Genomic DNA, 57,671 nt, shown 5'->3' on the forward strand with positions numbered 1-57,671 from the left:
CAGAGATACCCTTATCGTCTAAATTCTTTTTAGGTTTAGCATAAGAAGTAAACCAATCTCTTTTACCAAATGGAAAACCACCTGTAATTGAACCTGTTTTCCCACCGATCTCAAGTTTATTAGAAATTCTTCGGCTCATATACCTTCTAAATGTTCTTCTTGCTGTACCTCGCTTAATCGTCCCTTGCATTAACTCAGAAAGCTCTTTTGCTGTCTCAGCTCCTATTACTTGCTCTTTTCGAACTTCATTTTCCCAAACAGTTTGATTTTGTTCATCAACAAGGTTGGTTGCTAGGCGCGGGTATTGAAGAACTCCCCCATTGGCCACAACGCTTGATAAAACTGCACAGTGAACAGGAGAGATTTGTGTTCGTTTATTAAAACCTGAAGCGATCTCGGCCATCGCATAGTCTGTCTGCGGTATTTCAAAAGTAGACTTAGCTAAATCAATTTCTTCCATTAAGCTATCGTTAAAACCAAGTCTTTTGGCCATATCCTCAAGCTCTTCTGGAGTTGTATTATTAATCGCGGCCTTTCCAAAGATAACATTATTAGAATAGGCAAAAGCCCTATCAAATGAAGTCGTTCTCTGCCAACGAGATTTCTTATTTTTTAACTGATACTTGTAAAGTGTCGTTCCACGTCCACGGTACTTGAATTTGTCGTGGATATCAAAGTCTTCATTATTAATTAAATCAGCACTTGTTACAATTTTAAATACACTTGCAGCAGGATGTGTTCCAGTAAATGGAAGAAGGTAATCAAAAACCTTCCCTTGACGTGTAAATCCAATACTAACAAGAAGGTTACCATTATTATTATCCATAACAACGACAGCTGCCTTATCTGGACGATAGTAACGAAGACGCTTCCTTACAAAGCTTTCTAATTTAGGATCTGTTGAATAATTAACTTTATAGGATTTTGAATTATGCGAAATCGTTTGCTTGAATGGAGTTTTAGGATCTAAAAGCTGGCTCGAAAGGTAGTGCCTCAATTGTTGATTATCGATGACACTTGCCTTTGGCTTAACTTCTATTTTCTTTTGCTCGTCTTTTCCTACTAAAAAATAACCTATTAACGCGAGCGGAGCTAAAATTAATAAATACTTATATAAAAACCTATACTTGAACACCTTTATAGCCCTTACCAATCACAAAGAACTCCTTACTTACCGAACGAGTAGATTTCGGCTTAAGGAAGTGGAATTCTTTAAAAATACTTCTTTGTGATTTTAGAAAGACTTGGGCCTCATGGCCATCAAATACTTTAATAACGAAGTTTCCATCCTTTCTTAAGAAGACATCTAAATGTGCAAAAACTTGTTCAATTAAATTTAAACTTCTCAGTTGATCAACAGAGCGAACACCGGTTGTATTAGGGGCCATATCAGAAATAACGACATCAAATTTTCGATCGAACTCAAGCTCTTCGACAGTCGTTACATCGAAAATAGACTTCTCGAATAACCTTACGTTCTTAACTCCTAAAAGTTTCTTATTGACTGGTTTAATATCAATACCAACTGCAAAGCCCTCGGGGCCTATCTTCTTGCTTGTATACTGCATCCAAGAACCAGGATAATAGCCGAGATCGAGTACGTTATTACCCTTCTCGATAACCTTGTACTTCTTATCAATCTCTTCTAACTTGTAAATAGAGCGGGCCAAGAAGTTCTCTTTTTTGGCCTTATTGTAATAATAATCTTTAACTTTAAACGTCATTAACTAAACCTTATATGTAATATTAGACTAACATTATTCAAAAAACTGAAAAAGTCGATTTTTGTAAGTACACGACATTTTTCTTACATCTGAGCGTGAAAAAAAAATTTCTTTTGTGAAAAAACTTATTGACTCAGGTTTTTTACTAACATTATTAACAGAGTTATCCACACTTGACCATAATGCTTGGTTATTTTTCATTAAATTAACTTTTACTAATGAAATGCCTTATTTTCAACACTTTACCATGCATGTTGCGATGTGATGACAGGTTTTGACAGGTTGCAAGTAAACTTACCAACAAAAAATACCAACTTATCCACATATGCACATTTCAAAGTGCTTTTAAAGCTTGTCAATAATATTTTTCGAATAAATGAAGTAAGATTTTGGGGGATAGATTTCCCTTGTGCTCAAAGCACAATAATAGTTATTTCAATAAGGTAGAAGAGGATTACTCGGAAGTAACCATAAATTCTAATTCATCACTACTTGCCAAAATAGCGCCGTACTCTTCTCCGTCATCATATGTAAATGAACTAGCAATCAGCTTGATACTACTATCAGCTGGATCGACAAATACAAATGGATGGGAAGTGATTGCGTCTTTGCGCATTTTGTAGGAATCAGAAAACTCTTCAAACAATTGTCTTGTTATATGAGACTTAAACAGATGAAACTCCCTTTCATCGTTAACGTTAATTTAATTATAGTTTAAATCTCATATAAATAAATAAATTTAAGTCCTAGGATTTTAGTCAATTGCTCCAATTGTTCTAAGTAGGATCTTCACTCGGCCCTCAAAGTGCGAGTCTAGTAGACAAATAATAATATAGACCGCATAGATCATATTTCTAGAGCTTCTAAGGCCTCTAATCTTTTGAAAGATCACTTCGATAAGCAGGACACTAAAGAAAGCTAAGAGCCATAATATTGAGAAGTCCTGAAAGGTTCTTGAGCTAAATAACAGATCAATTAGAAGTAAGCACAGAATAGAGATCGCGACCTTAATTGAAGAGTCATGTGAGATATTTAGAATCTTATGCTTCTCACTGCGAGTTTGAGCAAGAATTTTATATATAAAAATAAATAGGCCAAAGAATGACAGTACAAAGAACGACTTGCGTGAGACTAGCCTTGATATTTCTGAAGAAATAATATTTACACTTTCAATCATCTCGATCGAGATCGTACTAGTAGATAAAAAGAAAAGAGATATTGATAAGAAAACTCCAAGTAGCGTGTACTTAAAAAATTGTCTCTTATACCAAGCTGTTTCCTCTTTAAAGAAGACGAAATGGATTAATAGTAGCTGGACTACGAGCAGGATAATATTGGATTTATCAAGAACTGTCCCCCACGCACCTAAAAGGCCAATAAAAAGCCCTGAGCGGTACGTAGAACTCTTTGTCGACCAAAGAGTAGACCATACCCATACCACTGAAAAAGTCGTTAAAAGGGTAAAACCGTAATTATTAGCTAATATCTTTGAAAATGACCATGAGGAAACTAACGCAAAGACACCTAAAAGTGACAATCTTCTTGAAACAAAATTTCGAAGAAGCGCATAGAACGTCATTAGAAATAACGACATCGTCACATAGTAGAAGTGAATCGACCACGAAAGGTTTAAGAGCTTTGGATACTTACTAAATGGAATATAGTTAATTGATATAAAATTCCAGAATGCTCCAGACACTCTTTCACTTGGATCAAAAAATAGTCTTAAAGAACTAGTCGAAAACAAGTTCGGTAACTGTGGCAACGAAGTAAAGAACATGACGACAGTTAAGAAGAGTACCGTTTTTTCAAATTTATCAAGGTAGCGATATTCATGAAAGTTTGTAGATACAGACTCTTTAATGATCTTTCCTCTTGTAGGCCAAGAGTAAAACAGCCCCATTACAATCCACGTCACCCAAAAAATATTATAACTCCACTTATGTGGAAGTAAGCTTAAAAGGTTGAAGTATATCGCCATGAAGAACATTCCCATGAAGAGTCGATACACGACTCTGTCGATTGACGAATTTACTTTAAAGTAGATCTTTAATCGGTGATCAATTTCTTTTCCAAGTAGAAACCACTGGGAAACAATAAACATTGAGAAGAAGATCATTGCGATAATTTGCCAAATCGGCGCTAGATTAACTTCCTTTTGTAGATAAATTGGCAATAACAAGAATGTAAAATATGTAACTAGTCGAAATAACAAGAATTTTGTCTTTTCAATGTAAATATCCGACTTTTTCTCTAAAGTTTTCACCATAATACCCGATAAATTTAGTACAAAATCCCAATCCCAAAAAAATTACTTTCTCGAAAAGTACCCGCCCAAAAGGCGGGTTTTTTATTTTCAGGGATTTACCTATTATAGCGCCTAAAACATCAAATGACGAAGGTGCCTTGCCTAGAAAATTATTCCACTAATGATGCGACGGAAAAAAAACCTCAAGTGTGATAAAATCTGAGTTGGAGACAAGTGTGAAAAGGATTTTCACATTTAAAATCAGGAGGATTTTTGTCGATAGCAATGGGCTCCATTAACACAGGACTTCCTAAGGATATTGTTCAGCAAATTATGAAGGCTGAACGTATTCCAATCCAAAATATGGAAGTACGTAAGGGTAAGGTCGCTGACAAGAAAGCTCTTGTTCAAGAACTTACGTCCCTTGTTGAAGGAATGCGTGGAACCCTCCTCCAAAACGGTAGTGCTAGATCACTTAGAGAACTGAGTGTCATTGGTAATGATGATATCGTTGGAATTACAGCAGACAAAAACGTTGCAGAACCCGCAACATACCAATTTGAAGTAAAACAACTTGCACAAAAGTCGTCGGCCATGACAAGTGGCTTTGCCGATCCTGAAGAGAGTTATATCGGTGTAGGTTTTATCCAATACTCACTACCAAACGGTGATACGAAAGAAATATATATCGACGCAGATAATGCATCTCTAAAATCAGTCGCCAAGTTAATTAACAGAGACGAAGAATCAGGACTAAGGGCCAGTGTCATCAACGATGGCTCGGAATCAGATACGCCGTGGCGCCTTATCCTCTCGCTTAAAGATACAGGCGATATTAATAAAGCAGATTTTCCAAACTTCTACTTCGTCGATGGTGAACAAGACTTTTATATAGAGTTTGAAAGAGAGGCCCAAGATGCAGTTGTTGCACTTGATGGCTTTGAAATTGAATTGCCAGAGAATAAAGCTGCAGAGCTAATTCCGGGTGTAACACTAGATCTAAAAAAAGCAAAGCCAGGTGATGAATTCACAATCAATATCAGTGAAGATGCTGGGAAAATTGGAGAAAAAGTAAAGTCACTAATTGATCAAATAAATGGTGTCTTCACTTTTATTAAGCAACAAAACACAATGGATGAAACAACGGATACATCAAGAACACTTGGTGGGGATATCCTCCTACAGTCCATTGAATCAAGATTAAGAAATGCCATATTTAAAGATATTCCACTAAAAGATGGTAGCACTTCTCGTATCGGAGAACTGGGTATTCAGTTTACAAGAGAAGGTTTACTTGAGTTTGATCAAAAGAAATTTCAAACAGTGATGGAAAAAGATTATGACCATATCGCTGAAGTATTAACTGGTCGATATGAAGACGGCACAAAAACTAATGGGTTCATCGACAATCTTAAAGAGACAGTTGGACAACTTCTTCAGTTTCCAAACGGACTACTCTCTTCAAGAAAGAGATCACTAGAAAATAATATCGAAACAATTGATAGAAGGATTGCTCAAAGAGAGAACATGCTTCAACAAAAGGAAAAAAACTTAAAAGATAAATTTTCACGCTTAGAAGGAACCATGTCTAGGATTCGCTCTCAAGGTGCAGGCCTTGGCGGACCTCAGCCAATGGGATAATTAAGGAGAAGTAAATGAGTTACGGTTTAGGAGCCTACAAACAAACATCTGTAAAAACAGCAAGTAAAGAACAAATCTTACTTATGCTTTATCAAGCTGCAATTAAGAACTGTAAAAGATCAATTGAAGCTATTGAAAAGAAAGATATTGCAGGAAAAGGACAATATATTGGGAAGCTTCAAGATATTATTATAGAGCTTAATAGCAGTCTAGATTTTGAAGTTGGTGGTGATGTAGCAAAAGAGCTTTCTTCATTATATGACTTTATGCTTTTTTCAAGTACACAAGCAAATATCAAGATTGATAAAGAGCCCCTAAAAGGAGTTTTAGAGGTACTAACGACTCTTTATGAAGGGTGGCAAGAGGCTGTTAAACAACTAAGAGTTGAGCAGAAGGCCAAATAATGGCAAATGTGGAGATCTTTGACAAGATCACGAGACATCTTGACCTCATGGGACTTCTTGTTAACTCAACGAAGTCCATGATTAACTCATGTCATAATGGCCGTTATGACCTAGTCGAACATATTTCAGAAAATAGAGAAAGGTTGATTAATATCATTCGCCTACTCCAGGATGAAATAGAAAGTGAGCTGCAAAATAATAAAGCTATTTATCCACAAGAAGATATGGAAATCTTCAAAGCATGGATTGGTGATGTTACAGAACTAGTTCAAGAAAACCAAAGACTCGATAAAGAGTGTTTAAACCTCTTGGCCCAAGCAAAAGAGTCAACTACTAAAGAGATCTCAACAGTATTCAAAAAGCGTCAACAGTTCCAGGGATACAACCTGAACAATGTAAAGAACAGGTAATACTAGACCAGTTTGCCCCCTTAATCAAAACTATAGTATAATATGGTGGAGCTCTAGGATAGAGCTTCACTTATACAAAAGACCATTGGGCCTTAGGACGAGGAAAATATGGAATTAATAAAAGAATCAGCACAAGCAATTCCTGCGAAATCACTTTCTTTTTTAGATATTCATTCTTATGAGATTAAACAATCGCGTAGTAATTTGAAAGTACCCGTTATTAACGGAGTACATCTTCATTCGAACTACCATCCAGCAAAAGAAGCTAAAAAGTTAATCGCCAACATTGAGCATCAGCTTAAAGAAAATAAGAATTTATTAATATTAGGTTTAGGTTTTGCCTACCATGTTTATGAAGCCTGTAAACTTCTAGAAACGTACCATGGACAAGATTACAAAGTTATTGTGATTGAACCAAATGAACAAACGTATGCAGAATGTATTAAAAACAACCTTTTCCCGAATAAGAATATTGAAGTCTATGCTACAGATAATATCGCTAGCATTTATAAAGAAAAGAATGTCGCTTCATTCCTATCGCAGAAGCCGACAATTCTAACACATGCTCCGTCTTTTTCACTCTACAATACTTTTTACAAAGCATTTTTAGATTTTGAAGCAAGTAGCAAAATCAGTGACTGTATTGAGCACATCAAGTCGAGTGAATTAAAATCTCTTTTATATAATGCTGATCAAGACAAAAGCATTGATCAACATATTGAAAGTGCCATTTATCAAACAAACCAATTTAAAAATAAAAATGATTTTTTACTCCTAGCATTTGATGCAGTTATCAAGCAAGGATAAGAGGAATAGATGAAAGATATACTTATTATCAATTTCAAAAGACATGGTGACATTTTTCAAATGGGAAGACTTATTTCTTCTATCAAGAATAACAATCCTGATGCCAACATCACTGTTTTAATTAATAAAGAATTTGAAAAATCAGCGCAACTTCTTAACGGTGTAAAGAACATTATCACTTTAGATAGAAAGAAGATTGTAAGTTACAAGAAAAATAAAATCTATTCGAACGGCTTTGCTCTTGATGAATTTGGCAAAACAATTAAAGAGATTAATAAAAGCTGGAATTTAGTAATTAACTACTCTAATGACCGAATTTCAACAAGTCTTGCATCATACCTAAACAAAGAATTCAAAGGTATTCAGTTTGATTTAAATTGTAATGTTAAATACTCAAATGAATGGGCCGTCGTTTTCAACGATATTTTAACGCAACAAAAATATGCACCACTTAATTTTAATGACTGTTATCACAAGATGGTGGGTATTGAAGAAAATAATTCATTCAACGCTTTACATGTATCAAATGAATACAACAAAGTTTGTCACCAAAATTTCTTAAAGATGAGAAAAGCTGAAGGAAAAATTGATCCAAAACTAATTGCAGTACAATTAACAGCTTCAAACATCAATAAAATGATTGAAAGACAAGAGCTAATAAACTTAATAAATAAACTAAATCATAAAGAAGACACAATTCCAATTTTAGTTATTGCACCAAGTTCTGAAGAAAGATCATATGCTAACAAGATCAATTCAGAACTAGAGCAAAAGGCCGTTACAATTGAAGCACAATTCAGTGCACTACCTTCAGTACTAATTAATTGTGACCTTTTAATTACACCAGATACAGCAATTAAACATATGGCCGACATCTTAGATGTTCCAACAATAGAGCTTTCAATGGGACCTTCTCCATTTCTAAAGCAAGGATCGACAAATCAAGAAAGCATCATAATCACTCCAAGAGTGAAGGATCGAGACTTTGCCTATGGACCAAGTGCACATACAGAAAAGCAAGTTAGAAATAATGAGATCATAAAAGCAGATGATATTGTTTATGTATTAGATAAATATTTTCTAAACAAAGATGTTCATAATTTAGAAAATACTGATATTTCAATCTATCAAATTAGACATGATGAGCTAGGTGGATTCTATAAGAATATAGAAGGCCGTATGGATACAGAAATCGAACTTGAAAGATATCTTTCAAGAGACTTCTTATATCGAAAGATAGAAAGAAAACATCTATCAGGACACGGTATTGTAGAAAGTGATTTAAATTTCACATCAAGCTGGCTAGAGCAAGCACAAGGAGAGCTAATAAACTCTTCGAGACATGTATTAGCGGCAATTAAAGCAACACTCGCTAAAGACACAGCGAAACTACAACAAAAACTAACAGAAATAACTTCATATATGGGGCACACATCAGATTACTGTGCACTACCATTCTTATTTTATAGAGCAAAAATTAATAATATCGAAAACCCGACACTACCTGAAGTAGAGCATATTTTAATCGCCTTAAAAAATGACTTACAAATACAGTTTGAACAAATCAAAGAAGTTTCAAATCTAATCAGAGAAAGTCGCAGTAGATTACGTAAAGAATCTACAAAGGAATTATTAAATGAATCAAGATCGTAACACTTTAAAGGCAGAATTCTTTAAAGAACTTGAAAGAATACAAGAGAAACAAGTTAAAAGAGAAAACTTGAGTGAAGATGATATGTCTTTTTTATATCTATGCTCTATTTTAGAAGAGGAATAGGAGAATTCTATGAACGCCTTAAAAAATGAAGCAGATACAAAGAAGACAATTGCCATCATCCAAACAACAAGAATCGGTGACCTTCTTCAAACATCTCATGCGGTAAAATTACTTAGAGAAAATCATCCCGAGTATAGAATTATCTTAGTAGCTCGCAAGAAATTTGCCTCTCCAATTATGTTCCTACTAGAGAAAGTCTTTGACGAAGTCATTTCAATAGAACATAAAACGGCAATGATTGGTGCTGATAATGTTAGAGAGGCACTATCAAACCTAAAAAAACAACTAAAACAAATTAATGATCAAAACATTGAAGTTTCGATAAATCTCGCATTCTCAAAGTCTGCGACCTATCTTCATTCATTAATAGACTCAAAAAACAAAGTCGGTCCTCATTTCAATGAACTACATGAAAGAGTCATTACAGACAGATGGTCACAATATCTTTACTCTACTGTTATGAGAGGAGACTTAAATCCTTACAACTTAGTAGATCTATTTTCTTCAATTATTGGTACTACAAAGAAACTTACCCACTTAAGTAATAAAGATTTTTCGAAAGAAAAGAAAACTAATTTATTAATTCATCCATTTGCTTCAAATGAAAAGAAGATGTGGAAAGCAAATCGTTGGGTAGAGGTAATTTATCAAACACTTAAAAAGAATGACCAAGTAAAAGTTTATATTTGTGGCGCCAACCAAGATCAAGAATCGTCAGATGAAATAATAAATTCAGAACTTATTAGACCTTTTAAAGATAGAATTGAAGCTTGGATTGGGCTAGACCTTAAAGAGTTATATTCTAAAGTTGATAATTCTTTTCTATTTGTTGGGCACGACTCAATGATTGGTAACCTATTAAGTTTCAAAAACATAAAAACATTAACGATTTCACTGGGAACAGTTAGACCCCATGAAACAACCCCTTATGCATTAGACAACTATAATCTAGCTCCAAAAACAGAGTGTGCACCATGCTTTCCTAAAGATGAGTGTAAAGATTATAAGTGTCATAACGACGTTCCGTACAACATCACACATCAATGTATTGGTCAGTTGTTAAATAATAATAGAATCGATATTGAAGAGCTCAACAACTCATGTTCTTCTCTCTCCCTTAGCAGGGTAAAACTATATCAATCAGACATGCTTGATAATGGTGACTTAATCATTAATGAATTATTACATAAGGAACAAGATGCAAAAGAAGTTATGCGAAATTTCTATCACATTGCGTGGACTAGCATTTTTACTGAAGTTAACACTAGCATGGATATCCCTTCTTTTAATCTTCAAGCTAAAGCACAATTAAGTACACATATTAAGGGAATCGAAACTCTATATGAGCTTTCCGAGTTTGGAAAGAAGTACTCAAGATATATTATCGAAGAGATTAGTAAGAATACCCCTAGTTTAGAAGAAATTAAAAAGTTCTCTGCAAAGCTAGATGAAATTGATCGCTTAAGTGATCTTGTAGCGACTTCTTATCCCCTACTATCTCCAGTAATTGATTTTGCAAAAGTTGCTAAGAATAATCTACAAGGAAGCAATCTCGTAAATTTATCAGAGGCTGCATTCTACACATACAATGAGACTTCACTCATGTGCAGTGTCCTCTACGAGTTCTTCGAAAAATGCTCACTAATAAATAAGGCCAAGCAAGAGGCAAGGGAAAATATATGATCACATTAGAATTAGGAAACGATAGCTTTTCTTTGGATGGAAATTCAATTTCCCTAAGACAGGCCATCACAGCAATTGAAACAGATGGTATTTCTACAAATGAATCAATCACAGGTGTAGTCATTGAAGACAAGACATTTCCGATTAATGAAGTTGGTGAACTACTAGACTATACACTTGAAGAGTTGGGATACCCAAGCCTTCAGATTAAAAATTCTTACGAATTAGCATTCGAAGCGCTCGAAGATTGTAATCGTTATATTAACGAGTTAATTGATAAAATCTTAATTACAACGGATGAGTTCAATAAGGGTAATATCGATCAGGCCAATCTCTTTTTTGCCGATTTAATTGAGCTACTGGACCTCTACGTTCATTTAATCACAAGGATTCACGCAACTGCAAGAAAAGCTAATAAAGAATATTTTGCAGATAAAGAAGTTATTAAGAATCTAGAAATTCACCTATTTTCAGTCATAAAAGCACTAATACCAGCGCGTGAAAACAATGATATTGTGATGCTTTCTGACTTGCTAGAGTATGAACTAATAGATAATCTTAAACAGTGGAAAATCAAAGCAATACCACTCATTCAAGAGTCGAAAATAAATTATTAAATATCTATACTGACAAGGCTGTCTTGGAGTCCAACTTTCAAGACAGCAACTTTAAGACGACTTCAAAAAAAAATTCCCAATTACAAATTACAAAATTTAACGACACAGAAATTGAGCTAAAACTAAATAGTAAGAAATTCGTTCTATTCAACTCACATGATTTTATACTCGATAACCTTATTAGTTCCAAAGAGCTTATTTCAAAAATTGATAAAGAATATCAATTCAAAAAGAAAGATAATATTCGTTCATTTCTTAAATATCTGACTACAGCAGAAGGCTTAAACGGATTTAGTTCGACACAGATATTGATTCATCAAAAAGGCACAACGAATATCTATTCAATCACGTATAAAAATGATGAATATTATGAAACCTATCAAGAACCTACCTTTTTCAATACTCTCTTTGCAAAGGTAAGAAAGAGTAAAAATAAATCCTTTGATCAAAAGGAATTATTAAATAAAGACATTCAACTTGATGGACACTTCTTGGCCAAAGAGCTTTCTTTTCGTGATTATAACTTAATTATACTTTTATCACGTAACGATCTATTTCCTATTGCAGATACAGATCGATCTATCTTTAATGATTTAATTATCAAATCTATTCCGAAGTTATTTAATATTATTACAATTGAGAGCAGCAGGCAGTCTAAATTAGAAAGTGACCGAATCTTAACCAATTTTCCTATCGACTCATTTAATATCACAGAAGAAAATGTTGAGATTAATCGACTTGGTATTGAAGCCCATCAACAAGATACAAGCTCTCTCCACCATGAAAGAATCTTACTCATGGGTGAACTATTAAACACGTTGAGACACGAGCTTAGTAACCCTCTTTTTGGTATTGATCTGTCACATAATTTACTTATTGATCAAACTAATGACTTTGATATCAAGGATACGCTCTCACATATTTCAAATAGTGTGAAACGATCACAAGCTATTATTCAAGAGTTTTCAAATCTCTACAAAGATGACGAAGAGTTTACTTCAATTTCGCTAAAGAACTTAATTTCAGAAACTATAGTTTTAACTAAATCTGAATCACGCTCACACAAAGTAAATTTCAACATGGAAAATGATATAGAAATCATGTCGAATGGAACACTTTTAAGCCAAGTAATATTTAATCTACTTATTAACAGCTCTCAGGCCCTAAGTGAGAATAAAGTAGAAAATTCAAAAATAGACATTCTCGTTAGCGAATCAGATCAAAATATTATTATCGATATAAAAGATAATGGCCCAGGGGTTCCTGACTCTTTAAAGAACAATATTTTTAATCCATTCTTTACAACAAAGGAGACAGGGACAGGACTCGGCCTTGCCATTTGCAAAAACCTAACAAAGAAAATTAATAGTGATATATCACTAATTAATAGCAATAAAGGGGCACACTTTCAAATTAGTGTCCCTAAGGTACACAATGAAAATTCTAGTCGTTGAAGATGAACTATTAATTCAAAAAACTATTGTAACATTACTAAAGCGAAAAGGTGTAGAAGTAATGTCTACAGCAAGTGGGAAAGAAGCAATCGAACTCATCAAAACAAATAATTATGATAGAATTATTTGCGATTTAATGCTTCAAGATATCACTGGTTTTGATATAATAGAAGAATCCAAAACAAAGTATAATGAAGCTGAAATATCAAACATTTTCTACATAATCACAGCTTATAGCTCCGAACAAATTGTAGAGCGTGCTTCACTATATGGATGTAAGGTTATTCAAAAACCTTTTGATGATATCAATAACTTTATAAATGAAGTTACAGTCGAGGAATAAATGGCAGCAGCAAATAAAGTAGCAATTATCTTAAAGCCAAAAGTAGTTTCAGAATTTACTACTGTTTTACCAAATCTAACGAACTGGCTTAAGAGAAGAAAAGTTGATGTATTCTTCGAAAAATCACAAGAGGCAAGAATCTTAAAAATCTTTAAGAACTGTAAATCTGAAGATTTTAACTTTATTAATAGAGACGAGATTTCTAGCAAATGCAAAATCCTCATTACTCTTGGTGGTGATGGTACTCTTATTGGAGCAGCAAGAACTAAAGATATAAAAAAGTTAAATATCTTTGGTATTAACATGGGTAACCTAGGTTTTATTGCAGAATTTGCCAAACACGACTTCTACGATGGCCTTGAGATGGCCCTTAAAGGAAAGCTTAAAACACGTAAAGTTCAGATGTACCAAGCAGAGATTACAAGACCTGGACAAAAGAAAATAAAATTAAATTTTTTAAATGATGCCGTGATTACTAAATCTGGTATTTCCCGAATGTTTAATCTAGAACTAGAAGCAAATGGTGAGAGTATTTACAACTTAGCTGGTGATGGTCTCATCGTCAGTACGCCAATTGGATCAACAGCATACTCTTTAGCAGCAAATGGACCAATTTTACACCCTAGCGTTAAGGGAGTTGTCCTAACACCAATTTGCCCACATGCCCTCACACACAGGCCAATGGTACTCCCAGATAATGAAACATTGAGTATTATAATTCCACGCGGACAAGAAGATATCTACTTAACAATTGATGGGCAAAAAGAATTTAAACTAGAACCAAAAGATGAAATTCTAATTAAAAAGTCTAGAAGTAGTCATGTAAATTTTTACATTAATGAAGAAAGAAACTACTTTAGAACATTAAAAGAGAAATTTAAATACGGGCGTCGCTAATTTAAATCAAGTTCCTTAAATTGATAGTTTTCATTAATCAGCAAGTACTTATTTGAAACAGGAACATAGCCACAATTATAATATGAAAAGTTATCAGATTTAAACTCATCTTGAAAATGACTGTGTCCACATATAATAACATCGACATTATATTCACTTGAAGCAATCTTAGCACTCTTTCGAAATTTATCTCGAATACTTCCATTAAGCTGTGTTTGGCCATACCTTTTCTCATTACGCTGTCGACTTTTATGAGATAGGTAATCCCCTATTACTTTCACAATTTTATAATTAAAAACATATTTAGAAATAAGGGCCAGAGGATAACTTCTAATAAATCCACGCCAAACCTGATAACTAAAATTTTCAATTTCAATTTCATCACCATGACAAAAGAGAACTTTTTGATTATTTATTATTTCAACGAATGGTTTGGTCTTTACAATAATTCCATTATCCATAAGTAAATCTTCAATATGAAAATCATGATTACCTTGGATATAGTAGATTGGTATTCCACGGGCCGTAATTTCTTTTATGCGATTAAAGAACCAATCATATTGTTCTTCGTATTCTTGGTAACTCCCAACCATTAAATCAAAGATGTCTCCAAGAAGGTAAATACGATCATTTTCATTAAAGTTAATAGCGAGAAATTTTTTAAGGTATTCAGAATTTTTTTGATCCCATTTCACATGGATATCAGATATCACATAACTGCTCATAGAATTATCATATCGGAATCGCAAAGATAATCAAAGAAGATCTTTCATTAGTTTGTCACAACCACTTTGTAACTTCTTAACATGCTTACGATATTCTGGATTATTTTCAATGGCCACGGCTATCCGATAGGCTCCATATGGAAATCTCGATATCTGATAAGGTTTTATCTTCTTCTTGTTTACAACATTTCCTTTTACATGAATTTTTTCATTTGCAAAAACAACTTCAAAATTTAAAACCTCATTCTTACTACTAAAGAGCTGTTCATATTGAGAAGCTCCTAAAACAAATGAAACGCCTCCTTCACTGATATCAAAAATCTCATATCTTATATTTTGAAAACAGCTATACAGTGGGATGAGTGGTTCGAATCGCTCGTATTCTCTTCTCTCTAATCGTTTTTCTTTTATTGGATATGAAATTTCGAGACTATTACCGTGAGAAGCATTTAACTCACTAATAAAGATTAACTGTAAGTCTGGAATATAGAGTTTGAGAAGTCCTGGTCCGCGAACGAAGTGGGCCAAGCTATCTCTTAATCCATCTTCTATTGTTAGGAAGATCTGTTTAGCAAAGGCATTAAGACTTTTAATTTTCACTGGAAGCCTAACAATATTTCGATCAATAACGTCCCAGATAATGACTTCACTGCCCTCTTTGATGGACTCAATAATATCTTGTTCAAACTTCTTCGTGCTCATCTTCTTCTCAATTTCTAAATGAAAAACTCCTTATTTAAAATACGGTCTCGCTTCTCTCCTGCGCGAGACCGTTTTAATTATTTAAGAAAGGAGTGGGGGAGTGTCCCCCATTTTTATTAACCTACTAATCTAAGGGCAGATGAATTGATATTATTAGCTTGCGCTAATGATGCAATCCCTGCTTGCTTAGCAATATTAGAAGAAGCAAGTTGCGATGACTCATAGGCCACATCTGCATCTTCAATAACTGATCTAGAAGCATCTAGGTTTGTCGCCTGAATCTCTAGGTTGTTCACAGAAGACTGGAGTCTTGACTGAACAGCACCAAGATTTGCTCTTTGCTCAGAGAGGCTTGAAATCGCCTCATCGACATTCTCCATCGATGATCTAGCATCATCTTTAGAGGCAACACTTAGGCCTGAAATATTAAGTGCTGACGTCGTTGCATTAGTTTGTGATGGGTCATATTGAATTTGTCCATCTTCACCTGCAAAAGTACCAACTTGAATATCCATCTCTGATCCAGATCCATTAAGTAATGAGATCGAACCAAATTTCGTCGACTCTGCAATACGGTCAACTTCTTTAGTTAACTGTTGATATTCTTTATCTAGAAAGCCACGCTCAGTATCGCCAATCGTATCCGATGCGGCCTGTACTGATAGTTCTCGTAATCTTACTAAAATATTACCTGTTTCATTCATGGCCCCCTCTGCGGTTTGCACCATCGAAATACCATCATTTGCGTTTCGAGAAGCCTGACGTAAACCCTTGACCTGTGCTTCCATATTCTTAGCAATCGCTAAACCGGCAGCATCGTCAGCGGACTTATTAATCCTCTTACCACTCGATAATTTCTCCAAAGCTTCCCCTGAAGCTTTCCCTGTCTGTTTAATGTTTTTCTGCACCATCTGTGCAGCTGTATTAGTTGCAATACGTAAACCCATTTTTTTCTCCTTTCCTCACGTCCTACTAAAAATAGCTTTCAGACAAAATTAGTGTTCACAAATACCTGTTCGTTACACTCGGTTAAATACTTTAGTAAATCTCTCAAATAATTGGAAAAAAGTGAGAAAATTGATGTAAATTCAAGAAGTTAAGTATTGAGGTATCAATAATAAGTACTTAAAAAGAGGATGGAAATCGACATTATTTTTTGCCACTAATAAATGATTAAGATCATATATTGAAATGGATTTTATGAGTACAATAAGGACTGAGCGATTCTCTCTCCTGAGTTTCTGCTCTTTCAAGATTCTAGTGGGCCACGTGAAAGCGTGGCCTTACTAAAAAAGGGCCTCTTGCGAGACCCCTTCATTTTAGATGTTGCTTTCGATTTAGATTTTTACTTAACCGATCAGTCTTAGTGCACTTTGGCTCGAAGCATTTGCTTGCGAAAGAACAGAAGTTGCTGAACTAGTAAGGATATTTGCCTTAGCTAAGTTTGCAGACTCTGCTGCTACATCAGTATCTCTGATTCGTGAATTAGCGGCACTCATATTTTCATTAGAGATCTCTAGGTTATTAATTGTAGACTGTAGTCTATTTTGTAAAGCCCCTAGCTCCGCACGTCCACCAGATACAGATGTCATGGCCTTATCGATAGCTTCAAGATTAGATTGAGCGTCACCTTTTGTTGCTACAGATAGACCTCCAATACCTAGATCTTCTGTTTTAACTGATACTGCCGATGGCTTGAAAGCAATTCTGTCATTTGTCTCATCATTATTAAGACCAATTTGGAATTCCTTATCTTCGCCTTCACCATTAATTAGTGATGTTCCGTTAAATTGTACTGACTCTGCAATTCTATCAACCTCTTTTGTTAGTTGTTGGAATTCTTTATCAGTAAATTCACGTTCAGTATCACCAATTGTATCAGATGCAGACTGTACTGAAAGTTCTCTTAGACGAACTAAAATATTTGATACTTCGTTCATCCCACCTTCAGCGATCTGAATCATCGAGATACCATCACCCGCGTTTCTTGCCGCTTGTTGAGTACCTCTAATATTCGCTCTTAACTTTTCAGATATCGCAAGTCCTGCAGCATCGTCACTGGCCTTGTTAATTCTTGAACCTGATGAAAGCTTATTTAAAGATTCATCTTGTGTTCTTTTAACTTGTCCTAAACTTCTTTGTGCTGCAATTGACTGTGTGTTCGTGTTAATTCTTAATCCCATTACTATTCTCCTCGAATAAGCAACCTCCTTGTGTAATTAGCGCTGAAACTCCTTGTCTCAACAAATTAAATCCCAAAACAGCCAGACCCATCTGGCTGCAATACCCATAACGGTTACTCGGAAATATTCTTGAGGAAAAAGTGGTAGATTTTTTACTTTTTTGAAGCAGCATTGGCCACGAAGGCAAAATGATGCCGAACAACCCCGACCGACCACGAAGGGAGTTCAGGAGAATCAATTATTTAAGAAACAAATCAAAACTTTTACTTAGAAACTAAAATATCTGATCATTCAAATCAAGCATATAGTCGACCATTTCAGTCGGTGATTGAAATTCTTTTTCAACAGGAAAGCGATTTTTTAAAGAGATATTAATAAATGCAAATTCAGAGTTAGCAATAAAGTGCTTACTACGAAGTTTCGAAATATCGATATCTCCATCTTTGAATTTTAGTAGAACAGGTAGGCCGAATTTCAAAGTGGCCTTTATGGTTTTTAAGATGTGAGCTATGGCAACTTCTGTATCAGAAAGATCGGTTGAAATAATCGCCAGTTCATTTTTTAAATGAATATACACTTAAGAGCGGCCTTGGATTTTTTCAATTAGATTCGTCGTTGAATAGCCATCTTCAAAATTTAAGCTTAAAACTTGTCCACCGTTAGCGGTAACAATATCATGGCCAACAATTTGATCAATGGCCCAGTCCCCACCTTTAACAAGGATACTTGGGAGAACAGCATTTATAAGATCATAAGGAGTATCTTCCTCGAAAATAAAAACCTTATCAACTGACTTTAAATTCTCAAGCATAAACTGACGATCGCCTTCAGAGTTCACAGGACGATCCTCACCTTTTAAACGCTTAACACTGCTGTCTGAGTTAAGTCCTATAATAAGAATATCACCTAGTTTCTTCGCTTCATTTAAGTACATTAAATGACCACGGTGAAGGATATCAAAGCATCCATTAGTGAATACAATTTTCTTCCCACTAAAGTGATTCTCTACATATTCCTGTGCTTCTTGATATTTCATTACTTACTCTTTTTAAGGCTATTCCCAAAGAATTTCTTATCTAGTCCTAAAATATATGGAAGTCCTAGAAGTGGGATCGAAATGAACTCAAAAAGAGTTCTTTCAATAATCGTATTAAAAGCTGCCTCATTTGAAAGCTTTGGCCTTAGGCCACAAATATACTGACCAAACGTTGGCCTGTAGACAGATGTAATACGATAAATAATATGAATAAGCACAAATAGTGCTAATAGAAATCTATAATTTGAGTTTTGAAGTGTAATTTCAATAAACGATTCGAGAGGAAGTCCACTTACTAAAAACATTGCAGCTAAAGTAACAGCAAAAATAACTAGTGATACACTCATATCAATCACGTAAGAAGCAAATCTTCTTGCGATAGAAACATCTTGTGACTTATTCTTTATTTCAATTTCACGATTTACTTTAGGGATTTCTGACTCTGTACCTTTACGATAAAAAGCTTCAAGTTCAGAAGGAACACTCATCTCTTTTTCACGGCCAAGAACTTTATTGAAATTATTTACATGTGATTGAGTTGGAGTAACTTCAACACGTGCACTTTTTAAAACTTCTTTACTGGCCTTTCCATGATGAAAACCAAGTCCTTCATTAATAGGTTTAAAAGGAATATCCTCAATTCCAAAGTCATCGAAATTATCGAAGTCTTCTAAGTCATTTAAGCGAATTGGTTTCTTACTATTTTGTGATTCTAAATTCATCCCTGGGCCCTCTTATAATAGGATGACACATTTTTTATTTAACATCAAATTTTCCAAGTACATAGCCTACGATTGTTAGGACTGCACTTTCTGTTTTAAGAATAGGTGTTGCAAGCTTAAGCCCCATAACATTATTCTCTTTTAACATTAACTCTTCTTCACGAGTAGAAAGTCCACCTTCTGGTCCAATGATAATTAAAATACGTTTATCTTTTATGCTGTCAATACTTTCAATATCCATACCATTTGAATGAGATAATGTCGTTAAGAATATATAATCGTATTGATGGAAGATTTCGAATAAAGCATCAAGACTTGCTGTCTCGTGATGTACTACTGGAAAGTAAGGATTATTTGATTGAATTAGCGAGCTTTCAATAACTGAATTTACTCGATCAAAATTCTTTATTGACCAATTTGAGTAGTCTGCTTGAAAAGGAAATATTTCTGAGATACCGACTTGAGTTGCATTCTTTAGAGAGCTCTCAAAAGCTTCTCTTTTAGGAAGCCCTATTGCTAAATCGATATGTGTATACTTCTCAATCTTCTCAAATGCTAATACCTTTAATGAAACTTCACGCTTCGTGCAGTTAATCACTTCACTTGTATAGCGACCACCTTCTCCATCTAATAGTAGAACCTCGTCACCCTTTTTGACTCTTACGGCCTTAATTAAGTGATGGCTACGATCATCAGAAAAGCTAAGTATTCCATCAATTGATGGAGAGAGATCATCTCGAGTATAAATAGCGCGCATGAATTACTCCTTTTTTAGAAGAATTGCTGACCAATCACCTTTAGATAATACATCGATTTTCTTTAAAGACTTATATTCTTCAATAACTGCATCAACTTGTTCATTTAGAATACCAGAAAGAATGATATAACCATCATCAGCTAGTGAGTCTAAGAGAACTTCTTTTTCAGATACAAGAACATGCATAAGAATATTAGCAAAAACAAGTTTATACTTATCATCTAGATTGAATCGTTTTCTTGCAATAAGACGATGACCATTAAGACGGTCTTCATTTAAATTCAACTTAAGATTTTCGTGACAATTATCAAGAGCAGCAGGGTCGATATCAACGAAGTCGACGAGCATATCACTTTTCTTGATAGCGCCGATTCCTAAGATACCTGAACCACATCCAAAGTCTAAACAAAGGTCTTTCCCTTTGAAAGAGTCCTTTACTGCCATAAAGTGCTTTAGACACAGGTATGTTGTTTCGTGTTCACCTGTACCAAATCCCATTCCTGGAATGATATAAATATTATTATTATTTTCTTTATAATCTTCTTCTTTAAACCACTCTGGAATAACACTTAGTTCAGGAGTTACCTCAATCGGTGCATAGTGCTTTTTCCATACTTCATTCCAGTCTGAGTATTCTTCATCTTTAACTTCAATTGTTAGATCCATCCCTTCAATTGCCTTTGCAAATTCATGGGCCCTATTAATATCTCCCTGAAAGAAGAAATAATTAAACTTCTTAACATCTTGATCATCTGAAATATCAACGACTTCATCAATTACTGACTCTGGAACGTCTCCACCAGAATATGCTCTCTCTCCAAGAATCTCATCAACACGCTCTTCTTCCATTGAGAACTCTTCAATTCCATCAACTTCAAATTCATTAAGAGCGATCTTATTCACCTCTTCACATTGTGAGCTACTTTGAAATTCAATCGTTACAATTTTAAAGATTTCAGTTTTTACAGACATTCTCAATTTCCTTTAAAACTAGAAAATTTCCATTAGGATAAATTTCTTTAAGTTTTATACACTTACTCATCACCCAAATGACATTTGGATGCCATAAGCTAATATATGGGTATTGTTCGTTTACTACTTGATTGGCCTTCTTATATAGAGCGACTTCTTTTTTCTTATTGATAGTCTGCTCGGCCTGCTTAATTAAATTATCAAAATCCTTATTATCAAAAAAGACACGATTTGCACCTTTTGGGGCCATATTTTCAGAGTAAAATGCGAATTTAAGCATATCCTGACCAGTAAATCCTACCCAACGCCCTAAATAAAGATCGTATTCTCCTCTTTTAATACCTCTAAGGAAAGTTCCCCACTCTTGAGGTACCACATTTACGACTAGGCCAAATTTCTCAAACTCATTCTTGATGATTGTCACTAATTCTTGTTGAAATTTATTACTGCTTGTCTTCCAAGTAAGAGAAAAAGTCTTTCCATTATTGTCATACCAAATTCCATTTTTTCTCTCAAAACCTGCTTTATTAAAAAGCTCAAAAGCCTTTTTTGGATTGAAATCATCAACTGGTGTATCGATATAAAAATTCTTAAAGGATTTTGCAAAGAGGCCATTTGAAGCAACAGCATTATTTTTAAATTTATACTTAATAATTTTAGCTCTAGGGACAAGATGACTTAATGCCTTTCGCACATTTTCATTTTGTAGAATATCTTTTTTCTGATTTAGTCCAATGTAATTATAATCTGTTCCTAAAACCTTTTGTACATTTACATCACTATTCTTTTCTAAGTAATTAACTTTTCGAGGTGAAATATTGGCAACAGATAAGTCGATCTCTCCCTTGATCAGTTTTAACGAAAGTGTTGTTTCATCTTTCACGACAACAAAGTTCAGATCGTAGTGATCAGCTTTTAAAGACTTTAAGTCAATTTGCAAAGGTGCAATCTTTGCAATTTTATAGTCACCCGCACCGACAAGATCTGACATTTCGACTTTCTCAAGTTTTTCATAATTAGGGATTTGGATAATTTTAAATAATACTAAATTTGGTAAGTGATCAAGGCCAAAGCTCTTATAGATTAATTCAAAAGTGAGTTCATCGATAATTTTAACCTCTTTAATATTTCCAAAAGCAAAGCGGAATATCGATTTTATCTTCTCAGTTTCCGTGAAATAAAAATGAGACTTTTCCACATCTTTCGACGTCAAAGGTGCGCCATTTGAAAACTTTAGATTTGGTTTTAGTTTGAATCGAATCTTATATGAATCTAGTGTACGATACTCTTTAAAGGATTCACATAATTGGCAAATCGGCTGCATATTACTGTTGAAATCAATAAGTGAGGCGTTAATAAGGCGATTAATATTTTGAGAGTTAGCATCAGTTGAAAAGAACGGACTCAAGCTATTTGGAGACGACGAAATTGCGATATTAAGACTCGCTCCATAACCCATTGAAGTTAGGAAAATAAATAGTAAAAAAGATAGAAATCTAAACATCGAATATCCCTGACGAATGACACAAATGTAATTATTATAAGATTATCACCTCTTTTATTTGATGTGAACTCAATCTATGTTAAGTTACTGAAAACATTAAAACAAAGGTCATCTATGAAGCTAATTGGAATCACTGGTGGTTCAGGTTCAGGAAAAACTACTTTTGCCTCAAAAGTAATTTCAAAACTACCAAAAGAGAAAGTATCTGTTTTATCAATGGATTCTTACTATCTACCAGAGCAACCAAAAGAGCATTATACAAAATCAGGACGACCAAATTACGACCACCCACAAGCATTTGACTGGGCACTCCTACAAGAACATATCACGGCCCTAAAAAATGATGAGCCTATTGAAGTTCCAAATTACGACTTTAAAACGAGTAGTCGTACAACATCAACAACAACTTTAAATCCAACACCAGTTGTCCTTTTTGAAGGAATCTTTACTCTCTTCGATCAGGAGATTAGAGAGAAGTTAGATATTCGCTGCTTTCTCCATGTCGAGGCAGATATTCGCTTTACTCGAAGACTTAATCGAGATGTTGCTGAACGTGGAAGAAGTTTAGAAAGTGTTATCAATCAATACTACGACAGTGTTCGACCAATGTATGAGAAATTCTTAGCGCCACAGAGACAGTATGCTGACTTTATTGTTGGTGAAGAAACGGATGTTTCTTCTGAAATCTTAGCGGCCAGACTAGTCCAATTCATTGAGCAAAACAAAGAGTTCGAACTACTACTAAACACAACGAAAGGATCTTAATGTCTAATTTAAATATTTCACCTCTTGGTGGTGTTGGACAAATCGGATCTAATGCGACTTTAGTTTCTTATAAGAATACAAATATAATAATCGACAGTGGAATTCTATTTCCCTACGAAGACTGCTTTGATATCAATTATCTTATTCCTGATTTAAAAAATGTAGATGTTGAAATCAATGCTCTCATCATAACTCACGGCCACGAAGACCATATTGGTGCAATCTCACATTATATTGAGAGATTTCCAGAAGCTGATGTCTATGCCCCAACATTTGCTAAAGAGCTTATTGAAGATAAGTTGTCATATTTAGATCTTTCAAAAAAAATTAACAAACTTGAAAGTAAACTTGTGATAAATGAAATCGAAATTGACACGATTCATGTTAATCACTCGATTCCAAATACAAAGGGAATTCATCTAGGCATCAAAGAAATTGATACTGGAATTCTCTTCATCTCTGATTTCAAATGTGATTTTAACACTGAATATGAAGAGCCTATTGAATTAGAGAAAATCAATCTCCTATCAGAGAAGTATAGCAACCGCCTTGCGATGCTAGACTCGACAAATATCACAAGCAGCAATGAAAGAACGACTTCAGAGTCCGAGCTTAAAAATGACCTGCTCTCTTTTATCTCAGATGCAAAGGGACGTGTCTTTATCACATGCTTTGCCTCTAATATTCATCGTCTTCAAACAATATTCAATATTGCAAAAGAGCTTAAGCTTAACGTCGTTCCCTATGGCCGCTCTCTACTTAAGTACACACAAATTGCCAGAGAGTGTGAAATCTTTAACGACCATGGACTTGTTCGTGAAGTTGAAAGTGTTACAGACTTAAAGAAGAAACATATTATTCTATGTTCAGGAGGTCAGGGTGAATTCAGAGGTACAGTTAAGAGAATTACAAGTAGCAGTGATAAGTACTACAAGCTAAATGAATCTGATACTTTTATCTTTAGCTCTAAAGCAATTCCTGGAAATGAAAAAAAGCTAGCACTTTTATACAACGAAATCACAGAGAAAGGTTGTGAGGTCATTACACACTATAATGGATTAATCCATGCTTCAGGACACCCTGGTAAAGCTGATCTTAAAGATGTTTATGATAGTTACCAACCTACTATTGCGATCCCTATTCACGGCGAAACATATTTTTTGAGAAAGCACTGTGAGTTTATCAAATCAATTCTGCCTACCAGTGAAGCGATCGAGATTAAAAATCACGACAGCATCTCACTATCTTCAAATGGCAAAATAAAAATTACTCGCTCACAAGAAATTCCACCGATACTCATTCATGGAAATCGTATTGTCATCGAAAGAGAAAAAATCTCAGAAAGACGAAAAATGGCCACGCTTGGTACAGTCTTTGTTTCAATTTCAAAGAACAGTATTGCTCGTTCTCAGCAAAGAGTTCACATTACGACAATGGGAATTCCATATGAAGAAGAGCAAATTAGTCAACTACAAGAAATTTGCTTTGATTACTTCAATGAAAAAGGAACGATTGATCAACGAAGTGAACGTATTCGAGTAGCGGTTAGAAGATATTTTCAAAATATCCTTGGATATAGGCCTCTGGCCATTGTTCATATTTGCTAAGTCCATTAAACTAATTACATGGACAACACGGTTATCATCATTGCATTACTTGTAATCATTGCTATTGCGCTTTTTCTACTTATTGGCGTCTTTGCATTTATCGCATTTCGAAAAGAGATTCAAAAAGAAGAAACTCAAGACGGAAAACTCACAGATAAGATAAACAATTTATTAGAAAAGAATAAGTCGCAAGAAAAGATTCTTGGGCTATGTAGTATTTGTGAAAAAGAACTCGTCGAAAATGATTACTTCAATGTCGACTCACTTCATCTTTGTCGCGATCATTTCAATCTATATTCAAGACATGAATGGGTCGCTATTACAAACGAGAGAACGACAAGCGATACACCGGAAAAAGGTGTCTATATTTATAATTTCAAAAAAAATACGTGGGATAATGATAAAATTCCAACCTTCATTCTATGTGAGTACAAAATTGATGTGGAAAGTGACTTGATCGAAACCTATGTTCAATTACATGTGCAAAAAGAAATAGAAGATGAAATGAGACAAAGATTGAAAATACAAAAATAAGGGAGAGCGTAGTGAACGATCTTGAAATCCTAAAAGGCCAAATTAATCAAATCATGGAAACTAATAAACCAAATGTAGTTTTCGATTCTAAACACGATCGATTAATAAGAGATTGTGAAAAAGACTTAACTTCAGCAGGATTGAAGCAAAAGGTATCTTATACTATTGATGCCCTTATGCCTGAAAAAAGAGATTCAAAATTTGGTGGTGGTCAATTCAGTCGCTGGCAATATGAGTTAAGTTGGCAGGAATGGGAAGGAAATTTCAGACTAGTCCTAAGAAATATCCCACATAATAATTCAAAACTTCTTATTAAGCTGCCAGAAGATTTCAAGATTGATACGGCAGAACTTTTAGAATCATTTAAATCAAATATTCTTAAAACAATTTCTTTATAATTTACTATATTTAAAAAAAAGAAAGGGCCCCAAAGAGGGCCCTTTTTTTGATGTTTCCATCAATATACTTTGGGGGGAATCCTATCGCTCTACTTGGCGAAAAGTTTCATTTCCAGAAGTTTGTGGAGTCTCCTCTTTTCTTAGATAAGAAGGAGTATCTAGTTCATCTTCATCAAAGTTGATAAAACCAAGTTTTTCAGCAATTGACTTAGGACGATCTGATTTTTCAGCGGCAGCATTATTACCTGTTAACACTTTTTCATTTGCCCAAGGATCTACTTCAGATTTAGATGCTTCGTATTGAGACGCTGCTTCTCTGATTGAATCAGTTAAGCTAGGTCTTTGAGAAGTTTCTGAATTATCTCCATCAAATGAGTGAGTTCTTACTGGCTCTTGAACTAGTTCTTGAGCTTGTTGCTCACGTTGTGCTTCCATTTGAATTTCTCTCATCGCATCGACTTGTGGGTTCGATTGAACAGGAGCTTCATGGTAGGCAGCTTGTTGTACAGCAGGTTGTGCTACTGGTTGTTCAAAAACTGGCTTTTCTTCAACTACAGGAGTAGCTGGTGCCGCTGGAGCTGCATAAACTGGTTTAGCTTCTTGAACAACAGGTCTTCTAACCTCTTGTTGTGGAGCTACATTAACAGCCGCTTCACGTCCACCAAGTCCAGTTGCAATAACAGTAACCTTGATATTATCTTCAAGTTCATCATCTACAACAGATCCAAAGATTACTTCAGCATCTTCATCTGCTGCTTCCATAATTAAAGTAGCTGCTTCATTAACTTCATGCATAGTCATTGAAGAACCACCAGTGATATTAATGATGATACCAGTTGCACCATCAATTGAGATATCCTCAAGTAGTGGCGAAGAGATTGCTTCATTAGCAGCTTTAATAGCTCTATCTGGCCCAGAACAAAGACCTGTACCCATAAGAGCTAGACCTTTATTAGACATAACAGTTGAAACGTCAGCAAAGTCAGCATTGATATGACCTGTCGTATTGATTAGATCAGAAATACCTCTTACAGCGTTTAATAGTACTTCGTCTGCTTTCATGAAAGTTTCAACAAGAGAAAGGCTTTCACCAGCAAGTTGAAGAAGTCTTTGGTTTGGAATAGTGATTAGTGAATCAACATTTTCCTCAAGAGTTTGAATACCAGTTGATGCCTGTCTCATTCTCTTCTTACCTTCGAAGATAAATGGCTTTGTAACAACACCAACAGTAAGAGCACCTAGTTCACGTGCAAGTTTTGCAAGTACAGGAGCTGCTCCAGTTCCTGTTCCACCACCCATACCGGCAGTGATAAATACCATGTCAGATCCTTCAAGAACCTGGCTAAGCATTTCATACTCATCTAGAGCTGCTTTACGACCAACTTCTGGGTTTGCCCCAGCTCCAAGACCTTTTGTTAACTCAACACCAAGTTGTACTTTAGTTGGTGCAAGGTTAACTGCAAGTGCTTGTGAGTCAGTGTTAGCAACAATATATTCAACACCAGTTAAACCGGCCTTAATCATTGTGTTTACGGCATTACACCCACCGCCACCAACACCAACAACGCGAATCTTCGCGCCTTCAGTTAATTTTAATTCGTTGTTGTCAGAAATTTCGAACATAAGTTCCCCCTTATTTAAAAAATTTCTCTAAATACTGATTTAATAGATCCTGATAATTTACTTACAATATCTATTTGATTAATATCTTCTTCCTCTTCTACGTCTACTTCCTTACCTTTTGAAGCTTCAAGTAGAAGACCTAAAACTGTAGAAAATTTTGGATTTTGCATAATATTTGTCATGCCACCAAAAGCAATTGGAAAACCAATCTTAAGTGGACGCTCTAAAAGGTACTCACCAATATCTGGCATTCCTTTAATCATTGCACCACCACCTGTAAGAACAACACCACCACTGATGTCATCTCCTAGGTTCTTTTCTCTAATAATATTTTTAATAAGATCAAATAATTCTTCAGCTCTTGCTCCAAGTACATTTGCAACTGTATTTAGTTGTACTTCTCTTGGCTTAGTTCCAGAGATTCCTTGTACTGTAATATGAGCTGACTGGTTTACCTGTTCAGGTAAAACTGAACCGTGATTAATTTTAATTCTTTCTGCTTCTGCGTGTGGAATTTTGAGTGCAACAGCAAGATCATTTGTGAAATGATTTCCACCCACTGGAATAACTTGTGTATGTACGAGGGCCCCATCTTTCCAAAGAGCAAGATCTGTAGTTCCACCACCAATATCAACAAGTAGTGTTCCCATTTCTTTTTCTTCAGGAGAGAGAACAGATTCAGAAGAAGCAATCGGTTGAAGAGTTACGTTCTCTACTTTAATCCCAGTATGCTCTACACATTTAACAAGATTTTGAATTAGTGAGATTGAACCTGTAACAATATGTACATGGGCCTCAAGACGTGTCCCACACATTCCAATTGGATTTTTAATTCCAGTTGTATTATCAACTTTATACTCTTGAGCAATAACGTGAATGATTTCGCGATCACTTGGCATTACAACTGCTTTAGCAGCTTCAAGTACACGATCAACATCATCTTGTGAAATTTCGTTACCTTTAACAGCAACAACTCCTGAGCTATTAAAACTATAAATATGGCTACCAGCAATTCCAATAGTTGCACTATGGATATCAACTCCGGCCATCAGTCTCGCCTCTTCTAAAGAGTTATGAATTGAGCGAACTGTTTTATCGATATTTACAACACTACCTTTCTTTAAACCATGACTTGGATGTGTACCAATACCAATGATTTCAAGCTCAGCTTTACCAGTGTTTTGATTAGAAATGTTTTGGATACCTACGATTGTGCAGACTTTAGTTGTACCAACGTCTAAACCGACAACGATGTTTTTTTCTTTCATTGAGAATCCTTTCTCTAGTTTTTTCTTACAGAATCATTCTGTTAATAAAGAAATCTAACGGCAATTTTTACCGCATACAATGAAATTTTAGAATTAGTCGTTGAACTTGACAACAACTTTTTTGGAATTTGTAATATTTATCACTGATGGAATTTTCTTTTTCTTGTTCATATAACCAATGATTTGAGTCAACTTTTCAACTTTAAGAGGCCATTCATCTTTGCCCATAAAGACACTTGAAGGCTTTCCTTTAATCGAAAGAATCATTGTTAACTCTTTATCATCGCTAATAATAACTTCAGAAATTAATTTTCTAAAAACAAGATCAAGGTCTGCGATAATACGTGTGATATTTTTTTGAACTGTCTTATCCATTTCCCCAACAGGGATTGCAAGATAAGGAAGAGAGTAATTTAACTTCTTTTCCGTTCTTAGTAGAATTTCATATGTTGGGTCAAATAATTGACCATTATCAACAAGAATTGCTTCATAAGACTCCATTCCATTTTCTTTGTAGATTTGTACTTTCATTAATGGAGATGGACATTCATAGATAAAGTTAAGCATTCCTTCCATCGGATTATACTTAATCGTATAGTCTGACAGAAAGTGTTTTTCTTTTAATTTATCTGCTGCAACTAGATTCTTCATACTTCTTAAAGAACGATTTCTTTCGAAGTCTTTTACTAACTTAAGAGTTAGTGTTCCAGCAGCACGTGAAGGACATTTACCAAAAGCCGTCTTATATTTGATCTTCTCATTTGGCTGTGAAACTGCTGATGCAGAAGCACTCAAAAGAAGAAGTGAAATAATTGAAATAGCTTTTTTCATTAAATGTCTATCCTGACTTCAGGCTCAAACTTTAAACCATAGTTTAGATAAAGTTCTTCCTGTACAATTTTTATAAGTTCTTTTACATCTCTGGCCGTCGCTTTATCGAAATTCTCCATGAAGTTTCCATGAAGATTACTCACGCGTACATCACCAACTTGTAACCCTTTCAAATTAAGTATATCAATAAATTGTCCTGCAGTGCAAGTTCGCTTATCTCCAACAATGTTTTTAAAGACACTTCCACAAGTTTTTTCCTTTAATGGTTGTGACTTATTTCTCATTAGGAGGTAGTTACGAATTTTCTCACCAAGGTTTTCATCTTGACCTTTTGAGACAAGCTCAACTTGATAAACAATATCCCCAGGTTTTAAAAAATTATTTTGGCGATATGAAAAGCTAGACTCTGTTGCCTCATGAAGATACTCGTTACCTTCCTTATCAATATACCAAACTCTATTTATAATTTCGCTAATCCAACCAAGGCCCGTTCCCGCATTCATGAAAACTGCTCCACCTAAAGTAGCTGGAATTCCAGTTATCACTTCCCAGCGCATATTACCAAATTTGTAAGCATGAGAAGTTAAGCTTGAAAGCTTCACAGAAGCTGGAAGAATATAGCTTTCACGATACTGATTTAAAATGCGACGATCGTAATCAAAGTCTAGATTAATTATTGGATGCTCAATTCTTTCATTTAAAAGTTGATTGGCACCTAAGCCTAACACCATGTAGTTAAGGTTATTTTCAGTAAGGGTTCTTGCAACTTCCTTAAGTCCATCAAGATCCTTTACAGAAATAAAATCACCCTTAGATTGAAGTCGCATTGTTGAATACTTTGATAGATCCTTATCAATTTCGATTTCAATATTTGGAATATTAGCTAATAACTCTTTAATCTTATTCATTGCGATCGTTATCTAAAACCCATTCTCTAATGACTCGGCCAATTGACCCGGCCCCTAATGTCATAATTGTTGAATTCTTATTAGACTTAATAATTGTATCTAAGTCTTTAAGTTCAATTGTTTTAGCTAGCCCCGGATGAAGTCGATTAATATCTTCGACAAGTCTATCTGAAGTGATCCCAGGAATAGGGCTTTCACTAGCTGGATAAATTGGACACATATATAACTCATCAACGTCGTTGAAACAGTGTAGGAACTCATTCCAACAGTCTTTTGTTCGAGAGAAACGATGTGGTTCAAAAATAGCAATTTTCTTATGTTCTCTAATTTCTTTTAATGTGTTTAAAGTCTTTGCTATTTCAGTCGGATGGTGGCCATAATCATCTAGAATCTCTACATCTTCATTCTTATAAAGTAATTGAAAACGGCGTCCAACATTTTCAAAGCTTCTAATTGAGCTTCTAATCATATCCACTGGTACTCCCATTTTATGAGCAATGGAGATTGCCCCAAGAGCATTTTGCACATTGTGCTTACCAGGAAGATTAATGATAAAGCGTCCTAAGTTCTCAGGGCCAACGATAAGGTCAAACTCTGAACACAGATCAGACATTTTAATATCGACAGCTTGATAATCTGCTGGTTTTTCAATTCCAAAAGTAACAATTGGTTTTTTAATATGTGAAACAAGACTCATTAGTCTTTCATCATCTGCATTAAGTGAAGAGAGTCCATAGAAAGGAACTTTGTTAATAAACTCTTCAAAGCTATCCATAAGAACATCTTCACTACCGTAATGATCCATATGATCAAGGTCGATATTAGTCACAACCGACATGATTGGGTTTAACATTAGAAAAGATCCATCAGACTCATCGGCTTCGGCCACTAAGTACTCACCAGTACCAACCTTTGCATGTCCTGCAAGATTAGAAACGATACCGCCGATAATATAAGTTGGTTCGTAATTGCTCGCTTGTAAGATTGTCGCTAGAAAGCTTGTTGTTGTCGTCTTACCGTGAGTTCCCGCAATTGCGATTCCTCTTTTAAGTCTCATAAGTTCGGCCAACATCTCAGCTCTTCTCATAATAGGAATTTGCTTTTCACGGGCCATCTGCATTTCAGGATTAGACTCATTTACTGCAGATGAATAAACAACTACTGTCGTCTTATCAGTTATATTTTCACGCTTATGTCCAATAAAGACTTCAGCTCCTAAATCTCTTAAACGAGTAACATTGGCAGACTCACTAATATCTGAACCTGTTACTTTATACCCAAGGCTCAGTAGAATTTCAGCGATACCGCTCATCCCAATTCCACCGATTCCAATAAAATGCACGCTAATATTTTGAATATTAATATTCATACTTGTTCCTTTTCACAAGATTACTTCTTCTAAATTTAGCGCATATATTGGCTATTGTTGAGAAAAAAACGGTTTCTGGCCTGACATCGTTCGTTGACGTGACACACAAGAGAAGATTACACCGATAGCAATTAAATTACTCATAAGTGATGATCCACCATAACTAACGAATGGAAGGTTAAGTCCCTTTGTTGGAAGAAGCCCAAGAACAACCCCCATATTTAAACAAGCTTGGACACCGATAATGAAGATAATGGACATGACCATTTTCTTTGCAATATCGTCATTTAAAGACAGTGCTAATTTAAAACCAATATGAGTAAAGGCCATAAAGAGAACAACAAATGCAATGACTCCTAGAAAACCAAACTCTTCGCCAATAACTGAAAAGATGAAATCATTATGGGCCTCTGGTAGAAAGAATAATTTTTCTAAACTATTACCAATACCTTTTCCAAAGAAGCCACCATTTGCAAAACCAATCCAAGACTGAATTACCTGGAAACCACTTCCTCTTGGGTTTGCCCATGGATCTAAAAAGGCCATCAGTCTTTTTACACGATAAGGTTGAGCAACGAGTATTAGAGACGAAAGAATTGTTCCGACTACTCCCATGATATAGAAATACTTACGATTAAAATTAGAAATAAAACAAGTGAATCCCATTCCTAGGGCACAAATAAAGAATGTTCCAAAGTCTGGTTGTAAAAGTAAGAGTAAGAGTACTAATCCAATATTGGCCGCATACTTTAAACGATTTTTAAGATTTAGCTTTTCATAATTCTCAAAAAAGAAAAGTGACATCATAAGTATCGTATACTTTGCAAGCTCTCCCGGTTGTAATGAACCGAACCCTAGATTAATCCATCGGTTGGCACCTTTAGCAACAACACCTAAACCTGGAATAAATGTTAAAACTAAAAGAAAGGCCACGACGAGATTTAAGTGGAATGAGAACTTTATCCAAAACTGATACTTAGTCTTTGCCACAACATAGGCCATACCCACGCCGATTAAAGCAAAGAGAATTTGTCTTGAGAAGAAGTGAAGGCTTGTTCCGTAAACTTCTTTTGAAAACATATAGGATGAAGAGTAAACCATGACGATACCAACACCAACAATAATTGATGTGATAATTAAAAAGAGTTTTCCAAAACGATCCGTGTTTTCAATAGAGTTCATATATTAATCATATATGAAGATTGTATTCGATGCATTAGAAATATAAGAAACTGCGCGTCAGGCTACTTGATATACATTTGCGCAAAATGCCTAATTGGATCAATTCCTCTTTCATCAAAACACGTGTAGGCATTGAAAGGATCAAGTCCTTCTTTTTGAATTATATTTAAAACACAGTTCTTCTCTTTTTCATTTTGCACCAAGGCTGCAACTGTCACATGAAAGCTATTCACACTACTGTGATAGTACTTGGCCACTTCATGAATGCTCGCCAAAGTTTCAGCACTCTTTACATATGTGCATGCATTAAACTCCACGAGGGAGATCGCTCTGCGATTGTCTAAGACTTCAGTTAAACATTGAAACTGATACTTAGTCGTAATTTGTGAGCATTGTTTTTTAAAACGAAATTGATTGTATTTTGAAAGTCGCTTGTCCACGAGGTTTTGACAGACTTTCACATAATCTTGATCAGCTTTAATTTGAGTAGAAAAAATAGAAACAAAAATAAAAAATAACAGAACCTTCATGACGAGATCATATGACTTAAAACTTGTTCTGTATTAGGCATAAAAAAAATGCCTGCATAATGCAGGCATTTCTATAATTATTATTTCAATAAATTATAATTGGTATACAAGCTTCTTGAACATCCTGCGATCAAAACAATCCAGTGGATTGTTTTGGCGCTGAGATGGATGTTATGTTCACGAGGAACTGTATGTCTGCGTGAGGCAGGAGCCGAAGCAGACTGACTTAAGGGCAGCTAGCGAAGCGCGGCTTACCGGCACAACACTAAAGTTGGTAAACTAGTTTCTTGAAGTAATTCCCTCTTTCCTCATAATCTCTAAAGAAATCCGTTGCAGGGTTACCTGGTGAAAGAATAATCGTATCACCAGTTCTCGACTTTTGATAAGCAAAGAGAACAGACTCTTCAAATGATCCAACAATGAAAGTTTGTGGATGCTCACCAAGTGCACGGTTCATTCTTTCTTTTGCTTCACCAACAAGAACGATGATTCTTGTTGTTTGAATTAGCTCATCAGTAAATGCTTCATACTCAAGATCTTCGATATCTTTTCCACCAGCAATTAAGATAACTGGAGTTTTAAACGCCTTAGTTGTCTCCACTAGTGTTCTCATATCTGTTGCTTTAGAGTCGTTATAGAAAGAAACACCATTCTTTTCCATTAAGAATTCAATACGGTGTGGAATTCCAGGGAATTTCGTTACACATGTTTGAATTGCTTCATCAGAAAGATCTAGTGCCTTACAAGCAGTGATTGCTGCTAGTAAGTTTTCACGGTTATTTTGACCAATGATTCTCATCTTCTTAACAACAAACTCTGAGTGGTAGTTGATATTTGAATGGATACGACGATCGTGGAAGTGTGTTCCTTGAATCTCTTCCATTACACCAAGCTTAACGAATGATCTTCTTGAGTACCAATAAGTTTGGCAATTTGCATTTCTAAAGAAGCTATTATTTGCAAGCTTGTCGAAGTTTACAATTAAAGTGTCATCAGGAGATAGTGTCTTGATGATACTTAGTTTTGTTTCCATATACTCACCCATTGACGTGAATTGTCCTTGTGGATAAGTATCTGCGATATCTGTAAAGACAACCATTTTTGGGTGGAAGTCAGTTAGACGTCTCATCTGAACAGCTGAAACCTCTACAACAACGTAGTCGATTTCATCTTTATTTGGCAGCATTGAATATTCGATAAATGGACTTTCACTTGTTCCACCAACAAATACATTCTTACCATCTTGTCTTAGAGTAAACCCAATCATGTGTGCTACAGTTGTGCGACCGTGTGATCCACAAACAGCAATAATAGGCTTACGACATAGCTTATTTCCAAGAGCGAATTCAGAATAAACTTCTTTCCCCTCTCTTCTTGCTAATTCTAGTTGAGGCATATTTGGATCAACAGAACCTGAATAAACAACAACATCAGCATTGATGAAGTCATCATCTAAGTGTTCACCAAAAGTCATTTCAACTGCAGGTTTAATCTTACGTAGTTTCTTTACAGCTTTATTAAGATCAAAAATCGGTTTGATATCTGTTACACGAATATTACAGTCAAGACGATTAAAGAAATTTATGAGTCTGAAACCAGTCTTTCCAATACCAACGATTAGGATATTCTTGTTTCTAAATCTCTCCATTCTCTACCTCATTTTTAATGTTGCGATCGCTAGAATCGCTAAAAATATGCTTATAATCCAAAATCTAACAATTACTTTAGGCTCGGCCCATCCCAGTAGCTCAAAGTGATGATGTATTGGGGCCATTTTAAATATTCTCTTCTTACGAGTTTTGTAAGAAGCAACTTGTAAGATCACCGAAACTGCCTCGGCAACAAAAACACCACCAATAATAACAAAAAGTAATTCACTTCTTGTTAGTACCGCCATTGTTCCTAGTGTACCACCTAAGGCAAGGGACCCCACGTCACCCATAAAAATCTGAGCTGGGTATGTGTTATACCACAAAAATCCAACGCCTGCACCGACGATTGCAGCACCAATGACAGCTAATTCTCCAACATTTTCAACATATGGCACAAAAAGGTATGACGCGATCTCTCTGTGACCAGTTGCATAAGCAATAAATCCAAGTGTTGCAGCAGATGTAATGATTGGACCAATAGCCAGGCCATCTAATCCATCTGTTAAATTAACAGCATTACTAGAGCCAACAATAACGATAGCTCCGAATATTATAAAGAAACTCATCAGGTTAAAAACTGGTCCTTTTACAAAAGGGACAAATAATTGAGTGTCGATAACATTGAAGTGAACCATAGCAAAGACAGCAATTAGGGCAGTTGCAAACTGCCACACAAGCTTACCTTTGGCCGAAACACCTTTTGTATTTCCTTTAGAAATCTTTGCATAGTCGTCGATAAAGCCGAGTACAAAGTAGGATGCGGTTACACCACAGGTAATGAGAACTGGAATTGAATTAAAGTTTCCAGTTATTAACAGTGTCAATAAGATTGTCCCCAAAATAAAAACACCACCCATTGTAGGTGTCCCTGCTTTTTTTAAGTGAGACTCTGGCCCGTCATCACGTATTACTTGGCCAAACTGCTTGCGCTGCATGAAACCAATAAAATACTTACCCCAAATAGTTGAAATAACTGTTGCAAGCAAGAAGGCCACAACTGTTCTAAATGTGATGTATTTAAAAATATTAAAAGCAAAGAATTCATCCCTTAGGGGATAGAGGAAATGATACAGCATGTAATCACCTGGTTTTTAAATTATATTACATAGTTATATCTATTAGCCTCTCTAGTTGTAAAGAACGAGAAGCTTTTAAAAAGATATAATCATACGAATTTAATACTACTGGCCAATTTGAGATAAAATCATCAAGATTTGCATAAGTTTGAGACGCGCCGCTAAAGTTATTTTTATAAAATTTAGCAAAGCGGCCAATGAAGACTGAGTTTTTAATGCCTAGTTCGTTTAGTAAGTCCGCAATGGCCTCATGATGTTCTTGGGTCTTCTCACCTAATTCATTCATGTCACCAATAATGAAGATAACTTTCTTTGTATCTGGAACTTGCTTGGCAAACTCTCTAATTGCAAGCCTCATTGAAGTTGGGTTTGCATTGTAGGCATCTAAATATATTTTTGAATCATTAACATTAATCCACTGGGCCCTTTTATTTTCAGGAAGCCTTAGTTTTTTTAACTCGTGAAATAAACTCAGTGAAAAAATATTTTCTAAGACAAAACATGAAGCTTGAACATTCCAGCGATTATAAGACTCTTTAATAAAATCACTTTCAAACTCGTAAACATTTTTCTTGCTTACAGGAACAATTTTATCTGTAACTTCTAAAGTTGCTAACTTCTCGTCTTCCATATTTAAAAAGAATTTCTTTCCATGGTCTTTAACCCAACGATAAAGTGCAGACTTTTCTTTTAAAACGCCATTAAGATCGATGAGAAATTCAGTATGAGCATGGCCAATATTTGTAATATATCCATAATCAGGCTGTGCAATTTCACAAAGCACTTCGATTTCACCAAAGTGGTTAGTTCCCATCTCAATAATGGCAAATTTATGCTCATCCTTAATTGAGAAGATAGTTAATGGTACCCCAATATGATTATTGAGATTACCTTGTGTGCAAATAACTGCTTCATGAAGAAAAGATTTTGCTAATGAGAACAGCATCTCTTTTGTCGTTGTCTTTCCATTTGAGCCTGTAAGTCCAAAAACAAAACCACCATGATTCTTCCACTCAATAATTCGAAACTTAGCGGCCTCTTGCAAGAACGAAAGGCTATCTTCAACTAAAAAGAAACAAAGCTCTGTATTCTTTTCAATGAGAGTTCTGATCTCCTCTTCTCTTTTTTTAGAATGAGTTAGAACAATTGCTTTTGCACCATTCTTTATTGCATCTGGAATAAAGCTATAAGCATCAAAGCGCTCGCCTTTTAGGGCAACAAATGTATTCTTATCATCAGACATACGAGAATCTGTAGATAGTAAAATATCAATATCTAGATCCTTACCAATACTTATTATAAGACCTGAAACTTTATTTAAATCAGAAATTAACATAATTCCCCTAATGCACTCTTTACTTCTTCAATATCACTAAAGTGGTATTTCACACCATTAATATCTTGATATTCTTCGTGTCCTTTTCCTGCAATAATTACAGCAGTAGGACGTTCATATTCTTTCACATAAGTATGAATTGCTTCCTTGCGATCGACGATAATATCAACGACTTCATTATTGCCTTCAAGAATATCTTTGATAATCTCATTCGGATCCTCAGTTCTTGGATTGTCACTTGTTACAACAACCTTATCACTAAATTCCAATGCAGCCGAAAGCATCTTTGGACGCTTTGTACGGTCGCGATCACCTCCGCAACCAAAGATTGTAATAATGTCATAAGAATCAAAATGCTTTTTAGTTTCACGACAAATATTTACAATTGCATCAGGAGTATGAGCATAATCCACAATGAATACACTATCGCCCTTTCTAAAAAGATTAAATCTTCCCTTAGGTAAAGATAGCTTTATTTTTCTATTTAATTTTAAACTAGATGCCCTATCACAAAGAGCGAATGCTAATTCCAAGTTATCGACATTGTAGCTGAGGTTAAATTCTTCACCATAAATATTTTCAACAGAAGAAGCTATGTCAAAACTTAGCTTAGACTTGAATTCAATTTCTTGTGAACGTGGAATAATAAAATTAGATTCACTATAATTTGTAAGTTTTGCTTTAGCATTAAAATAGGACTCCATCGTTCCATGATAATCAAGATGATCTTGAGTGAAATTTGTCCATCCTATTGAATCAAACTTCATTTTCTTTACTCTCTCCTGCTCTAGTGCATGAGAGCTTACTTCAAGACAGAAGTAATTAATATCTTTAAGCTTAAAAATGATTCTTCTTAAATCAATAAAAGATGGAGTCGTCGCAGATAGACTTTCCATGATTTCACTCTCACCTTTGATCACACCAACGGTACCAATACTACATGCGCTTAAGCCGTTAGCATTAAGGATAAGCTGACAAAGATGTGCGACAGACGACTTTCCGTTGGTACCTGTAATTCCAATTAACTTTACTTCACGATTAACTGGATACAGCTCCTCGACTAACACTTCTTGTAATTTATAAAAATCGCTCTCGTCCACAACTAGTGAATCAATGTCTGCAACTCTACGATTCGTAATAACCAGCCCAGCACTACCTTTTTCATAGCGTTGGCGAAATAACTCAACTGCTTTTACATTGTCATGTATACGATAAAAAGCGATATCACATGGTTTCGCTTGATCTAAATTTGCCGTAAGATCAGTAAGACCTTCCAAAAGGATATTGTATTTATTAATTAAATTATTCATATGTAGGTGGAGCGTATTTTAGTTTTACGACAACATCGCCATCACGATTACTACCAGCTTCTGGAGTTTGTTCTTGAACAACACCGACCCCAACATGACTTAGATCGATATCTAATTTTTGAGCAAGTGCCATTGCTGATTTTTTATCTAAGCCTACAAAGTTAGGAACTGAACCTCTACCTGTATAGCGCTTAGCAGACTGAACTCTTTTTACAGAGTCAAAGGCCATATCGTTCTTATAAGTCTCATTTTCAGCAAGGCCTTCGAATTCTTTATTCTTATAAAGAAGGTATTCTGTCACTTTTCTAAAAACAGGACCTGCAACTGAGTTCCCATAGTAAGACTTACCTCGTGCAGGTTTATCAACATAAGAGTAAACAACAAATTTCTTCTTAACGCCAACAGGGAAACCTAGGAACCCAGGAATATAACCAGTATAGCGTCCATTACTATCAGCTCTTTGTGCCGTTGAGGTTTTAGCAGCAATCTTAAAATAAGGAATTCTTGCTTTTCTTGCTGTACCACGCTCAACAGTATTTATCATCATCTCAGTGATTGATTTAGCAACATCAGTAGGAATAACTCTTTTTGATTTTATTTTCTTTGGATCATCAACTTTTAAGATTGTTGGTTGTACATAAACACCATCATTCGAGATTGCAGCAAAGGCCGCAAGCATCTGAATCCCTGTTGTTGCAACACCTTGACCAAAGCTGATATTACTTAAAGAAAGTGGAGATACATTCTTATCATCAGTAAAGATCCCACGAGATTCAGCAGGTAGCTCAATTCCTGTTTTCTCACCGATCTTGAAATCATTTAGTGTCTTCTTAAGTTTTGGAAAAGTTAAATCAAATGCAATTTTTGTTGTTCCAATATTTGAAGAGTACATAAGAATCTCTTCAACAGATAACCACTCAAATTTCTTTCTCGATTCAGCTTCCTTAATAATATGATCTTCAACCTTTAGACGGCCTTGTTCACAATAATAATTTGTATCAGGTCGTACAACTTTATTCTCTAGCGCTGAAGCAAGTGTTAAAACCTTCAGAGTTGAGCCTGGTTCAAATGGGTCACTAATAAAGGCAAGCTTGCGATCACTTCCTTTTGAGTCACTCACATCATTAGGGTCAAATGTAGGATAATTTGCCATTGCAATAATTTCACCGGTCTCAGCATCCATAACGCCAACACCACCTCGTTTTGCATCAACTCTTTCAACGGCTTCTTTAATGGCCTTTTCCGCTACTGCTTGAACTTCCTTATCAATTGAAAGATAGACATCGTTTGCTCTTTCTGTAGGAATATTTTGGCTAACGTATCTTACAGGGCGACCTTTATTATCTTTAAAGTACTTAATAATTTGAGGCTCACCTCTAAGTTCTTTATCGAAACGATGCTCAATTCCGGCCAGCCCATTATTATCGAGTCCAACAAACCCTAAGGTTTGTGCAGCAAGCTCGTGATTTGGATAAATACGCTTCGGAATTTCTTCAATATAAATTCCCTTAAGCTTTTTAATCTGTGCAACTTGTTCTTCTGTAAGCTTTGACTTTCTAGTAATCCAAGTAAAACGATTTCGCTCTAGCGCCTTCTTTGCGATACCATCGAGTTCCATCTCAGGAAGGATTGCCTTAAGTTTTTCATAAACTTTTTTATCTGAGATATTCTTTGGAATAGTAAAGATTGAGTAGGTTCTAATATTAATAGCAAGAGGGTTTCCATTGCGATCATAAATATGGCCACGTCTTGGAAAGACTTTTCTTTCTCTAAAGAATTGTTTTTTTGATTGTGATAATAAATGTCCACGATCAACAACTTGGATACGAAATGCTTTTACAAGAATTGCAACAAAAGCAATTGTAAAAATTGCGTATATAACTTTTAATCTGTTTTTTAAATTATTATCACTCACTACACTTACTTCTTAGCTGGAACAACAATGATTTGATGTTGCTTCGGCTGTGCTAAGTTATAATTAAGGGCCATCTTTCTCAAATTAGATACAGACAGAAGTCTAGCTTTTTTAGCTTTTAACTCTTTTCCCTCAACTTTAATTCTCTCTACTTCTTTTTTAACTGTTGCGATCTCATAATTCAGCTCAATTCCTTTCATTCTAAAAAGTACGAATAAAACTGTAATCACAACTAGACTAAGAACAATTGGTAAGCCTTGTGAACTAAGAACAACTCCCTTGATCTTATTTCCAATACCTTCCTTCTTAGATTTTGTTCGACTCATCCTTGAGGCCATTTAACAATCTCCTATTGTTATTAATTTTCAATCTTTGAAAATTTCTCGTATTTATTTTTTGATTTCTTACTTACAACACGCTTAAGCACTCTTAATTTTGCACTTCTCGAGCGAGAGTTTTCAGCAATCTCCTCATCACTTGGAATAATTGGCTTTTTAACTTCATTTTCAAAAAGCATCTCACCAAGTCCATTTTTTTCATAATCTTTAAAAAGCTTCTTCACAATTCTATCTTCTAAAGAATGAAAGCTTATAATTAATATTCTACCACCAATCTTTAATAATGGTAGCACCTGATTAATTACGTCAGTTATTACATCCAACTCGCGATTAACTTCTATACGAAGTGCTTGGAAGCATTTTGTCGCTGGATGAATGCGACCAAATTGTAATTTTTTTGGATAACAATCTTTTATCAATTCTGCTAATTGAAAAGTTGTATTAATCGGGCCATTTTTATCTCTTTCAAGAACTATTCGCTCAGCGATTCTCCATGCAAATTTTTCTTCGCCGTAATCCCTAAAGAGATTGGCCAGATCCTGTGCAGAATAACGATTAATAATATCCTTGGCCGTTTGAATATTGTCATTATCGTAGTCCATACGCATATCAAGCGGCGCATCAACACGAAATGAAAATCCACGTGAGCCTTCATCGAAGTGATGAGAAGAAACCCCTAAATCAAGAAGAACTCCATTTAGCCCTCCGTTTGCTTCCACAAGATCAGCATGATTACCCATGACAATATCTTTAAAGTGACAAAAGTTAGAGTCATGTAAGAAGAGTCTATCTTCAACACCATTTTTCTTAATAAGTTCACGGCCATTCTTTAAAGCATCGGGGTCTTGGTCAAATGAAATAAGCTTGGCCTTCTCCTCTCGTTTAACAATCGCCAAAGAGTGACCACCGGCCCCAAACGTACAGTCTGCAAAAAGTAACTGATCATGTTCTTCACTGTCTAAATAAAGATAATCGAGGCATTCTTTCTTTAAGACGGAATAGTGCTCTTTATATTCTTCAACCATTAAATAACCTTATTTTATAAGTAGTTAGCAGTTACAAATTTAACGTAATAAAAGTGAACAAACTTTTAAAATCTTTCATTCATTTGACTTGTATACACTACCAATGCCAAAATTTTACATCTAGCGCAAGGAATTTAAAAGTACTATGAGAGATACTGATTTAATTTTAAATAAATATATTGAATCAAAAGTTTTAGATTTTAAGAATCGTGTTAACGCTTATAGCGCGAGGAAGAGTTATTCTAAATCTTTTTTAAACTCTGCTAAAGAATTAACCAAGTCTGACTTAGTTGAAAGATTCAATTTAGTTAAGAATAATCTTTCTCCAAATGAAGCAATTAAACTAATGCGAAACCTTGTTACATCGAGTGCTTGGATCAGCTTTTCTTCAGCTCGCTATATACATTCTCTTACAAACTTTAAAAGCTTCGATAATAAATTCGACTTTGATAAGGTCAACTATCGATTCTTCAATGACCTCAAGGCCCGCAGACCAATCGACCTCCCAGATGATGAAATCTTTAGGATCATCTATAACGAAGTTGAATATGCTAAGTACCATCCAAATTACATTTCAAACTTAGAAGAACCAAAAACAGATATTACAATTGTCTTAATTCCAGGTGTTTTCAATGAGTTATTTTCAACACCTTCGTTTGAACGCGCCTGCCAACATCTTAAATCAAAATATAATATTAAGTATTACACGCCCGAAGTTAATGGTTTTGATAATTGCTTAAAGAACGCAGAATCACTTCGTGAACAAATTGCTAAATATGTAAGTGATCATCCAGAAGAGAAGCTATGGTTAATTGCATTCTCTAAAGGTGGTCTGGACTCACTCCATTACTTAACTGATTATAGCGAAGAACAAGATGCCATTGTTGGCCTTTCAACAATTGCTTCTCCTATTCTTGGCTCTAATTCGTTTAATAAGAAATTTATTAAAACCCTAAACCTTATTCATAATTTTTCTGATTCAAAACTTTATCAATTAATTGATGGCAAGAAAGATATCCTAGCTAAAGAAATGCAAAAGTCACTTTCTTCGACTTTTCGCAGGCCTTGGATGAGAAATAATCACGATAAGCTTAATCAAAACCTTTTCTATACTTCGATAGGGTTTTCATCGAAATGGTATGAGAGTCATCTCTGGATGATTCTTATGAAGATGTTTATAAGAAGCAAGAAGGATAATGATGGAGTTGTTGATACTGAAAGCTCATTATTCCCATACTATTTTGAAAGAGGCATCAAGCTTGGTATTTTAGATGGCCATCACCTTATTGGAAGAAGATCTTCTTTCTACTGCCAAGAAGCTTTGATTGAGGCCCATATTCATTACCTAAAGTATAAAGGGCTACTCTTTTAAGCCGCCCTTTAAATTCATCAGTACTAATTTTGACATTGTTTTAAGAGTTTCAAATACTCCAATACCTTTAACAGCGACAGCATCAAAGGCCGGCCTTTCATCGGCATTAAGTGTTTGGTTCATATCCTCAACAGGTGTGACATTTGGAAGATCTCTTTTGTTCCATTGAAATACAATCGGAATCTGATCAATATCGTAACCTTGTTCAGTAAGATTTGCTTCAAGGCTTTTAAGTGATTCAATATTAGCTTCCATTCTCTCAAGTTGAGAATCGGCCACAAAGATTACACCATCAACTCCGCGCAAGATTAACTTGCGAGATGACTCGTAAAAAACTTGCCCTGGAACTGTATACAAGTGAAAGCGAGTTTTAAAGCCTCTAATTTCACCTAGATCAAGAGGTAAGAAATCAAAGAAAATTGTTCTTTCATTTTCTGAGTCGAGAGAAACCATCTCTCCTTTATTTCCACCAGCAGTTTTCTGATAAATATATTGGATATTCGTTGTTTTACCACCAAGACCTGGTCCGTAATAAACGATCTTACAATTAATTTCCTTCGTATTGTAATTTACAAAAGACATGTGGCCCCCGTTATCCTAAAACGCCTGCAAAGAGGTCATCGACTTCGTTATCACTTATATCATCGAATAGAAATACCTCGTTTGGATCACTATCCCCTGATAAATGTGCTTCAATAAATTCTGGAAGCTTTGATTCAATACTTCTAATTCTTGCCTTTAGTTTTGCCGGATTATCCACATCAAAATAGATAAGACTTAGATAGATATCATCAAAGAAACCTGAGAGCTTTGTAATATAAATCCCTTTTGAAGAAGTTGCATAGTTGAATCTAAATTCATCTTGCGTTTCCTCTGGGATAAATTGAGAAAGAACCGAACTTGCCTGCCAAACACCTGCAATAAGGGCACCAGCAGTATCACTATCGAAATCAGTTTCAACACTTTTAAATGAATACAGTGGAATTCCGTCCTGACGACAAACAATTAAACCACTATTTACTAGAGAATCTAATCCACTATACTCTCTAAAAAACTCTTGAATAACGACTTCGATGTTATCCATAAACCTTCCTTACATTTTGGTTTTATTTTCTAATGCCTTAGATATAGTCATTGTATCTAAGTAATCGAGATTCCCACCCATAGGAATCCCAAAGCCAATTCGATCAACATTAACTTCATCTGAAAGAACTGATTTGATATAACTACAAGTCGCATCACCCTCAACAGATGGACCTATCGCTAAGATGACAGACTTAATACCGAGTTCATCAACACGCTTTTTAAGCTTATCAATATTTAACTCTGCTGGACCAACACCCAAAAGAGGATTAAGTACTCCACCTAGAACATGATATAGTCCTCTATATTGGCCACTTCTTTCAATGGCCATGTAATCAGTGATTGATTCAACAATACAGATCTCAGTTGATTCTTTACGGTGAATATCACTACAAACAGCGCAGATATCTTCATCAGCAAAGACACCACATTGATTACATTTTTTCAATTCTGCTAATTCATTTAGAGCAACAGCAAAGTCTCCTAATTCTTCCTTAGTCCACTTTGCTAAGCTAAGAACGTGTCTTAGTGCACTCTTTTCTCCAATGCCAGGCACTTTAGAGAATGAATCAACAAGATTATTAATTCTTTCAGGTAGTTTCATTAAGTTTAAGCCTTAGAAAAGTCCTGGAATATTTAGTCCACCAGTAACCTTGCTCATCGCATTTGAAACCATATCTTGTGATTCTTTGATTGCTTGATTTACTGCCGTTAAAACAAGATCTTCAAGAGTTTCAACATCATTTGGATCTACTGCTTCAGGATCAATCGTGATAGCTTGAATTTCTTGCTTACCAGTGATTTTAATTTTGATAGCACCACCACCTGAAGAAACTTCTAGCTCACGCTTTTCAAGCTCTTTTTGAAGTGTGCTAATTTTTTGCTGCATTTGTTGCGCCTGTTTCATTAGGCCTTGCATTCCCTTTGCCATTTTATTCTCCAATTTTTATTCATCTTCATTTAAGATAATTTTATCAATCTTAGAGTTAAATATTGAACTGGCCAATTGAAGCATTTCATCACCTTCAATTTCCTTCCTTTGATTTTGTTTTTCAATATTTTCATTCTCTATATTAATTTCAAATTTAGATTTAAAGTCTGTTTCTTCAGCTTTCTTCTTTTCAACTAGCTCGATTGATAAATCAATCTCTTGCACTTGAAAATATTTTCTAAGGTGTTCTCTTACCTTTTCAAGTGTCTCTTGATTATTCATATGATCAAAGAAAACTTTTGCACCAGTAGGATAGCCGATAAGAAGGGATACCTTATCCATCTGAACAACTAGATCACCAATTAAATTCCCTTGCTCCATATTTGCACCCATTACAGGTGAAGTTTTTGCCAAGAACTGAAGAAAACCATCCCAAGACTTAGGGCCCTCAATAACAACTTCCTCTTCAATTGATTCAGCTTGAATTGACTCAACCTCTTGAATTTCTTCACGAGATTCTTCCTGTGGTTCTATAGGATCATCAAAAATAATTTTATGAGGCTTGACGACTTCCTCTTGTATAACTTCCTCAACTTGAATTTCAACTTCAGGCTTAGGAGTCGGAATAGACTGTGGTAGAACTTCTTCAGTCTCGGCCACAACTTGGGCCTTAGGCTTTCCCGCGCTATCCTCCACTTGAGTGTCTGCAATTATCTGATGTCTTAATGCTACCTTTCTCATTGCTAAGAGTGTTGCATCAGTTGGAATAATTGACTCAAGCGTCCACGTAAAGTCTTTTGCGAGTGTTTCATAAACCCAGTAAAGTTCTGCTCGTGTTGTACGATCAAATATATCACCGTCCACTTTTGAAAGAACTCTCGATTTATCGTTAAAATCTTTTGCAATAACAATTGAAAATAGATTTTCAAGTAAAGACTTTACAATATTTTGTAGGGAGATATTTTGTGAAATTAGAGCATTAAAAGTATTTGTCAGCTCTTCAATATTTTCAGAAAGAGTAGAATCAATTAATGTTTTAATTGAGCTAAGCTTTGCAATCCCAAGGGCCTGAGCAAAGATATCCTCTGAAATATCTTGTCCAAACGAAAAACTTAAAACCTGATCAAATAAAGAAAGAGTATCTCTAAATGAACCATTACCTAGCTTAGCTAGAGTTTCAATTAACTCTGAATTAGCAAAAGTAATATTTTCGAGTTGTGCAATGTGAATAATATGAGACTTAAGCTCTTCAACTGTTGCATTAACAAAGTCGAAACGCTGACATCTTGAAAGAACTGTTCCAAGAAGTTTTTCAGGCTCAGTTGTCGCCATTAAAAATACGGCATGTTCTGGTGGTTCTTCTAATGTTTTTAAAAGGGCATTGAAGGCACTGTTAGAAAGCATGTGAACTTCATCAATAATATAAACTTTGTACTTTCCACTGGATGGTAGATAAGAGATATTACTAATCAGCTCTCTTACATCATCAACACTATTATTAGATGCACCATCGATTTCAACTACATTCATCGAAGCCGCAGAATCAAAGTCTTGGCAAGCACTACATTCACCACATGGGTTTTGATTCTCATCACGAGTTTCACATCTTAGTGCTTTAGCAAAAATCCTTGCTATCGTTGTCTTACCAATTCCACGTGTACCAGAAAAGATATAGGCATGACCTAATCGATCATCTCTCAGAGAGTTAACTAAAGTTTTAACGATATGTTCCTGCCCAACAAAATCTTGAAATTTTGCAGGACGATATTTTCTGGCCAAGACCTGATATGACATTAAGCACCATCACTTTATATGATTTAAAAATTTTACTTGTTAACTATAGGAAAAATTATAGGTATTGGAAAGGGGCAGCCGATACAAACACAATGCAACAAAGGTTACCGTTGCTTCGTTCCCGACCTGGCGGAGTTAGCCCCGCTACATTTGTCTGACCGGCTACCGAACATGAATATAATATTTATCTTAGCATGATGTCAATGAAAGCTAGTATTTAATGATAATCGTCTCACCTTTCAGACTCACCGAGTCAGAGTTGATGAACTTCATCACAAATTTTAAAACGAATTTTGTTGCCGTCATACCTGCAACTCGTGCTCGGTTAACTTTAATTCTCACCTCACGCTGCTCCGGCTGAACATCAAGCTTCCCAGCGGCCTTAAATTTGAAAGTGAATAGAGATTTTAACTTGGCCGTCATATTAAAGTGACCATCAGCAACAGTAATTTTTAGATCACGAATACGATTCTTATCTGACTCTTTCTTATCTTCACTAATCTTTTGAATACTAAAATCAGATCTTCTAAGACATCCTTCATAAATTGAAACAGCATCCACTTCTTTATCAGTTGAATTTATTTTTACGCAACGGGCCTCGATCTTAGTGAAAGTAAACTCACCTTTTTTAGTTTGCGCCTCAAGTTGATTAGCAATTAGACCAAGGTGCTGCTTTTCAAAATAAACTTGTCCGTCAAAAACATTAAATGGCATTCCTTCTCTAAGTAACTTAATCTCTTTTCCTGCAATTCGAGACTCTTCTAAACAACCTGCAAAAATTAGATCAAGATTAAAAGCACTTAAATTAGGGTCTTTATAACAATCAATATTAATATTTTTAAAGTTAATAGAACTGTTGAGAAGGTTACCTGAAGCGCTCTGAGCATCGATGATTATTGAATCTTCTTTAAAGGCAACTTCCTTTCCACGAATATTTACATTAGATTGAGTCGCACCACTTTGTTTAATTTCTACGATTGCGAATTCTTTGCCCTCAAGAGGCTTAATGTGCATATCCTTCAAACAAATTTCATCTAAGTTAAATGTAAACTCATCACTTTGACATTTAATATCAACATCTTTGATATCAAAAAGAAATTGTTCTGCACCAATACTTAGTTGTGGCCCATTTGCAAAAAAGCCAGTCTCTGCAAATTCGATTTTAGCTTCTTTCGCATAAATCATATTAAGTAGATCAATTTCAGTGAATTGCGGAAGATGAGTCGTAAGATTCAAATTATCTTTTTGAAAATTAATACGATTATTAAATAAGAAAGTGTTAACAAGAAAAAGCTCACCATTCTCAGTTAAATCAAACTCTACAGCATCGTATTTTATATACACATCTCTTGCGTGTGCAACGCCACCAAGAAATTCACTTCCTAGCTCTCTATTTAAGTTGATGGAATCAACTTCAAAAAACATAGAATTGGCGATACAAGATAATGCGAATGTTGCCGTAAAGATAAATTTAAACATATATTTATGTTCGATAAATATCGTCAGAATGTAAACAGTAGAGATTTAACTTTGACGTTTTCGATAAGTTTTTCGACGCAATTTAAAGAAATCTGATAATACTTTCGAGCATTTAAAGTGCTCTACACCACCAATGATAGAAAATTTATGATTGAAGCGCTTATCTTTTTGAAAACTGTAACCTAGTGATACTGACCCGGCCTTCTGATCATAGGCACCAAAGACTACATTTTTAAAACGTGCCTGCAAAATTGCATATAAGCACATCGGACAAGGCTCAAGCGTAATATAGATTGTGCAATTAAGAAGTCGCCAATCCCCAAGTTTTTCACTGGCCTCTCTTATGGCGAGAATTTCCGCATGGGCCGTCGTATCTTTTTGATGTTCTTTTAAATTATGAGTACGAGCTATCACGTTATCATTTTCATCAACGATGATTGCTCCCACAGGAACCTCTCCTGCCTTGAAAGCAAGTTCCGCTTCTTCAAGCGCCAAGTTCATATTCCAAATGTGTGATTTAATACTCATGATTTAAATTTTTTATCTTTTTTGGCCTTACGCTCAAAATTCCAATACTTTTCTAATTCGCCATAGCGACGACGAGAAGTTTCATCAGTGTTATGAAACCTTACTCCATATGTAAAAGGTCGTCCTATCGAATGTTGTCTTTTAGATACCACTTCAACGCTCAGGCGTCCATCAATGCTTGCCGTTAGCGGCTCAATTTCTAGCTTTTGACCAATCTTCAAATCATCGAACAGAGTAAGGCCGCCGGCTTTACGACGAAGATCAACCAGTCTTCCCTCCACACCATCAAGACCTTCTGAGTAAACACATGTCTTTAAATCATTACGGTACCTAAAATCATATTCCCACCAACTTATGACAGGATAGAAAACAGGTGTGTATAGAGAGAAGCAAAGGACTCCAAGTAGCATTAGAGACATTGTGTAGAGAAAAAATAATGAGAAGTCATTATAGTAATACAAAGACCTCAAAATATAAAAAATGATAAAGAGTGCAACAACGACACTTAATGTCCAAAAAGAATAGTGAACATTTTTTTGCATTCGATAATAGAGTCGATAAAGGATCACGGAAAATATGATTCCAAAGAGTGCGATAAAGTTAAATTGAAATTTAAAGAACTCATAACCCTTGGCCAAGAAGAACAAGAACATATGTAGAGAGAACAATGCCTGAACTTTATTGAAGTCACTCTTAATTGATAGTTTACTAATACTGATTAACATTATTCTATTTTATCAAAATAGGATCATTTGATAATCAGTGGCACTATTTGCTTAGCCCCTTCTTCACGAGTAAATTTATATTTTTTATCATCTATTGTTAACTCATACTCACCAGGTTTAAGGTTAACTGGATAAAGATGGATATGGTCATAAATACCATACCAAGATCGTAGGTCAGCTAATTCTGACTCTTGTATGGCACGATTTCCAGCAGCGTAAGCAGCACTTGCAGAGAGATAAGCAATCAAGCTACCACTATTATAAAGACTACGGTAAGTCTGATAGGCAGAAGTTAAAAGAGCAATATGCTTTGCCGCAAGCCTTGCACCTACTTTTGCTTCTAAAAGGGCCACATCATTTTTTAAAGAACTACTCAAGACTTCAGAAGTATTAGTCATAAGTACCGAGCCACCGCTTTCGACCTTCTCCCCTTTAGCATTTTTGATTGTGACCTTTTTGGGAGTCGATACTGTAGATGAATCAATCTTAGGTAGTTCAAAATAAATCTTTGGTTCAGTCCCTCTGGTAAGAGCAAGCATATTTAAAGAGAAAGTTACAAAGTCATCCATTCCTTCATCATTTGAAATATAAACTCCCACAGGAAGCCCTAATGGAAAGTCGTATACTTTGGCAGTTTTCTTGATGACATGGCCATTTAAAATAATGAGATAAGTATTAAATGATTTTCTATTATTAAAGAAATCGTAGGTGTGCTTATAAGTCTCTGTTTCCGTTATATACTTTGAAAGCTCAGACTGACTCATTAAGTGTAGCTTCTTATAATCTTCTTGATATTTCTTATGTGATGAATTGTAGCTAGGATACAATCCCATTTGCTGAATAAGATCTCTCTTTCCTATTTTCTTGAAATTATTAACAATCGAGCGGTCTTTGGCCCTACCATAAGTATCATGAACAACAACTCCCATCAGATCAATAAAGGTTGATCCCTTATAGATTGCACGTCCTCTATTTTGGGCCTTAAAGTTTTCGATATAGGCACTCCAATCTCTTAGAGTTGAAACCATGGCCTGTTGATGAAATCTCTTTTGCTTATCTGAAGTAACTTCTTTACTCTTCATATAATGAGCTAGAATTTCATAAAATCGAATATTGGCCTGTTCGAATTGATTTGGGTAATAGATGTCAGTGGCCTCTCCAATAAAAAGAGATTCTACTTTGTTTGAGATACTAATTTTGTATAATTCGTTTGCAATCTCTTTAGCATTGTTAAGATACAAAAGAGCATTGTCATAATCTTTTAAATTAAAATAAGCAATACCAAGCTCAGCTTGTTTTAGAAATCGATCTTCCTCTCGCTTATAGACTTCACCTTTGTTAATTTTTTCAACAACACTTTTGTAATCGTTACTTTTATATAAAGATGAAATGAGGTCACCTTCATCCCTTACTTTCCTTGCTGCACATGAGACAAGAAGAATAAGGAATGAAAGAGTTATAATCTTTTTAAAATTAGTAATATTCAACTAATTACCAACCTACTTTTGATTTTTCTGAATACTTATTAACACGTGTTCTAGTTCTCATAACTTCGACACCTCTAGAAATGTCAGTCATACGAATATTCATCGTGTATTCTTTTAATGTTTTCCCACTTCTTGAACGTGGTTGCATTCTTACATTACCAAAGATCATAATATCTGCACCTGCAGCATTTCCAATTTTCTTAGCTTCAGCAGGACTAACCATTCCATCATTTTGATATTGAATCTCTTTTAACAGGGCCTCACGAGCAGAAGCATCAATTAAGATATATTCTCCAGATTCACTTAACTGAGTTAAAAATTCATCAGAAATATCATCTGACGGGAAATATGGTTCGGCCGTTTGATTACTAAATTCAGCAACAAATACTTTAGGACGTCTTCCCAACTTGAGTAGGTAATTTTTAAATCCTTTATGTTGTTTCATTTTTTGAATCACTGTTTCAACTGAATTTTCAGTATCACGTGTAACCCATGCATCAGTAATCTCTAATGACTTCTCATCTGATGTGTCTCCCGAAACACGCTCAGCTTGAAATCCCCCACATGAAACTAATGTAAAAAGCAGTGTAAGTGCTAAAATCTTTTTCATATATCCTCCATTAAATTTTTAAATCAACAAAAATATCAGGTAAGTCGTCCATCAACTCACTAACAACTTCTTCAATAATGGCCTTTTCAGAACGACCTGTTTGTGTATATCTTTTTGTAATATTCAATTTCTTCTTATTGAAGTTAATCTCCAATGTCTTTTTTACAAAACCATCAACATTTAAAAATTCGTCGATTAAAGCAATTGCAATATTTAAGCGTTCACCACTCTTTCCTGAGAATACATTATTCTTATTAAGCTCACTTATTAACAGCTTATCAACGACCTCAAACTTCGGTTGTGAATAAACGTGTAATGTAATTTCTTTTTTAGGACGTACTTCATACTTTTTAACTTTAGACTTATAACTATCTGCTAAAGTCATCATATATAGCTCTAACTTTTTAATCACGCTATTATTGGCCCTAATTTTAGAAAGAACTAAATTATAACCAGATTTATATAAATCTTCGTTTTCTTTTTTTAATTCAGAAATATCACTTTTTAATTTAGTTATGAACTTTTTAGTATTTAGTCCCATTAAGACACAGTAGTATGATTCCTCATCAACAAATGACTCAATCATTTCAACGCCAAATAAGTTTTCAGAAACTTCTTCGCTGACAAAATCAGAATACTCGCCTTCATCTAATTTACCATTAGAGCTTTCAATCGAAATAAATTTTGCTTTTACTTTAACCTGAAAGTTCTTGGCTATTTCTACTCGTGCATCCTCAGTCGCCTCTTTCTCACTTAGGCTACAAGTCTTTGCACATAGAAAATCCTTAGGACATGATTTTATTTGTCCAAACGAATAAAGACTCAAAAGTGAAATAAGTAGGATCTTAATCTTCAAATTTTTGTCTCAGCTCTTCTTTGTGTGAATCTTTAGCAACAGCAATTGCTTTTTCTTGTGCATATCGAATTGCTCTTTGTAGAGTGTCTTCTTTAATACCTACTAGCGAATAGCAAGTGTAGTATGGATCACCAATAAGCTTTTCATCTTTCATTTTTTGTCTTTTTTCCCAGTACTGTTCTTTTACACGAACCCCAGAAACTTTTGTTCTAATTGATTGAGTTAGAGTTTCTGAAAATGTTTTAATTTCTTGTGAGTCCTCATCAAGATTCGTTACTTCAGTGTAATCATTTGCAATCTCCTGAGAGATTTCAGAAGCAATAACTGCAGTTGATCTGGCCGTAGCAGACTTAACACAAAGTCTTCTATTTCTGTTTTCAGATTGTGATAGGAAGTAGTGATAGTCTTTATCACCCTTGTAGTTATCAACGCTTTCTAACCAATCAGGCTCAATTTTATTTGAAGCATTTAAGATTTTATAATCAATTTCAAACTCTCTTGCCTTCTTTCCAGAAGCACAAGAAATCAACGCAATTGATATTAGAAAAAATGAGAAAAACTTTGTCATGATATCTCCTAAAAAAATAATCTTAGCGGACTTTTCCAAGTCAACTAATTTTACTTTACGTTGAGATATAATCAATGAAAAATTATTTTAATAATTCCTTAACAGCAACATGACTTAGCAAGAAGCCTACTGTTCCTGTCATGTATGTAGCAGTACCTAGCCCACCATCACAATCCAGCTTAAGTGCTTTCGAAGTATTATCAATTTCGCACTTTTTAATCTTCTTTGATGGCTCAGGGGAATAGACACATTGAACCTTGGCCTTTGAACGGCCAAGAGGGTAAAGGTGCTTCTTTTTAAGCTCTTGTCTCACCTTACGATAAAGCATATCTTGTTTCGTCTTAGATAATTCTGCAACAGTGATCATTGTAGGATCAACTTTTCCACCAATTGCTCCAGAACTTACAATTTTAACTTCACGCTTATAACACTCATTAATTAATATCGCCTTCTCACGGGGCGCATCAATAGTATCGATGATAATCGAAGGCTGCTCAGCAAATATCTTATCCATATTCTTTTCATTAAAAAAACAATAATGACAGACAACTTCACAGTCAGGATTAATTGTCGCGATCCTCTCTTTAAGAGCATCGGCCTTCATCTTTCCATAATTTCCATCGTGAGCATGTAGTTGGCGATTAGTATTTGAAACACAAATATCATCGAGATCAACTAAAGTGATTTTATTAACTCCGAGACGAGCAATCGATTCAACACACCAAGTCCCAACACCACCAAGGCCAATAATCATAAAATGTGAATCTTTAATTACAGTGAAAGCCTCAGCTCCAAGAAGGGCCGCTATTCCATTAAATCTTTGTTCGTGATTTGACATAGGCTTGTAAAAACAGGTGCTTAAGAAACATGGCGCACTCGGCAGGAGTCGAACCTGCGACCTTCTGATCCGTAGTCAGACACTCTATCCAGCTGAGCTACGAGTGCGCATGTAGGAGTTATTTATAGCCCCTAACTGCTCATATTGTCAATGCGTTCTTGCATTCAAGGAAATATTTGTCAGAGGGCCCTAAAAAATTGGACAATAGGCTCAATTTATTAATTATTTACCAGTTTAATACATGAACAAATTTTTACTTATATTACTGACTCTTCCCCTGCTAACTCTTGCCAGTGAAAGTAGTGAGCTACAAAAATCCCTCGATCAAAGAATCAAAGAGGATAATCATTCAAACAGTACCTCTTCCCTGGTTACTGCACATAGGCCTAATTATATTTTGCCAATTACCTATATGCACGATCCTAATGAAGCACCCTACCCTTCAGACGATGAGCTTAAGAATATCGAAACTAAATTTCAGCTTAGTTTCAAGTTCACAGTTTTGTCTCATATCTTTGGGTCTAAGACTGACTTGAATTTTGCCTATACTCAAAAGTCATTATGGCAACTTTACAATAAGAAAAACTCGGCAGCATTTAGAGATACTAATTATGAGCCAGAGTTATTTGTTTCTTTTGAGCCATTCAAAGAAGACTGGCGTATTTTTAAAAATTATTACCACTTCGGCTTCGTTCATCAATCCAATGGTAAAGATTTACCACTTTCTCGAAGCTGGAATAGAATCTTTGCAACAACGTTCTTTGAATGGCAAAAAACACTATTCATGCTCAAGGTTTGGTATCGTATAAATGAAGAAGCTAAGGATGGACCGACTGATTATACAGGTGATGACAATCCCGACATTACTGACTATCTTGGCTACTTTGAATTAACAGGTATCCATAAAATCAACGGCCATACCCTTTCTTGGATGTTAAGAAATAATTTGAAGAAAGATAATAAGGGTGCTCTCGAAGTTAGCTGGTCTTTTCCTTTGCCGGAAACACGTTTAAAAGGTTATCTTCAAGCCTTCACCGGCTATGGTGAAACGATGATTGATTACGATTACAATATGACCCGAGTAGGACTCGGTGTCGCATTTACAGATTGGTTATAATGAAAAAATTATTAGCGACAATTTTACTCTCTACACTTACTTTTGCCAGTAATTACAAGCCAGAATATTGGGGTATTGGATTTGGTTATCGTAATGCAGACATCCCATTTAAAGTAGCAGATAAGAAAGTTTCTGATATTATTCCACTATTCTTTTATAAGCGTGGAGACTTTCAACTTGATGGCCTATCAGCGCACTTCACTTTTTATCGACCTATCAAAAAGTTAAATATCAACCTTATGTCAAAGTATCGATTCTTTGATACTCCAAAAGATACGCAAAACACAGTTCGTGGAGCTGGCTTCGACTATGGTTTTGAAGCACAATATATCCACTCAAAAATGTGGAGAACGAGTGCACAAATTCTTGCTGATCATTCAACAAGAAGCTACTTCAATTTAAAGACTGAAGCTGACCTTGTGTGGAAGAAAGTCTTCTTTCGTCCATATGCCTATGCAACAATTAGAACTGCAGAGTTTAATAATAAGTATTATGGCTTAGATGTATCAAATCCCGGTCCAGGCTATGAAGTTGGTGGCGGAGTTAAGGCCGCCATAAGAGTACATAAAGACTTTAATATCCTCACTCATGTAAAAGTAAGTGCTCTTGATAATGAAACTGCCGATGCTCCTACGATTCGTAACCAAGTAAACACAGAAACATTTTTAGGTATCGGATTCATGGATCCCCACCTAATCCATATGAATGGACACGAAATTACAAAGCGTTCAAAACTTAAGTCAAAAACTTTTATTAGAGCGGCTTATGCAATCGCCACTCCATCAAACCTAAGTGATATCCTTTCTTTTCATACAGCAACTGATAAGTACAAGAATGACTTGGTTTCCTTTGCTTATGGTATTCCAATGGCCGACCAATTCCTAGGAGCCGACATTCCAGTTTATCTTCTGCCTCAATATGTTGGACATCTTAAAAGTGACGTACAGGAAGGAAGTAATGAATTCGTCTTAGCTGTTAAGATCTTCATTCCATTTCACTGGCCGACGAAGTGGAGACTGGGCCTTGCTGAAGGTATTTCTTATGCCGATCAAATCACTTACATCGAAGAGTTTGATATTTCAGGAAAGGGTTATCGTAGTAGTAAGTTCATGAATTATTTAGACTTTTCTATCGATTTTAGTTTAGAAAAAGCCGGACTAGAGCACACTTGGCTCGGGCTTATGATTCATCACCGTTCAGCAATTTTTGAATCGTCCTCAATGTTTGGAAGAATCAAAGGTGGAAGCAATTATATTGGCGCATATATCCAACAAGAACTATAGAACCTGCGAAGCTTTAAATGAAAATAATTGAAAATCTCAATGATTTCAATAATCTCTATAGTGGAAAAATCTGCTTTCCTGATCTTTGTCATGAAAATTTCGCTCTAGAAACATGATATTCATCCGATAATGAGTGCATGAAAAATTTAAGCTATATATTCACTCCATTATTTTTATCGACCACTATCACAGGGCTTAGCATCTACTACACTCAGATAAGTCTTACTCAAGGACTTGCTTTCTTTAGTGCACTAATTCCTTTTACATTCTTTGCCGTTAAGGAACGAAGAAAGCATCGAATGAGTCTTCAATCTTTTGTACAAAAGCTAGACTATCTTCAACGAAATATTGTTGGAACAAACGCTCAATTTTTTGAATCTTGTGAACAACTTGATGAAAGTACGGAAGAACAGGCAAGTGCTGTTATTCAAACAAGTGCTACAAGTGATGAAATTAGTGCCATGATTACTAAGACGACAGGGTCGATTGATTCATTCGAAGCAAATATCAGAGAGATCAATGGACTAATTAATAGCAGTGACCACTCATTAGCAAAGCTAGAAAAGAATATTCAATCGAGCTTAACAACAAGTCGTGATATCACTGAATCACTAAGTGATATTGTTGTTAACCTTAATGGTTTCTTATCTACATTTACCGATGTTGAATCTAAAGCAATGCTTATTAATGATATTGTTTTCCAAACGAAACTACTTTCTTTCAATGC

60 protein-coding genes, 1 tRNA gene and 1 other RNA gene (2 of these 62 cut by a window edge) are annotated in these 57,671 nt (G+C 35.2%); 19 read left to right on the forward strand and 43 right to left on the reverse strand.

Annotation, left to right across the window (positions count from 1 at the left end):
* The 4 genes from ABMA76_RS11385 to ABMA76_RS11400 form a co-directional block, all read right to left on the reverse strand.
* Positions 1-997, reverse strand: the 5' portion of a protein-coding gene (locus ABMA76_RS11385) for a penicillin-binding transpeptidase domain-containing protein (RefSeq protein ID WP_393061630.1). It extends 95 nt beyond the left edge of the window; 997 of the gene's 1,092 nt are visible here — the first part of the coding sequence; it begins with the start codon at positions 995-997; its stop codon lies off the left edge, out of view.
* Between the two features lie 124 nt (positions 998-1,121).
* Positions 1,122-1,724 (reverse strand): RlmE family RNA methyltransferase, encoded by a 603-nt coding sequence (locus tag ABMA76_RS11390; protein WP_021267437.1) that lies wholly within the window; start codon positions 1,722-1,724, stop codon positions 1,122-1,124.
* Between the two features lie 454 nt (positions 1,725-2,178).
* On the reverse strand, positions 2,179-2,340 hold the full coding sequence (locus tag ABMA76_RS11395) for a hypothetical protein (protein ID WP_392911005.1): 162 nt from the start codon (positions 2,338-2,340) through the stop codon (positions 2,179-2,181).
* 138 nt (positions 2,341-2,478) lie between these two features.
* Positions 2,479-3,900 (reverse strand): hypothetical protein, encoded by a 1,422-nt coding sequence (locus ABMA76_RS11400; protein WP_392911003.1) that lies wholly within the window; start codon positions 3,898-3,900, stop codon positions 2,479-2,481.
* Between the two features lie 345 nt (positions 3,901-4,245).
* On the opposite strand from ABMA76_RS11400, the gene fliD reads away from it, so the two are divergent.
* The 11 genes from fliD (at position 4,246) to ABMA76_RS11455 (ending at position 14,005) form a co-directional block, all read left to right on the forward strand.
* Positions 4,246-5,613, forward strand: a complete 1,368-nt coding sequence (fliD, locus tag ABMA76_RS11405) for a flagellar filament capping protein FliD (protein WP_392911001.1) — start codon at positions 4,246-4,248, stop codon at positions 5,611-5,613.
* A 14-nt stretch (positions 5,614-5,627) separates the two neighbouring features.
* Positions 5,628-6,017 carry a flagellar export chaperone FliS gene (gene fliS, locus ABMA76_RS11410; protein ID WP_392861197.1) on the forward strand — a complete coding sequence of 130 codons (390 nt, stop codon included), beginning with the start codon at positions 5,628-5,630 and terminating at the stop codon, positions 6,015-6,017.
* A complete protein-coding gene (locus tag ABMA76_RS11415; RefSeq protein WP_393061632.1) occupies positions 6,017-6,427 on the forward strand; it encodes a hypothetical protein in 411 nt (136 codons plus the stop codon). Before fliS ends, ABMA76_RS11415 begins: the two co-directional genes overlap by 1 nt.
* A 108-nt stretch (positions 6,428-6,535) precedes the next feature.
* Positions 6,536-7,234: a hypothetical protein gene (locus ABMA76_RS11420; protein ID WP_392910996.1), complete on the forward strand. Its 699-nt coding sequence runs from the start codon at positions 6,536-6,538 to the stop codon at positions 7,232-7,234.
* A 9-nt stretch (positions 7,235-7,243) separates the two neighbouring features.
* The gene (locus ABMA76_RS11425) at positions 7,244-8,887 is read left to right on the forward strand and encodes a glycosyltransferase family 9 protein (protein ID WP_392910994.1); all 1,644 of its coding nucleotides are present in this window, start codon (positions 7,244-7,246) and stop codon (positions 8,885-8,887) included.
* Complete coding sequence (locus tag ABMA76_RS11430) at positions 8,871-9,011, forward strand: hypothetical protein (RefSeq protein WP_392910992.1); 141 nt, start codon at positions 8,871-8,873, stop codon at positions 9,009-9,011. Before ABMA76_RS11425 ends, ABMA76_RS11430 begins: the two co-directional genes overlap by 17 nt.
* Before the next feature lie 9 nt (positions 9,012-9,020).
* Positions 9,021-10,694 carry a glycosyltransferase family 9 protein gene (locus tag ABMA76_RS11435; protein WP_393061634.1) on the forward strand — a complete coding sequence of 558 codons (1,674 nt, stop codon included), beginning with the start codon at positions 9,021-9,023 and terminating at the stop codon, positions 10,692-10,694.
* Complete coding sequence (locus tag ABMA76_RS11440; protein ID WP_392910988.1) at positions 10,691-11,311, forward strand: hypothetical protein; 621 nt, start codon at positions 10,691-10,693, stop codon at positions 11,309-11,311. Before ABMA76_RS11435 ends, ABMA76_RS11440 begins: the two co-directional genes overlap by 4 nt.
* Positions 11,260-12,765 (forward strand): sensor histidine kinase, encoded by a 1,506-nt coding sequence (locus tag ABMA76_RS11445; RefSeq protein WP_392910986.1) that lies wholly within the window; start codon positions 11,260-11,262, stop codon positions 12,763-12,765. Before ABMA76_RS11440 ends, ABMA76_RS11445 begins: the two co-directional genes overlap by 52 nt.
* On the forward strand, positions 12,746-13,108 hold the full coding sequence (locus ABMA76_RS11450; RefSeq protein WP_392910984.1) for a response regulator: 363 nt from the start codon (positions 12,746-12,748) through the stop codon (positions 13,106-13,108). The genes ABMA76_RS11445 and ABMA76_RS11450 overlap by 20 nt, the downstream gene beginning before the upstream one ends.
* Positions 13,109-14,005, forward strand: a complete 897-nt coding sequence (locus ABMA76_RS11455; protein WP_392910982.1) for an NAD(+)/NADH kinase — start codon at positions 13,109-13,111, stop codon at positions 14,003-14,005.
* Here the strand turns inward: ABMA76_RS11455 and ABMA76_RS11460 are convergent.
* From ABMA76_RS11460 to ABMA76_RS11505, 10 genes are all read right to left on the reverse strand, one after another.
* Positions 14,002-14,730 (reverse strand): UDP-2,3-diacylglucosamine diphosphatase, encoded by a 729-nt coding sequence (locus tag ABMA76_RS11460; protein ID WP_392910980.1) that lies wholly within the window; start codon positions 14,728-14,730, stop codon positions 14,002-14,004. The two genes, ABMA76_RS11455 and ABMA76_RS11460, sit on opposite strands and share 4 nt — an antisense overlap.
* Positions 14,731-14,760: 30 nt before the next feature.
* Positions 14,761-15,432, reverse strand: coding sequence for a hypothetical protein (locus ABMA76_RS11465; protein ID WP_392910978.1), 672 nt, complete (start codon positions 15,430-15,432; stop codon positions 14,761-14,763).
* Positions 15,433-15,548: 116 nt separating this feature from the next.
* Positions 15,549-16,379 (reverse strand): flagellin, encoded by an 831-nt coding sequence (locus tag ABMA76_RS11470; RefSeq protein WP_392910976.1) that lies wholly within the window; start codon positions 16,377-16,379, stop codon positions 15,549-15,551.
* 402 nt (positions 16,380-16,781) lie between these two features.
* Positions 16,782-17,615 carry a flagellin gene (locus ABMA76_RS11475; protein WP_392910974.1) on the reverse strand — a complete coding sequence of 278 codons (834 nt, stop codon included), beginning with the start codon at positions 17,613-17,615 and terminating at the stop codon, positions 16,782-16,784.
* Between the two features lie 274 nt (positions 17,616-17,889).
* Positions 17,890-18,192, reverse strand: a complete 303-nt coding sequence (locus ABMA76_RS11480; RefSeq protein WP_393061636.1) for a hypothetical protein — start codon at positions 18,190-18,192, stop codon at positions 17,890-17,892.
* On the reverse strand, positions 18,193-18,651 hold the full coding sequence (gene rfaE2, locus ABMA76_RS11485) for a D-glycero-beta-D-manno-heptose 1-phosphate adenylyltransferase (RefSeq protein WP_392861223.1): 459 nt from the start codon (positions 18,649-18,651) through the stop codon (positions 18,193-18,195).
* Positions 18,651-19,373, reverse strand: coding sequence for a hypothetical protein (locus ABMA76_RS11490; protein ID WP_392861224.1), 723 nt, complete (start codon positions 19,371-19,373; stop codon positions 18,651-18,653). Before ABMA76_RS11490 ends, rfaE2 begins: the two co-directional genes overlap by 1 nt.
* A gap of 34 nt (positions 19,374-19,407) precedes the next feature.
* Positions 19,408-20,130 (reverse strand): RsmE family RNA methyltransferase, encoded by a 723-nt coding sequence (locus tag ABMA76_RS11495; RefSeq protein WP_392861225.1) that lies wholly within the window; start codon positions 20,128-20,130, stop codon positions 19,408-19,410.
* A 3-nt stretch (positions 20,131-20,133) separates the two neighbouring features.
* Positions 20,134-21,102: a 50S ribosomal protein L11 methyltransferase gene (locus tag ABMA76_RS11500; protein WP_393061638.1), complete on the reverse strand. Its 969-nt coding sequence runs from the start codon at positions 21,100-21,102 to the stop codon at positions 20,134-20,136.
* The gene (locus ABMA76_RS11505) at positions 21,086-22,606 is read right to left on the reverse strand and encodes an ABC transporter substrate-binding protein (RefSeq protein ID WP_393061640.1); all 1,521 of its coding nucleotides are present in this window, start codon (positions 22,604-22,606) and stop codon (positions 21,086-21,088) included. The genes ABMA76_RS11500 and ABMA76_RS11505 overlap by 17 nt, the downstream gene beginning before the upstream one ends.
* Positions 22,607-22,720: 114 nt before the next feature.
* Here ABMA76_RS11505 and udk point away from each other — a divergent pair, with 114 nt between their 5' ends.
* The 4 genes from udk to ABMA76_RS11525 are packed head-to-tail and all read left to right on the forward strand — an operon-like array spanning position 22,721 to position 25,910.
* Complete coding sequence (gene udk / locus ABMA76_RS11510) at positions 22,721-23,371, forward strand: uridine kinase (protein WP_392861230.1); 651 nt, start codon at positions 22,721-22,723, stop codon at positions 23,369-23,371.
* Positions 23,371-24,978 (forward strand): ribonuclease J, encoded by a 1,608-nt coding sequence (locus ABMA76_RS11515; protein WP_393061642.1) that lies wholly within the window; start codon positions 23,371-23,373, stop codon positions 24,976-24,978. The genes udk and ABMA76_RS11515 overlap by 1 nt, the downstream gene beginning before the upstream one ends.
* Before the next feature lie 18 nt (positions 24,979-24,996).
* Entirely contained in the window at positions 24,997-25,512 is a 516-nt protein-coding gene (locus ABMA76_RS11520) for a hypothetical protein (protein ID WP_392861233.1), read from the forward strand.
* 11 nt (positions 25,513-25,523) lie between these two features.
* Positions 25,524-25,910 carry a hypothetical protein gene (locus ABMA76_RS11525; RefSeq protein ID WP_392861234.1) on the forward strand — a complete coding sequence of 129 codons (387 nt, stop codon included), beginning with the start codon at positions 25,524-25,526 and terminating at the stop codon, positions 25,908-25,910.
* A gap of 81 nt (positions 25,911-25,991) precedes the next feature.
* Here the strand turns inward: ABMA76_RS11525 and ftsZ are convergent, their stop codons facing one another.
* The 14 genes from ftsZ to rsmH all read right to left on the reverse strand — a co-directional run bounded on the left by ftsZ (position 25,992) and on the right by rsmH (position 42,273).
* Positions 25,992-27,533 (reverse strand): cell division protein FtsZ, encoded by a 1,542-nt coding sequence (gene ftsZ / locus ABMA76_RS11530; RefSeq protein WP_393057005.1) that lies wholly within the window; start codon positions 27,531-27,533, stop codon positions 25,992-25,994.
* Between the two features lie 14 nt (positions 27,534-27,547).
* A complete protein-coding gene (ftsA, locus tag ABMA76_RS11535) occupies positions 27,548-28,801 on the reverse strand; it encodes a cell division protein FtsA (protein WP_021267553.1) in 1,254 nt (417 codons plus the stop codon).
* 93 nt (positions 28,802-28,894) lie between these two features.
* On the reverse strand, positions 28,895-29,632 hold the full coding sequence (locus tag ABMA76_RS11540) for a hypothetical protein (RefSeq protein WP_392861238.1): 738 nt from the start codon (positions 29,630-29,632) through the stop codon (positions 28,895-28,897).
* On the reverse strand, positions 29,632-30,540 hold the full coding sequence (murB, locus tag ABMA76_RS11545; RefSeq protein ID WP_393061644.1) for a UDP-N-acetylmuramate dehydrogenase: 909 nt from the start codon (positions 30,538-30,540) through the stop codon (positions 29,632-29,634). Before murB ends, ABMA76_RS11540 begins: the two co-directional genes overlap by 1 nt.
* Positions 30,533-31,909 (reverse strand): UDP-N-acetylmuramate--L-alanine ligase, encoded by a 1,377-nt coding sequence (murC, locus tag ABMA76_RS11550; RefSeq protein WP_393061646.1) that lies wholly within the window; start codon positions 31,907-31,909, stop codon positions 30,533-30,535. Before murC ends, murB begins: the two co-directional genes overlap by 8 nt.
* A gap of 51 nt (positions 31,910-31,960) precedes the next feature.
* Positions 31,961-33,091, reverse strand: a complete 1,131-nt coding sequence (ftsW, locus tag ABMA76_RS11555; protein WP_392861243.1) for a putative lipid II flippase FtsW — start codon at positions 33,089-33,091, stop codon at positions 31,961-31,963.
* 62 nt (positions 33,092-33,153) lie between these two features.
* A complete protein-coding gene (locus ABMA76_RS11560) occupies positions 33,154-33,621 on the reverse strand; it encodes a hypothetical protein (protein ID WP_392861244.1) in 468 nt (155 codons plus the stop codon).
* Positions 33,622-33,886: 265 nt separating this feature from the next.
* Positions 33,887-35,269, reverse strand: a complete 1,383-nt coding sequence (gene murD / locus ABMA76_RS11565) for a UDP-N-acetylmuramoyl-L-alanine--D-glutamate ligase (protein WP_021267585.1) — start codon at positions 35,267-35,269, stop codon at positions 33,887-33,889.
* A 3-nt stretch (positions 35,270-35,272) separates the two neighbouring features.
* Positions 35,273-36,349 carry a phospho-N-acetylmuramoyl-pentapeptide-transferase gene (gene mraY, locus ABMA76_RS11570; RefSeq protein ID WP_392910939.1) on the reverse strand — a complete coding sequence of 359 codons (1,077 nt, stop codon included), beginning with the start codon at positions 36,347-36,349 and terminating at the stop codon, positions 35,273-35,275.
* A 25-nt stretch (positions 36,350-36,374) separates the two neighbouring features.
* Positions 36,375-37,685 (reverse strand): UDP-N-acetylmuramoyl-tripeptide--D-alanyl-D-alanine ligase, encoded by a 1,311-nt coding sequence (gene murF, locus ABMA76_RS11575; protein ID WP_392910937.1) that lies wholly within the window; start codon positions 37,683-37,685, stop codon positions 36,375-36,377.
* Positions 37,679-38,962 (reverse strand): Mur ligase family protein, encoded by a 1,284-nt coding sequence (locus tag ABMA76_RS11580; protein ID WP_393061648.1) that lies wholly within the window; start codon positions 38,960-38,962, stop codon positions 37,679-37,681. The genes murF and ABMA76_RS11580 overlap by 7 nt, the downstream gene beginning before the upstream one ends.
* A gap of 25 nt (positions 38,963-38,987) precedes the next feature.
* Positions 38,988-40,910, reverse strand: a complete 1,923-nt coding sequence (locus ABMA76_RS11585) for a penicillin-binding transpeptidase domain-containing protein (protein WP_392910933.1) — start codon at positions 40,908-40,910, stop codon at positions 38,988-38,990.
* A 5-nt stretch (positions 40,911-40,915) separates the two neighbouring features.
* A complete protein-coding gene (locus tag ABMA76_RS11590) occupies positions 40,916-41,248 on the reverse strand; it encodes a hypothetical protein (protein WP_393061650.1) in 333 nt (110 codons plus the stop codon).
* A 20-nt stretch (positions 41,249-41,268) separates the two neighbouring features.
* A complete protein-coding gene (rsmH, locus tag ABMA76_RS11595) occupies positions 41,269-42,273 on the reverse strand; it encodes a 16S rRNA (cytosine(1402)-N(4))-methyltransferase RsmH (protein ID WP_392910931.1) in 1,005 nt (334 codons plus the stop codon).
* Between the two features lie 145 nt (positions 42,274-42,418).
* On the opposite strand from rsmH, the gene ABMA76_RS11600 reads away from it, so the two are divergent.
* Positions 42,419-43,645, forward strand: a complete 1,227-nt coding sequence (locus tag ABMA76_RS11600; RefSeq protein ID WP_392910929.1) for an esterase/lipase family protein — start codon at positions 42,419-42,421, stop codon at positions 43,643-43,645.
* Here the strand turns inward: ABMA76_RS11600 and ABMA76_RS11605 are convergent.
* The 15 genes from ABMA76_RS11605 to ABMA76_RS11675 form a co-directional block, all read right to left on the reverse strand.
* On the reverse strand, positions 43,634-44,227 hold the full coding sequence (locus tag ABMA76_RS11605; RefSeq protein ID WP_392861258.1) for an ATP/GTP-binding protein: 594 nt from the start codon (positions 44,225-44,227) through the stop codon (positions 43,634-43,636). The genes ABMA76_RS11600 and ABMA76_RS11605 overlap by 12 nt on opposite strands.
* Positions 44,228-44,237: 10 nt before the next feature.
* On the reverse strand, positions 44,238-44,729 hold the full coding sequence (locus ABMA76_RS11610) for a hypothetical protein (protein ID WP_392861259.1): 492 nt from the start codon (positions 44,727-44,729) through the stop codon (positions 44,238-44,240).
* A gap of 9 nt (positions 44,730-44,738) precedes the next feature.
* Positions 44,739-45,332: a recombination mediator RecR gene (gene recR / locus ABMA76_RS11615; protein WP_392861261.1), complete on the reverse strand. Its 594-nt coding sequence runs from the start codon at positions 45,330-45,332 to the stop codon at positions 44,739-44,741.
* Positions 45,333-45,344: 12 nt separating this feature from the next.
* On the reverse strand, positions 45,345-45,659 hold the full coding sequence (locus ABMA76_RS11620) for a YbaB/EbfC family nucleoid-associated protein (protein WP_021267713.1): 315 nt from the start codon (positions 45,657-45,659) through the stop codon (positions 45,345-45,347).
* 15 nt (positions 45,660-45,674) lie between these two features.
* Positions 45,675-47,453 (reverse strand): DNA polymerase III subunit gamma/tau, encoded by a 1,779-nt coding sequence (gene dnaX, locus ABMA76_RS11625; RefSeq protein ID WP_392910925.1) that lies wholly within the window; start codon positions 47,451-47,453, stop codon positions 45,675-45,677.
* A gap of 70 nt (positions 47,454-47,523) precedes the next feature.
* Positions 47,524-47,620: signal recognition particle sRNA small type (gene ffs / locus ABMA76_RS11630), an RNA gene on the reverse strand.
* A gap of 43 nt (positions 47,621-47,663) precedes the next feature.
* Positions 47,664-48,932, reverse strand: a complete 1,269-nt coding sequence (locus ABMA76_RS11635; RefSeq protein ID WP_392910923.1) for a hypothetical protein — start codon at positions 48,930-48,932, stop codon at positions 47,664-47,666.
* A gap of 45 nt (positions 48,933-48,977) precedes the next feature.
* Positions 48,978-49,460, reverse strand: a complete 483-nt coding sequence (locus tag ABMA76_RS11640) for a nucleoside deaminase (RefSeq protein ID WP_392910921.1) — start codon at positions 49,458-49,460, stop codon at positions 48,978-48,980.
* The gene (locus tag ABMA76_RS11645) at positions 49,457-50,185 is read right to left on the reverse strand and encodes a PilZ domain-containing protein (RefSeq protein WP_392910919.1); all 729 of its coding nucleotides are present in this window, start codon (positions 50,183-50,185) and stop codon (positions 49,457-49,459) included. The genes ABMA76_RS11640 and ABMA76_RS11645 overlap by 4 nt, the downstream gene beginning before the upstream one ends.
* A gap of 23 nt (positions 50,186-50,208) precedes the next feature.
* Positions 50,209-51,672 (reverse strand): hypothetical protein, encoded by a 1,464-nt coding sequence (locus ABMA76_RS11650; RefSeq protein WP_392910917.1) that lies wholly within the window; start codon positions 51,670-51,672, stop codon positions 50,209-50,211.
* Between the two features lie 4 nt (positions 51,673-51,676).
* Positions 51,677-52,282, reverse strand: coding sequence for a CsgG/HfaB family protein (locus ABMA76_RS11655; protein ID WP_392910914.1), 606 nt, complete (start codon positions 52,280-52,282; stop codon positions 51,677-51,679).
* Positions 52,283-52,292: 10 nt separating this feature from the next.
* Complete coding sequence (locus tag ABMA76_RS11660) at positions 52,293-53,138, reverse strand: hypothetical protein (protein ID WP_393061652.1); 846 nt, start codon at positions 53,136-53,138, stop codon at positions 52,293-52,295.
* The gene (locus ABMA76_RS11665) at positions 53,128-53,706 is read right to left on the reverse strand and encodes a hypothetical protein (RefSeq protein WP_393056987.1); all 579 of its coding nucleotides are present in this window, start codon (positions 53,704-53,706) and stop codon (positions 53,128-53,130) included. The genes ABMA76_RS11660 and ABMA76_RS11665 overlap by 11 nt, the downstream gene beginning before the upstream one ends.
* An 82-nt stretch (positions 53,707-53,788) precedes the next feature.
* Complete coding sequence (locus ABMA76_RS11670; protein ID WP_392861275.1) at positions 53,789-54,544, reverse strand: ThiF family adenylyltransferase; 756 nt, start codon at positions 54,542-54,544, stop codon at positions 53,789-53,791.
* 30 nt (positions 54,545-54,574) lie between these two features.
* Positions 54,575-54,651, reverse strand: a tRNA-Arg gene (locus tag ABMA76_RS11675).
* Positions 54,652-54,785: 134 nt separating this feature from the next.
* Here ABMA76_RS11675 and ABMA76_RS11680 point away from each other — a divergent pair.
* The 3 genes from ABMA76_RS11680 to ABMA76_RS11690 all read left to right on the forward strand — a co-directional run.
* A complete protein-coding gene (locus tag ABMA76_RS11680; RefSeq protein WP_393061654.1) occupies positions 54,786-55,661 on the forward strand; it encodes a phospholipase A in 876 nt (291 codons plus the stop codon).
* Positions 55,661-56,944: a MipA/OmpV family protein gene (locus tag ABMA76_RS11685; RefSeq protein ID WP_393061656.1), complete on the forward strand. Its 1,284-nt coding sequence runs from the start codon at positions 55,661-55,663 to the stop codon at positions 56,942-56,944. Before ABMA76_RS11680 ends, ABMA76_RS11685 begins: the two co-directional genes overlap by 1 nt.
* Before the next feature lie 137 nt (positions 56,945-57,081).
* Positions 57,082-57,671, forward strand: partial view of a bacteriohemerythrin gene (locus ABMA76_RS11690; protein ID WP_392910903.1) — the 5' portion only. 907 nt of this gene lie beyond the right edge of the window; only the first 590 of its 1,497 coding nucleotides appear in the window; its start codon is at positions 57,082-57,084; the stop codon falls past the right edge of the window.

The sequence above is a fragment of the Halobacteriovorax sp. ZH5_bin.2 genome (assembly GCF_043196375.1).
Classification (GTDB): Bacteria; Bdellovibrionota; Bacteriovoracia; order Bacteriovoracales; family Bacteriovoracaceae; genus Halobacteriovorax_A.

Bases quoted from the DNA above. Each gene is read 5' to 3' on its own strand.
- ABMA76_RS11390 (WP_021267437.1), bottom strand. From the start codon at position 1,724: ATGACGTTTAAAGTTAAAGATTATTATTACAATAAGGCCAAAAAAGAG.
- ABMA76_RS11395 (WP_392911005.1), bottom strand. From the start codon at position 2,340: ATGCGCAAAGACGCAATCACTTCCCATCCATTTGTATTTGTCGATCCA.
- fliS (WP_392861197.1), top strand. From the start codon at position 5,628: ATGAGTTACGGTTTAGGAGCCTACAAACAAACATCTGTAAAAACAGCA.
- ABMA76_RS11415 (WP_393061632.1), top strand. From the start codon at position 6,017: ATGGCAAATGTGGAGATCTTTGACAAGATCACGAGACATCTTGACCTC.
- ABMA76_RS11420 (WP_392910996.1), top strand. From the start codon at position 6,536: ATGGAATTAATAAAAGAATCAGCACAAGCAATTCCTGCGAAATCACTT.
- ABMA76_RS11425 (WP_392910994.1), top strand. From the start codon at position 7,244: ATGAAAGATATACTTATTATCAATTTCAAAAGACATGGTGACATTTTT.
- ABMA76_RS11430 (WP_392910992.1), top strand. From the start codon at position 8,871: ATGAATCAAGATCGTAACACTTTAAAGGCAGAATTCTTTAAAGAACTT.
- ABMA76_RS11435 (WP_393061634.1), top strand. From the start codon at position 9,021: ATGAACGCCTTAAAAAATGAAGCAGATACAAAGAAGACAATTGCCATC.
- ABMA76_RS11440 (WP_392910988.1), top strand. From the start codon at position 10,691: ATGATCACATTAGAATTAGGAAACGATAGCTTTTCTTTGGATGGAAAT.
- ABMA76_RS11450 (WP_392910984.1), top strand. From the start codon at position 12,746: ATGAAAATTCTAGTCGTTGAAGATGAACTATTAATTCAAAAAACTATT.
- ABMA76_RS11455 (WP_392910982.1), top strand. From the start codon at position 13,109: ATGGCAGCAGCAAATAAAGTAGCAATTATCTTAAAGCCAAAAGTAGTT.
- ABMA76_RS11460 (WP_392910980.1), bottom strand. From the start codon at position 14,730: ATGAGCAGTTATGTGATATCTGATATCCATGTGAAATGGGATCAAAAA.
- ABMA76_RS11465 (WP_392910978.1), bottom strand. From the start codon at position 15,432: ATGAGCACGAAGAAGTTTGAACAAGATATTATTGAGTCCATCAAAGAG.
- ABMA76_RS11470 (WP_392910976.1), bottom strand. From the start codon at position 16,379: ATGGGTTTACGTATTGCAACTAATACAGCTGCACAGATGGTGCAGAAA.
- ABMA76_RS11475 (WP_392910974.1), bottom strand. From the start codon at position 17,615: ATGGGATTAAGAATTAACACGAACACACAGTCAATTGCAGCACAAAGA.
- rfaE2 (WP_392861223.1), bottom strand. From the start codon at position 18,651: ATGAAATATCAAGAAGCACAGGAATATGTAGAGAATCACTTTAGTGGG.
- ABMA76_RS11490 (WP_392861224.1), bottom strand. From the start codon at position 19,373: ATGAATTTAGAATCACAAAATAGTAAGAAACCAATTCGCTTAAATGAC.
- ABMA76_RS11495 (WP_392861225.1), bottom strand. From the start codon at position 20,130: ATGCGCGCTATTTATACTCGAGATGATCTCTCTCCATCAATTGATGGA.
- ABMA76_RS11500 (WP_393061638.1), bottom strand. From the start codon at position 21,102: ATGTCTGTAAAAACTGAAATCTTTAAAATTGTAACGATTGAATTTCAA.
- ABMA76_RS11505 (WP_393061640.1), bottom strand. From the start codon at position 22,606: ATGTTTAGATTTCTATCTTTTTTACTATTTATTTTCCTAACTTCAATG.
- udk (WP_392861230.1), top strand. From the start codon at position 22,721: ATGAAGCTAATTGGAATCACTGGTGGTTCAGGTTCAGGAAAAACTACT.
- ABMA76_RS11515 (WP_393061642.1), top strand. From the start codon at position 23,371: ATGTCTAATTTAAATATTTCACCTCTTGGTGGTGTTGGACAAATCGGA.
- ABMA76_RS11520 (WP_392861233.1), top strand. From the start codon at position 24,997: ATGGACAACACGGTTATCATCATTGCATTACTTGTAATCATTGCTATT.
- ftsZ (WP_393057005.1), bottom strand. From the start codon at position 27,533: ATGTTCGAAATTTCTGACAACAACGAATTAAAATTAACTGAAGGCGCG.
- ftsA (WP_021267553.1), bottom strand. From the start codon at position 28,801: ATGAAAGAAAAAAACATCGTTGTCGGTTTAGACGTTGGTACAACTAAA.
- ABMA76_RS11540 (WP_392861238.1), bottom strand. From the start codon at position 29,632: ATGAAAAAAGCTATTTCAATTATTTCACTTCTTCTTTTGAGTGCTTCT.
- murB (WP_393061644.1), bottom strand. From the start codon at position 30,540: ATGAATAAGATTAAAGAGTTATTAGCTAATATTCCAAATATTGAAATC.
- murC (WP_393061646.1), bottom strand. From the start codon at position 31,909: ATGAATATTAATATTCAAAATATTAGCGTGCATTTTATTGGAATCGGT.
- ftsW (WP_392861243.1), bottom strand. From the start codon at position 33,091: ATGAACTCTATTGAAAACACGGATCGTTTTGGAAAACTCTTTTTAATT.
- ABMA76_RS11560 (WP_392861244.1), bottom strand. From the start codon at position 33,621: ATGAAGGTTCTGTTATTTTTTATTTTTGTTTCTATTTTTTCTACTCAA.
- murD (WP_021267585.1), bottom strand. From the start codon at position 35,269: ATGGAGAGATTTAGAAACAAGAATATCCTAATCGTTGGTATTGGAAAG.
- mraY (WP_392910939.1), bottom strand. From the start codon at position 36,349: ATGCTGTATCATTTCCTCTATCCCCTAAGGGATGAATTCTTTGCTTTT.
- murF (WP_392910937.1), bottom strand. From the start codon at position 37,685: ATGTTAATTTCTGATTTAAATAAAGTTTCAGGTCTTATAATAAGTATT.
- ABMA76_RS11590 (WP_393061650.1), bottom strand. From the start codon at position 41,248: ATGGCCTCAAGGATGAGTCGAACAAAATCTAAGAAGGAAGGTATTGGA.
- rsmH (WP_392910931.1), bottom strand. From the start codon at position 42,273: ATGGTTGAAGAATATAAAGAGCACTATTCCGTCTTAAAGAAAGAATGC.
- ABMA76_RS11600 (WP_392910929.1), top strand. From the start codon at position 42,419: ATGAGAGATACTGATTTAATTTTAAATAAATATATTGAATCAAAAGTT.
- ABMA76_RS11605 (WP_392861258.1), bottom strand. From the start codon at position 44,227: ATGTCTTTTGTAAATTACAATACGAAGGAAATTAATTGTAAGATCGTT.
- ABMA76_RS11610 (WP_392861259.1), bottom strand. From the start codon at position 44,729: ATGGATAACATCGAAGTCGTTATTCAAGAGTTTTTTAGAGAGTATAGT.
- recR (WP_392861261.1), bottom strand. From the start codon at position 45,332: ATGAAACTACCTGAAAGAATTAATAATCTTGTTGATTCATTCTCTAAA.
- ABMA76_RS11620 (WP_021267713.1), bottom strand. From the start codon at position 45,659: ATGGCAAAGGGAATGCAAGGCCTAATGAAACAGGCGCAACAAATGCAG.
- dnaX (WP_392910925.1), bottom strand. From the start codon at position 47,453: ATGTCATATCAGGTCTTGGCCAGAAAATATCGTCCTGCAAAATTTCAA.
- ABMA76_RS11635 (WP_392910923.1), bottom strand. From the start codon at position 48,932: ATGTTTAAATTTATCTTTACGGCAACATTCGCATTATCTTGTATCGCC.
- ABMA76_RS11640 (WP_392910921.1), bottom strand. From the start codon at position 49,460: ATGAGTATTAAATCACACATTTGGAATATGAACTTGGCGCTTGAAGAA.
- ABMA76_RS11645 (WP_392910919.1), bottom strand. From the start codon at position 50,185: ATGTTAATCAGTATTAGTAAACTATCAATTAAGAGTGACTTCAATAAA.
- ABMA76_RS11655 (WP_392910914.1), bottom strand. From the start codon at position 52,282: ATGAAAAAGATTTTAGCACTTACACTGCTTTTTACATTAGTTTCATGT.
- ABMA76_RS11665 (WP_393056987.1), bottom strand. From the start codon at position 53,706: ATGACAAAGTTTTTCTCATTTTTTCTAATATCAATTGCGTTGATTTCT.
- ABMA76_RS11670 (WP_392861275.1), bottom strand. From the start codon at position 54,544: ATGTCAAATCACGAACAAAGATTTAATGGAATAGCGGCCCTTCTTGGA.
- ABMA76_RS11680 (WP_393061654.1), top strand. From the start codon at position 54,786: ATGAACAAATTTTTACTTATATTACTGACTCTTCCCCTGCTAACTCTT.
- ABMA76_RS11685 (WP_393061656.1), top strand. From the start codon at position 55,661: ATGAAAAAATTATTAGCGACAATTTTACTCTCTACACTTACTTTTGCC.